Below are 57,671 nucleotides of genomic sequence, written 5' to 3' on the forward strand. Positions count from 1 at the left end.
CCCCTTCTGACTGGCACGTTTGACGAAACGACCAACATACAGTAACGGGACGATTACACGTTGAACCGGAACTCCACGACGAGGCTTTGACCTGCAGAAATGCGCGGGCATCCAGCACCGATCCAGCACCGTCGAAACTTATCCAGCTCATCCAGTCCGTCACGCTACTGACGAAGTCACTCCGTGTCTGCCACGGCCGGGCGTAACGGTCCCATGCCTCGGAGATCAGGGGGCTGTAGATGTCCGCAGACACTTTGGTCGGCTCGTGACCGAGCCACCGAGAGACCTCGTGGAACAAGGCATCGTTTGCAAACGCGTTCAAGCGGCGAGGTGCCGTAACGAGTGCAGGGGCCTTCGCGGACCGCCGACCAGCCCGACCACGGACTCCCGTGACGCTGCCGAACGTGGCAACCCAGAGGAAAACCGGCCGGAGCAGTGGCTGATTCCGTTCTCCCGTCTCAACCGTCAGAGACATGCAGTAAACCTGATCCCATGACCTTCGGTTCGAATCAGTTGACCGAGGACGAGACGTGCAAGCGGTTCGTCCTTCCGGCACTCGCGGCCTCCGGGTGGGCCACCCGGCAGATCAGGTCCCAGTACGGGATCAACAACGGACAACTAGTGCCGACCAAGAGGCGTCACCGTAAGGGAAGGCCGCTGGTTGCCGACTATGTCCTGGAGTACGTCGCGGACGTTCCGATCGCCGTGGTGGAGGCCAAACGATACCGGCTCAGTGTGGAGAACGGGGTCGAGCAGGCGCGGCGGTACGCGCGCAAGTTGGGGCTGCGATTCGCCTACGCCACCAACGGGCGTGACATCGTGGAGATCGACTTCAGCAACCCGAAGCAGCCGGCGATCCGGGACATCCAGGAGTTCCCCTCGCCGCAGGAGCTCTGGGGGCGGTTTCTTCAAGACCAGGGTGTGAGTGACACGCCACTTGGCGAGCGACTCCTCTCGACCCCGTACGACTACACGCTGCGCAACTCCGACAGCACATCACAGCGGCCGCGCTACTACCAGCGGGTGGCCGTGACAAGGGCCTTGGCCGCTCTGGCCCGCGACGAGCGGCGCATCCTGCTCGTCCTGGCGACGGGTACCGGAAAGACCATGCTCGCGCTCCAGCTGGTGGCGCGGCTGATGAACGCGCCCGAGGCATTCGGTGGCCGGAAGCCGCGTGTGCTGTACCTCGCGGACCGCAACATGCTCGTCGACGATCCCAAAGACCGTTACTTCCAGGAAGTGTTCGGGAAGGACGACGTCCACAAGATCACGGGAGGCGAGGCCAAGCGCGGACGGAAGGTCTACTTCGCCCTCTACCAGACCCTGGAGCAGGGTGCGCCAGGAGAGGAGCTATACCGGCGGTACCCGGAGGACTACTTCGACGTCGTCATCGTGGACGAGTGCCACCGAGGGAGCGCCGCCAGTGACGGTCGCTGGCGGAGGATCCTCCAACACTTCTCGCCGGCTGTGCAGATCGGCCTCACAGCCACGCCGGTCGCCGATGACAAGCGGAAGACCGACACGTACGAGTACTTCGGCAACCCCGCCTTCACGTACTCGCTCAAGGACGGCATCGAGGACGGATTCCTCTCGCCGTACCGACTGCGCAGGGTCCGGCTGAACGTGGACGTGGAGGGTTACCGGCCGCAGCCGGGTGAGAAGGACATCTACGGCCGAGAGATCCCAGACGATCTCTACGGCCCCAAAGATTACGAACGGGTCATGGTGATCCTCGAGCGGACCGAGTTGGCGGCGCGGTACCTCCTCGACCATCTGCGCGCCACTGCCGAGGAGGGGCGGCTCGGCAAGACCCTCGTCTTCTGCGAGAACAACGACCACGCGGCCCGAATGCGGACCGCGTTGTTCAACGCCGCCCCCGAGGAGATCGCCGCGCTCCCGGACTTCGTGCGGCGCATCGTCGGAGACGACGGGTCGCACGGTGGCGAAGCGCTGGAGGAGTTCCGCAAGGCGGACAGCAACGAGCCGGTCATCGCGGTGACGTCGAAGCTGCTGTCGACGGGAGTGGACATGCCACCCGTGCGGAATGTGGTGCTGTTCCGGCGCATGGCCTCCATGCCGGAGTTCAAGCAGGTCATCGGCAGGGGCACTCGACTCTGCCCGGAGATCGGCAAGGAGTCGTTCGACATCATCGACTTCGTCGAGGCGTCACGGCTCTTCGACGATCCGGCCTTCGATGGACCGCCGCTCAAGGTGGTCCGGGACTGGACCGACGATCGGGGGGAGGTAGTGGACTCGGAGGATCTGACCCCTGCGTCTGAGTCCGAGCCGGATGTGGACGCAGAGTCCGCCGCTGAGCCGCAGGCGGAGTACACCCAACAGGACGGCGGTGCTTTCGACGCTGATGGCGACTCCGCGGCCGGAGCGCAGGACGGCGACATCACCGACGAGGAGGAGATCGACAGGATTCTTTCCCGCTCCAGGAACCGGTTCACAGTCAAAGATGTCGACGTCTACAAGGTGGGTGAGCTGCGGTACATCCTCAAGGACGACGGAAAGCGACTCCAACTCGTGACCGTGCAACAGTGGGTGCACGACCGGGTGCTGGAACTCGATCTCGATCCGGCCCAGTTGCGTACTCAGTGGGCGCAGGCAAAGAGCCGTGCCGCTCTGATGGCGGCGCTGAAGTCGGCACAGATCGACGTGGAGCGTCTGCCTGAGGAGTTGGGCATGCGGGAGGTGGACCCCGTGGACCTGCTGGTGTCCGTGGCCTGGGAGGGGCTCGCCGTCGTGAGCCGGGACGAACGGCTGACGTGGTTTCGCCGGGAGCACGCGGAGTTCCTGGACTCCTTCGGGGATCGGGCCAGGGAGGTACTCGAAGCAATGCTCCTCAAGTTCGAGGAGTCAGGGTCGCCGCAACTGAAGGTGGAGACGCTCAGGGTTCCGCCATTCACCGAGATGGGAAGGGTGACGGAGCTGACCAGCCGATTCGGAGAGCCGGGGAAAGCACATCAGGCCATCGACGATCTGGCGGCCCGACTACTCACCGCGGTCTGACCTGGGTCGAAGCGTAGAAGTATAAACTGGCTTTACTTTGATGTTGACACAGCGCATTGAAGTAAAGCCAGCTTTGTGTTTTCAGTCCTGTACGCTGGAGAGGTGCTCAGAGATCGTACGGACACCCGGGCTGTGCTCTGGCGGATCGCCGCCGGACAGCGGGGGTACTTCACCGCCGCTCAGGCCCGTAAGGCGGGGTACTCGTACCAGGCCCAGCGTTACCACGCGCAGCACGGCAACTGGCTCGCGGTCGACCGGGCCATCTACCGCTTCCGCGAGTTCGCGGACCTTCCGAGCGAAGGCGACGAGCAGTTCGTCCGCTGGTCGCTGTGGAGCAGGGGACGCGCGGTAATCTCCCACGCCAGCGCACTGGCGGCCCATGATCTGGGCGTAGCCAACCCCTCCCGCATCCATCTCACCGTGCCGCGCGCCTTCCGACAGACCACTGACGCGGTGATCCTGCACCATGCCGACCTCGCCGATGGAGACAGTGAGGGGCGTACCGGGTACCGGGTGACGACGCCGCTGAGGGCGCTGGCGGAGGCTGCTGCCGACGGGGAGGACCAGGACGTGCTCGAATCCGCGGTGTCCGAAGCCCTGGAGCGCGGAATGATCACCCGTCGAAAGCTGCTGCACGCAGCCCAGCTCTGCGGACCACGTTCCGAGCTGGGGGTCGAACGCGCACTCGGAGCTCTCTCATGACCGGACGGTACCGGGATGCGGCGGAACTGAGGAAGGCGCTGGAGGCGCGACTCAAGCAGGAGGCCGCCGAGACCGGTACGGACCCGGCTCGACGCCGACGGCTGGTCGTCTTCGACCGCCTCGCGGCGCGGCTGGTCGAGGACCGCGCTGGCGGGTGGGTACTGAAGGGCGGTGCCGTCATGGAGTTCCGCTTCACCGGGCGCGCGCGTACCACCAAGGACCTCGACTTGGCCGTACGGCCTGAGCCGATCGGCGTAGGTCTTGACGGGGACGCGGTCCGCGACCTGCTCATCGAGGCACTGGATTGCGACCTTGACGCCGATGGATTCCGGTTCCGTGTCGCCGCACCGGCGGCCCTGAAGGCGGACGTCGCCGGACGGGGTGGATGGCGCTTCTCCGTCGAGGCGCACCTGGCGGGGAAGGTCTTCGCCGGTGTCAGAGTGGACGTGGTCGACCGTGGCAAAGAGATCACACTCACTGAGCGCCTACCCCTTCCCAACACACTGGAGTTCGCCGGGGCGCCGGCGCGGGCGATCGAGGCGGTCGACCGGCGCCAGCACTTCGCAGAGAAACTCCACGCGCTCACCCGCGACTACGGCGATCGGCCCAATACCCGGGTCAAGGATCTGGTGGACCTCGTGCTCCTGATCGAGAGCGGGCTCTCCGGCGACATGGACCTGTTGAAGGCCGTGCGACACGTGTTTACGGTACGGGCCACGCACGAGGTTCCCCTCGTGCTTCCTGACCCGCCGCCGCGGTGGCGGGACGACTATCCGGAGATTGCCGAGCAGTTGGCGACCAACATTCCACCGACCCTCGACGCCGCGATGGCCTTGGTCCGCGAGTTGTGGGCTCGGACGCTTGCCGAAGACGCCGGGGCGGGCGACGGAGACACCGCATTTCCTGGACGGAACGAGCAGAAGGACCAACTGAACTGACATGGCAGCAACCAAAAGGAAAGCGGCGGAGAAGGCACCCGTCACCACTCAGGCTCGCCTCGCGTCCCTGATCAAGTCCGCGCGCGACACCATGCGCAAGGACGCCGGCATGAACGGCGATCTGGACCGGTTGCCGCAGCTGTCCTGGCTCCTGTTCCTCAAGGCGTTCGAGGAGCGCGTCGAGGAGGAGGGCGAGGCGCTGGACCCGAGCGGATACCACCGGGCGATCGAGAAGCCCTACCGCTGGACGAACTGGGCGACGGACGAGGACCTCAGCGGCAACGAGCTGAAGACCTTCGTCAACGACGAGCTGATCCCCTACCTAGCGGGCCTGGACAAGGAGGCCGACCGGGGGGCGGAGGACCCGCGCAACGTCATCTCGCTGATCTTCAAGGACGTCGTCAACCGCATGCAGTCGGGAACACTGCTGCGTGACCTCGTGAACATCGTCAACAAGATCCACTTCACCTCGCATGACGACATCCACACCATGGCGTTCGTCTACGAGTCGATCCTGCGGGAGATGCGCGACGCGGCCGGCGACTCTGGCGAGTTCTACACGCCGCGTCCCGTCAACCGCTTCATGGTGCGGCAGTCGTTCCTCGAACTCGGCGAGACGATCCTCGATCCGGCCTGCGGGACCGGTGGATTCCTAGTGCAGGCGCACGAGGAACTGGAGGGGAGGGTGAAGACCGACACGCAGCAGCGCGAGCTCCACGCGAATCTCAAGGGCATCGAGAAGAAACCTTTGCCGTATCTGTTGGCCTCAATGAACCTGCTTCTCCACGGCGTTCACGCCCCCCGCCTCCGGCGCGAGAACGCGCTCCTCACCATGCGGAATTCGCAGGCGGCGGACAAAGTCGACGTAGTCCTCACCAACCCGCCGTTCGGCGGGGAGGAGGAGTCGTCGGTGGTGACGGCCTTCCCATCCGCCTTCCAGACGCAGGAGACGGCCTGGCTGTTCCTGTACTCGATCCTGGACCAACTGAAGCTGGACGGCCGGTGCGCCATCGTCCTGCCGAACGGTTCACTCTTCGCCTCCGGCGAGAACTCGATCGGCGCGAAGATCAAGAAGAAGCTGATGAAGGAGTGCAACCTGCACACCGTCGTCCGCCTTCCGCAGGGCGTCTTCGCGCCGTACACCCAGATCCCGTCCAACATCCTCTTCTTCGAGAAGACCGGCCCCACGCGGGACGTCTGGTTCTACGAGATCCCCCTCCCGGAGGGCCGTCGCAGTTACACCAAGACGAAGCCGCAGCGCTTGGAGGAGTACGACGACTGCGTGGCCTGGTGGGGTGGCAAGACGCGCGAAGGCCGCGAGGCGGGAGAGCGCGCGTGGTCGGTCCCGGCGGCGGAGATCATCGCCGACGGCTACAACCTCGACCGCGCCAACCCACACATCGGAGATGAGCTGGCTCACCGCACTCCGGAGGAGCTGGTGGACGAGCTGGTGAAGACGGAGGAAGAGATCCTCGAATTGCTGAAGGGGCTTCGGTCAAATCTGGGGGCGGCGAGGTGAACCAGGTTGTGCGAGTAGGTGACGTGTTGCGGATGGATCGGCGACCCGTCGATATTCAGCCCGAGCATGAGTACCGAGCCTTCGGGATGAGATCGTTCGGGCGCGGCACGATCCGGTACGCGCCAACGATTGGGAGCCGTCTGACCAAGCTTCCACACTTCAGCTTCAATTCCAATGCGCTCGTTCTGAGCAACATCAAGGCTTGGGAAGGGGCAGTCGGGGTTACGGACGAAGAGGATGCAGAATGCGTCGCCTCCAGTCGATTCCTTTTTTACGTACCAAGAGGGGAGGAGGCGGATGTCCGATACATGCGCTACTTCTTCCTTACGAGGCAGGGCCTGGGGGAGATCGGTAAGGCGTCACGTGGGTCAGCCGACAGAAATCGAACCCTGAGCATCAGGGCCTTCGAGGAGATCAGATGCCCGCTGCCTCATCCCAGGGAGCAACGCCGCATCGCCGACAAGCTGGACGCGGCGATGGGCACTGCTAGCCGAGTGGTGCAGCTGAAGAAGGAGTCGGACGTGCTCGTGCAGCAGCACGCGGATTCGCTCCTCCGTTCTGTTGGCCAGGTTGCGACCCTCGCCTCCGCTCTGCGCGTCGACCAGGACTTCGTCGACGTCTCATCGGACGAGAAATACGCCGTCACTGGCATCTACAGCTTTGGCAAGGGGCTCATCAAGCGTCCCGTCATTCAGGGCTCCGAGACCGCGTACCCGCGATTCGCGCGCCTGCGTAAGGGCCAAGTCGTGATGAGCAAGCTGAACGCATGGGAAGGCGCGCTGGCTGTCGTCGACGAGAGCTTCTCGGGTACATACGTCTCACCCGAGTACCCGGTCTTCGGCCTGAACACCGAGGCCGCGGACCCCGAGTACATCGGCCACCTACTCTCGTGGCCGGAACTGTGGTCCAGGCTGACGCCTCGCGGCTCGATGGTGCGACGAAAGCGCACCACCCCCGCCACCCTGCTCTCCACGGAGGTCCCGCTCCCTCCGCTGCCGGAACAGCGCCGCATCGCGGAACGCCTCACGCTCGCCCGACGGGTCGCCGAGGCTGGCGCCCAACAGATCGCCGAACTGGAGGTGCTGCGTAAGGGCCTGCTCGACGCCGCCTTCTCCGGGCGCCTGTAGACGGGTCAATCGGGTGGGACCCGCCGCCATCCCGCATCAGTGACCACCACGTGGTCGAGGAACCGCAGACCGACCGCCTGAGCCCCCGCCGTAAGGCGGGATGTCGTGAGGCGGTCGACCTCGCTCGGCGTCAGGCGGCCGGTGGGGTGGTTGTGGGCGACGCCGAACGCGGCACCGCCGAGGGCGAGAACGCGGGCGAGGGTGTCACGGACCGGGACGAGAGTGCGGTCGGACGCGCCGTCGGTGAGGACGGAGGTACGGAGGACCGCGCCCGTCCCATCGCAGGTCACCAGAACCGCGCGTTCATGGCGCAGGCCACGGAGGAGAGGGCTCGCGACGGCTGCCAGGTCGGCGGAGCCTGAGATTCGCCGCAGGCCGGGAGCCTGCTGGACCGCAACCCGCCGTCCCAACTGGAACGCCGCCGCGACCCGCGCCGCCTTAGCCGGGCCCACACCCGGCAGCCCGGCAGCAAGCTCATAGGCTGGCACGCGCGAGAGCGCGTGCAGGCCACCGTGCCGGGCGATCAACCGTCCCGCCAGCTCCACGGCGTCCTGGCCGGCCAGGCCCGCCCCCAGCAGCAGTGCAAGGAGCTCCCGGTCAGACAGCGCCTCCGCACCCCGGTCGAGCAGCCGTTCTCGTGGCCGATCCTGTGCCGGGACCTCCCTCATGCGCATGCCGATCAGGCCCGGCTCAGTCGACCGAGTCCCGGTCGAACGGCTCCGCGTCATCAGGTACGGGGTCGGGCTCCTCGGATTCCTCGGTTCCCATCGACGTGACGTCCGGCCCGGAGCCGTCGCTGCCCTCGGCCGCCGATCCGATCAGGTCGATCAGACGCGCATGCAGGGTCCGCGCGCGAGCCTTAAGGAAGCCCTCGTAGTCATCCCGCAGGGCAGCCTGATAGGCATCCTCCTCGATAAGACAGGTCCGCAGCCGAGCCCGCAGAGTGTCCTCACCATGCCAGTCGATCAGGTCCCGCAAATACACGGAGGGCGGAGAGTCGGAGACGTTGTTATTGGTGATCGCGCTCAACATGATCAGATTTCCGCACACGTTCGCCCGAGCCGCGCTCACTCCGCGCCGCTTCAAAAAGGCGCGCGGGAAGAAGTGGTGGAACTGCTTGTCGTTCTGCCCGGCCAGCGCCTTGTCAGTGTCGATGGCCTGCCCGGTGTTGAGGTCTACCGGCTTCTCGTACGACATGAGCAGGACGTGCAGCTTGGTCGGCGCGTTGGCGCGGGAAAACTGGGTCCGCTGCCAGAGCACGTCGCGCGGCAGCGCCGCCCCCGTCTCGATCTCCGTCGCCTGGCCGTCGGCGAAGGCGCTCACCGCGTCGAGGTCCGCCGTCATCTGAGACTCGCGCCAGCCCTTGAAGTACTCGCTGCTCGCCGTCAGCCAGAACCACCGGGCGATCGCCGCGTACTGATCGGCAGACGGCTTCGGGAGCCGTCGGAACAGCTCCACCAGGACCGCGAACTGGTTGTAGTACGGCAGAGCCTCAGCGCGAGGAGTGCGGATCTGGGTGTAGAGGAAGTCGACCGCCCGAGCGGCGGCCTTGCCCGCCTCGCTCACGGCGTCCTGCAACTCCGCGCGGTCGAGACGCCGCAGGTCCTGAATGGACTTTGTGGAGAACCCCAGGCCAGCGGCTGCGGAGATTGTGCGGAGCATCGTCTTGGTGTCGACGCGGCCGTACCGCTTCCGGTCGAGGACTCGCAGTAGCTGCTCGATCTCCTCCTTGAGATCGAAGTCCTTCGACCAGGTGCCCGCGCGCACTAGGTCAACGATATCCATCCGTGTACCCGTGCTGTTGATCCGCTCAAAGATACGGGCGGAGTCCTCTTCCGTGACCTCGAGCATGGTCACCACCGGTACCTGATAACCGCGGAACTGGTCGCTGAGGGCCTGGGCCCGCCCGACGTGTTCTTCCGTCGGCTTGTCTCGCATCACCCAGGCCATCATCGAGCTGGCCGAGTCCAAATCGCGCATGGGAATGACGTGCGCACCAGCCGGGGACTCCTCCGTGAGGTACAGGAACTCCTCACGGGCCAGGTCGAATCCGATGTTCCACCGTGCCCCCTCGCCGTGCATCGCGCCCACGATGCTCGCCAACCGCTGCTGGCCGTCGATGACGTACTGCACCGGAGCCCCGGAAACCGGCGGGGCAGCAGTCAGCCCTGCGATCTCGTGACCGCTGGCCAGCTTCCGGTCGGACGTACGCCACATCAGCAGACTGCCGATGGGATAGTTCCGGCGGACCGAGTCCAGCAGATAGAGCACCTGCTCCGGCTCCCACACGAACGCCCGCTGGTACTTCGGCAGAACGATCTCCCCGGACAGCACGCGGTGCGCGAGCGTCGAGATCGGCACAATCGTCGGTTCGGGCGCCGTGACGCGCCCGACCCCCTGAGATGACCCCATTCCGCCCCTCCACTGCTGTGTCTGCTCGCCGGTGCAGCTGTCGAGACGATCCTAGAAGGCAGCACTGACAATTCGCCGACCACATCGGAGGACCAGCGCAGGGAGGCAGCCCACACGTGCCAGCGTGCCGCACAGACACCCAGCACGAATCCAGCACGGTACGGATATGAGAGGTGATGACAGGTGACGAGAGGTCAGAAAATCCAGCACCTATCCAGCACGGTAAAGATCAAGGGGCCTGACCCCGAAGAGTCAGACCCCATTTGACCTGCATGTTTGCCAGATCGGCGAAGTGGTGCTAGATCACCGGCTAGACATTGAAGCGGAACTCGCCCACCGGATCAACGTCGCGCCATACGCCCGCTATAGAGCACGTCAGGGCGACGACTTCAGTCGATGTACTCCTCCATGAGTCGTGCCAAGTGCAGCAAGTAGGGGAGCCGGGTAGGCGCCTTGGTGTGCAGGTGGCAGCGGCGCAGCCCATTCACGTAGGCAGCGAGTTCGACTGACTTGTCAGCAGGCTGCTTAAAGGACACGTGGATCTCCAGCGACGTGGGGTTGGCCCCGTGGCGAGTGATGTCGCCGTCGTCCCCGAGGTACTTCGAGATGGACTTAGCCAGCTGATGAGTGTCCGGGCGAGGGTTGACAGCCAGATAGGTGCGATCGTTCCAAGGGATCAGCCCGGAGTACCGCCCCCATTCATAGGGGAGAACATCGTCGTTGCGCTCTGGCTCCGGATCGTCCAGCGTGTTCATTCCGAAGGCGAGAGGGATCTCGTCAGAGTCGTCGTTGATACGAACGATACGCAAGCCAGGCAGTGTGGCTGGGGTGCGCCGAGCGGCGGGGTCTACGGCGCCGCAGTCGACGCCCGGTGGAACCAGCGCGTCAGGGCAGATGTGGTCGTTCTGCAGCCACGGCCAGATTTCCGAGTTACGCAGCGTCTGAGCGCGTACCACCAAGAGCCGTTCGGCGCTGCTGTCCAGCGCGAGAGCGTGAGTGAGAAATGCGGCAAGGGGCGCGCGGTCCCGGGCCCGAATGCGCCCGCGGCCTTCGACCAAGGCGCGGGGCAGGTCGACCAGGGGCATCGGAGCTTCGTGCGGATGGCTGGTGGTGGGGGCGAGTTGTGCGGTTGCGATGCCTTCCGTGGTTGCGCGCAGCAGGAGAGGGACGAGGCCGCCACGCGAGCGTGCGATGTGCATGACGGTGAGTTCGAAGGGGCCGTTGACGTTCCGCGGGCGGGGCAGCTGAGGAAGGTGTCCTACGGACCGGAGGATGTCGCGTACCGCGGAAGCAGCGCGTTCGACATCGTCGCAACGGATCTGTGAGCCCTGGAAGGGCTTGGCTCCGTCCTTCTTAGCGTCCGGATTGGCGGTACGGGTCACTGGATGCAGGCACTGCACGTGACGTCCCACGGTCGGCAGGACCTTCTTGAGGAGGGGCTTCGGGTCGTCCTGGTGGGCCGCCGTGAAGGAGACGGGTTTGCCGATCTCCATCAGTGAGCCGGTCAGCTGACCCTCGTCCGGGAGTGCTTCACGCAGGGCCCGGGTCCGCTCTTCGTGGAGCCGGCGCCGGGTCTCGCCGCGTTCTTCCGGCGTTCTCTCAGTCGGCCACGGCATTCCGGAGACCAGGGTGCCGGGGTTGAACAAACTCAATTGGATCTCGGTGTCGCCGCGATAGGTATGAACTTCACGTTCGGCCTCGTTCCGCCTACCGGCGTGGGTGTAGCCAAGCAGTCCGGTCAGGGCCAGGTGTACGGCCTCATAGGTGCGGGGAGCGGTGTGACCCAGCTCGAGGCGGTGCATGGTGCCCGGCGTGGCGGCTTCGAGGCGGGGTGCACGACGCTGCGGGATCTTGCCAATGGGGTTGACAGGCTCAAGGTGCAGGCCGGGCAGCACCTCCTTCAGCTCTTCAAACAGAAGCAGATGGTCGATCGGCTGCAGCCCCGTCTCGGCCGGGTGGCCGTCGGTCTTACGTCCCGTTTCGGCATCTGGTTCGTCCAGGAGGTACGTGTAGCCGGTGCTGTGCAGCAGAAGGGCGACGGGATTCTTCTCGCTTTTCTCGTCAAGGTCAAGCCCGTTGTGATCACGAAGGTTTGCGCGGATGGCGTTCGGATCCGGGTAGAGGTGCGAAGTGGGAAGGGACGGGAAGATGCGGGCGATGCCGGGCGTCCAGCGCCAGCTCATGTTGTCCGCGCGGCCGGTCGCCAGGACGGGTGCCCGGAGGAACTGTGCGCGCTCGATGCCGCTGAGCACCCCGCCGGGGACATAGAGCAGGACGGTAGCGCTCGGGGGCTTCTCTGGGCTGCGGCGTGGGATATAGACAGGTGTGGTGCCGCCGAATCGGGTGATGTGCGGGGTGACACGGATGATCAGCCGGTTATCGTGCGGCATCGTCCTGACGCGGAACTTGGTCTGGTGGGTCCACAGTCCGTACGCGCCGTCGTCGTCCGTGATTTCGCGGGGCGGCCAGAGGTAGACACTGCGTTCGCCTCGTTCTCCGATCGGTCCGAGGACGGCGGACTCATTCTGCTTCTGCCCGGGGAGCGTCCATTTGTTGTCGATCCACTGGGTGGCGAGGTACGACGGGAGGAGTTGGTAGACGTGGCTGCGGGGTCGCGCTGTGCCGTTGGGAGCCTTGCCGTGGCCCAGCAGGTCCAGCGTGCTGGGGGTCCATTCCAGTGGGAATGCGGGTTTGATGAGGGAGAACCAGTCGACGTCGCTTTGGTGGGGCGCGACCTCGGTGGTGATCCACGCTTCCAGGGCAAGCTGCAGGGGCAGTTCGTTCTCTGGCGGGTGTACTGCGTGTAGCCAGGTGTCAGCCTCAAGGTCGCTGCCGACGGCGAGGACGCCCGATCCAACGCACTCCACCAGTTCGCGCAGCCCGCGCGTCGGCAAGTAGGGCGAGCGGTTCTTGGGCTTACTGCTCCAGGCACGCTGAAGGCGAGGCAGGAGCGAGCGGGGGAAGGGGGCCGTCTGGAGTTCAAGTGGGAGTGCTTTGTCCGCGACGGCGGTGAAGGCGGGAGTCAGGATGTTCTCGTAGCGAGGTGGTGCGGGCTTCTTGGTGCCGGAGTCGGTTTCGGTCACGGTCGTGTCATCCCCAGTCGATGTTCTCAAGAAGGTTGGCGAGCAGTCCCCATACGGCTGTGTGAATCGCGTGCTTGACTCGAGCCTGGGAATCGGCGCCAGGTCCAGGCTCGGCAAGGAGTTCGCGCATCAGTGCCCGGCCGGCGATCAGGACGCTGGTGCGTTCCGTATCGAGCGCGGAGTCGCGGGGGTCGGCGGCACGGGGGGCGAATGCAGCGTCGAGGAGGTAGACGCGGACGGGTACGTTGCCGCGGATTCCGCGGCCGGTGGTCTGATAGAAGGAGTGGAACTGATCCGCTACAAATGCCCGGCGCAGGTCTTCGGTGGGCAGCGTGCGGAAGGTCAGGGGGCGGCCCATCATGCCGCCCCAAGTCGCGTGGGCCCGCCGGATGAGTGCACGGACTTCCAGGGTGGGATTGGCGCCAGGTACGTCGCAGCGGACGGGGTCGAGCAGTCTGACCATGGCCTGCGAGTTCAGTACCGCCAAAGGGAAGGACAGGTCGTCTGGCGGCGGGTGGAGACGCGTCAGATAGAAGATGGGGTAAATCGCGGCGACGCCACGGGCATTGAGCATGTTGTGCCCGCGGCCTACGGATCCTTCGGCTGCCACCATCACGGTCGCATGGGTAGAGGGGAATTCCGCGATGCGGCGGTGCGCGAGACCGTATGGGCCAGGAGGCCGGCTGTCGGGGACTACGTGGCAGGCCGTCACGGTAGTGCGGGTGTTCATGTAGTGGGCGCTGGTCTCCGCGTCCTGTGTGCTCAGGACCACGAAGAGGGCCCGGCGTCGGTCCTCGTCGGCGCTCTGGAGAGCCTGTTCCAGCAGCGACATGGTGGCGCCCGGGTCTGGGGTGCACACCGCGTCGGTCATGGTCCGCACCGCGTTCTGCCGCGCCTGGCGCCCCCCAGCCCCCGAGACGTACACGCCCCGTTCGTGGCCGGGCCTCCTGCGCGGCCGGAAGAGCAACCTGCTGGCACGCAGGGCATCCGCGCATTCCGGCGGCTCGCGCAGGATCAGCGACGGCACAATGTCGATGTGGTACCGCGCCGAGTACGGGTCGTAGCTGGTAGCGGAGGTGAGCAGGACGTGCGGGCCCTCCACCCCTTCACAGGCCAGCATGTCGTGCAGGTGATACAGCAACCAGCGGCCCACACCGCGCAACCACAGCACGTCCAGGGAGCCGCCGCTGCCCTTCCGGCTGGGCGTCCACTGCAGGGCCATCATGTTGCCCATGGGCAATTCCGGGACCAAAGCCCGCAGCTCAGGGTGGGGCTGATGGGCAAGGACACTACCGCCCATCGACAGCGGCATCACCTCTCGGAGGGTCTCCTGCATCGCCGAGAGCTCGAAGTACGATGTGGTCACGCGGGCGGCCCAGATCCCGGCGATCAGCAGGCGCGCCAGTTCGGCTCGGCGGGTGAGCATTCGGCTCGGGGCACTGGGCGGTTCATGCTGGGTCAGCCACTCTTCCGCTACCTCTTGAGCCGTGCGCTCGACGGCGTAGCCGGCGGTCATAGAGTCGATCAACTCAGCGATGTGGCGCGGTGGGGCGTCGAACGGCGCGTTGGGCAGCTCGGCAAAGAAGGCGTCGAAGTACTGCTCGGCCGCCTCCCAGCGCTCCGAATCTTCCTCGCGCTCGGCATAGTCCTCGATTCCGTGCAGGAGCCGGGCCAGACGAGTCAGCAACGTGTGTCCGCTGAACGGGCCGTCGTCCACGGTCTCGGCCAGGACTTCCTTGGCTGACTCTCTCGCCTCTGCCGTCTCGTCAGCAGGCAGCATCAACAGAGGCAGAAGGCCCGCGAGCGCCTGCGAATGGTACGTCGCATACCGCTGAAAACGCTGCCCATGCTTATGGGCCACGGGACGGTACCAGGTTGTCGCGAGACCTTCGTGCCAGGCCACCGCAATCCGGCTGCTCCAGCCATCCGGCTGCGTCAGCGGCTCATGGTGCAGGAACTTCGTGTCGAACTGGCTCATGACCTGGTCGGCCTCGTCGACGACCAGCAGATCGAGCTCATGCTGAACGGCGGTGATCCAGCGGGCCGTGTACGCGGCAGGCTCGGCGGCGCTGGCCAGGAGCGCGGCAGGCGTGGTGACCCACACCTGGGCGTTGGGCACGCCACGCGCGGCGTTCTGGAACGGGCATACCGGCAACAGGGGGCAGTCCACCCGCTCCTTGCGCTTCTTCGCCCCGACGACACGAAGTTCGTCCCGGCAAGGCCGGTCTTCTGGCGCCAAGGGCTCGGTGACCGGGCCGGAGGGTTCGAGGAGCATCTCCAGGGGACACAGATCCGTAGTGAAAGGTGCGGTCGCATCTACCTGTGCCGGCAGCGGCGCGACATTGTCCCCGTCACCGACGTACAGCAAGTCGTCCCAGTACCGCGCCAGATGCTCGTCGCGTGTAGAACGGCCGATAAGCGGCACCGCCCGGATACCGAGGGCCCGGAAGAAACGAACCTTCTCCAGAGCGTTTCCGACCGACGAGACCAGGTAACCGATCTTGAGGCCCCGATCGGCCGAGATCTTCACGAGGATGTCGTTGAAGGTGGTCTTTCCGGAGTTCATCAGGCCGACGATGTGAGCCACGCCGTCGATTCCGAACACCCCGAGTCCGTCCCGAAGTAGACCGGCCTCGGCATCGACTCTCGCGAAGACCATGTTCTCCAGTCGGCCGGAGAAGTCCTCGCCGCAGTACCGCGGATCGCCTTCGAGCAGGCGGTCCATCTCCTTGGCGGCCTGTTTGAGGTCGTCGTCGGTCACATTCTGGAACGGCACCCGTGTGCGCCGTTCCTTGGGCTGCAGGAGCGACGTATCCGTCGGCAGAGCAACCCAATCGGGGATGCGCAGGCGTTCCTTCTTGCCGTCGTGACGCCGGAACCAGAGATCTACCCCCGCCGGCGCCGGTTCGCGCACCGTGCGCATGTCGTAAGGCACGGGATCGTGCAGCGCGGCCCGGTATGCCTCGGCCCTATCAGGAAGCACCGCGCTACCCCGCGTACGGAAGACACTGCCATGCACCACCCTGCGGGCCTCTGAGTTCTCCAGCTCGAACATCCGCAGGTGGAGCGGGAGTTTGCAGTACTCGTTGAGGCGTACCTTCCAGTCCCCACCCCGGGCCGTGGGCCCCATGCGACGACGAAGGTTGCGCACCATCGGCGCGGTGGCGGGGCCTGCGCTGAGGTAGCCGTCCAGCACCTTGCGCAGCACTGTGGCCGACTGCCCTGGCAAGTACTCGATCAGGAAGTACAGGCCCAGCTCCACACGGAAGAACACGCGGAGATCGAGCGGCTGCATCAGTGGTTCCAGGCCCGTGGCCTTGGCCTCCTTCTCGAGCCGATCGCTCCACGCCGAGATGTCCCGAGCCATTCAGCCACGCTCCGACGCGCGCCGGAGAACCGTAGCGATGAAGTCCCTCTCACCGACGACCTCAACGCCGTGTACGCGGCCGTCCATGGCTCCTTGCAGGTCAGCCACGTAGTCCCGCGTCTCGAAGCGATGCTGGGCGAGCACCAGGAAGCGGCGGCGCGCGTCAGCCCGGCGGTCCCAGCGAAAGTTTCGCCCCAGCAGCGCGGCGCTTGCATGGTCCTTCACGTCCACGGCCCACCACTCGCCCTCCCCCATGCGGCCGGTGTCATCCCAGTCGATCGCCAAGTCCACAGCGTCCATGCACCACCAGGGATGCATGAGCTTCCCCAGCGCATGCCGTACCGCATCAAAGACTCGACGCTCTGCCAAGCCTGGGTCATGGAAGAAGCGGCGAATGGCCTGGCGCTGTACGTACAGCTCAGACATCGCCTCCACAGTCCGCCGTGCAGCCTTGCCAACGCACCCCGGAGTGCCACAGTGCACTTGCTTGTCCGACAGCAGCGGGTTGTCGCATCCGTCGCACACGTCCAGCGCCGTCACCCCGGGGGCGGGACGATGCTGATAAGCGTGCAGAAACCACTCCTTCACCCACGGCTGGCCATGAGAATTCTTCGCCGGAAAGCGTCGAATCAGAGCCGCGAGGTCCAGATCGGAGGCAACCGCCTTGTCGATCAGCAATCCGCGCAGCCCCACATAATTCTCCTGCACCTTGGCTTCGTCGCCGGCGTTGCGGTCAGCCGTGGACATGAGTAGCTCGAAGGAGCGGTTCTCGACCAGTTCGGCCTCAGGATCCTTGGCCATGGCCAACCTGGCGGCCTCATCGGCGAACGCCGAGGGACGGCCGTCCTCCACGAGCAGGAGCCCTCTGTCGCTCTCGCTGATTCCCAGGACGAGCGGCCACTGCCCGAGCGGCCTCGTGCACCAGGCGAAAACATCCATGTGGGTGGGCAGCTGAGCCATCCCGCTTTCGAGGGTCCGCCACCACAGACGATTCACACCCTTGTTCCATGCCGAAGGCAGACCCACGCTCCCCACGCCGAGCAATGGAGTACTCCACAACGCTCCGTACTGATCCATCTGGATGCGCGCGAGCCCAGCCGCCAGCAGTTGCACGGTCATGTAATCGTCCGACAGGTCAGAAGACACCTGCGCCAGGCGCGCCGACCGCGATGCGTCCGTACCGACGTCCCCAAAGAGCACGTTCTGTCCCCTCGATGGCCATTCTCGCGACGGATAGTAACCACACGTGATCAACGGGTCGCCAACGTGACACGAAGCTAGAACCCCGTGTCGCCATGTCAGGCTTAGGACGATCACGCCACCAACGAAGCGAGCTTGTCACCCGATCGATGCCAGCCGCCTCATAGCTGCGTTGACGCAGTTACGGCATACGCACTCGACATTCATCCTGACTACCTGGCCGGACACCTCGCCGGCCAACGCCTCGACCGCCCGGCCACAAGCCGGATCTGGGAACTCCTCGGCATGACCGAGACCCGCTTCGGCCCCCTGGCCGCCGACACGATCATCCGCTGCCCCCCTAACTCGGTGAAGAAGCCGGCACCCACCTCAATGGCACCGCCCAGGACTTCTTCGCCCGGCTCCTGGGGGGAGTGGGCGGCGCCGCTGGCACCTTCACCGTCCGCGACGATTTTTCCGTCTTCCTGCGCTACATGCTCGGCTACCCACAGCCTCGGCACAGGCCGGGTTTCGGCATGTGGATCTCCCCTGCCCGGGACCGATGAGCGGTACTGCTGACCAACAAGCTCTACTACACCCGCGACCGCCAGCCGCTGACCGACGTACGCAACGCTTTCCGCGAGCTGGCGTTCGCCTGACGTCCCCGGCGTCCTTCATCACTCACTGCTCAGGGACCTCACTATCTGCTAAGCAGCGGTCCTCTTGTCAGTGGGCTCGTCCACAATCAACTCATGTGGGACAACTCTCCGTTCCCCATGCCGGACGGTGCGAAGATCACCGACCGCCAGGGAGACCAGTACAAGGTGAACGTCAGCATCCCGCTCGACGCGGATGGGTTCTTCGGGCGCCAGTGCCCCGAGTGCTCGATGCTCTTTCGCGTCCACGGTGACGACTACGCGGCCCCTTCCCGAAGAACTCCGGCTCTGGTGCGTGTACTGCGGCCACAACGCGGACCACGGGGACTTCTGGACCGACCAGCAACGTGAGCGAGCCCTGGAAGCGGCGCGGGCTCTGGGAGCCCAGATCGTGCAGCAGGGGTTCGCGAGGATGGCGCGCAAGGCGCGGAACTTCTCACGTCGTGGCCATGTCTCGGTGTCGTTCCGCAGCCGCCCCCGTTACCCCCGCCCCCTACCGGAGATCGACGAAGAGCGGCTCGCCCGTACGCGGACGTGCGTGGGATGCGAGATCCGCTACGGCGTCTTCGGCGAGCACCGCTACTGCCCCTCGTGCGGTCGACTGCCAGCGGCCACCGTCGCCTTCGACGCGCTGCAGGCGGAGACGGCCCGCCTGGACGCGCTGTCCTCGTTGCCCGACGAGATCCGGGCCACGCTGCGAGAGCAGGGGGTGTTCACCCGCAGTTGGGTCGACACAATCGAGAACGTCGTGGGTGTCGTGGAGGCACTCGGCTCCTCGGTGTTCCACGAGCACGTCACGGACGCGGAAGAGCGGCTGCGTGGCAAGGGGAGCATCTTCCAGCGGCTCGATGACATGGCGGACCTCTTCGTCTCGGCCGGCTTCTCTGACGTACGCGGTTCGGTAAGGTCGCCCGCCTGGCAGCGGTTGCTCCAGACCTGGGCAGCGCGCCATGTCTTCACCCACAACGACGGTGTCGTCGACGAGAAGTACCTCCGTCGAGTCCCCACTTCTCGCACCTCCGTCGGCCAACGGCTCGTGATCTCGGACGCCGACTGCAGGGAGGCCATCGACGACGCCACCGTTCTATGCCGAGCACTGGTGGACATCAGGTCCCTGTAGACCCGGCCTTCTCTCGCCGAGCCGTTCTCATCACCAGGACGGCTGCCACGAAGGAGGTACCGCTCGGAGCGAGGAACAGTCCGCCGTAGCCGCCGAGCACACCGGCGAGAACCGCTCCGGCCCAAGGGGCGAGGGCGGCTGCGATGGCGGCCGGGGCTGCGAGGAGGGCGGAGAGACGACCGTAGTGGACGGTTCCCCAACGGTCGGTGACGGCGGTGGCCTGGAGGAGGGTGAGGTTGCCCCGTATGACTCCGACGAGGACGGAGAGCAGGACGAGGAGTGAGATCGGGCCCTGGACCAGCGCAAGGGTCGTGGTGATGCTGGTACCGCCGCCGAGGGTGATCAATGCGGCGGTTCGGGTGGTGGCGGTGTGCGGGTGGCGAGGGTGGCGTAAAGGGTCTGGCCGGCGCCGCCGAGGCCGAGTGCCCACGCGGCTGTGGTCGGGCTCGCGCCGTGCTGTTCGAGGAACGGTACGAGCCCGACGACGGCAGCGTATAAATGGCGAAGTGGGAGAGGGTGAATGGGTTGGCGAGCGGGACGAAGGACCAGCTGCCTGCTGGTCTGGCCATCGGCTCCGGCGTGGGGTTGGCAACTCTCTTGCCCCCTGCTGCTCAACCTAAGCCCTAAGCAGACCTACGCCAGCGCCAGGTTGTTCAATGCGTCCTGAAGCGCCGCCCCGGTCACCGGTGCCACCTCAGCGACCTTCCGGAGGTCTTCGCCAGTCAAGTATCGGTAGCTCTGGGGCGGATGGAACGATCCGGAGGCTCGCAGCGCGGCCAAAGGCACGGGTGCCTCGAAGGTCATCGGTTCTTCGAGTGACAGACCGCTGGCCTGATTCGCTCCACTCATGTACTCGTCATACTCACGCCGGCTGATCCCTGCGCTCGTGCGGCTGGCCGACCAGACCTCCCGAGGGGAGGCCACCTGCACGGAAGCAATCCGCGCCATGCCCACGATGGCCATCGTGGGCGCGGTCGCGTACAGGAGAACGGGAGTTCCCGGTGGGGCTGCGACGCGCTGCCGACGGACCTCCACCGTCTTGGTCCCAGCCAGGATCGCCGCGGCAAACCGAGGGTGGACGGACAGCAGCATCGCGCGCTCCGGATCACTCACGTCTTTCGGTGCCCCTCTTCGTACATGGCCTGGAACAGCGCACTGCTGATCTTCGACAGCTGCATCGGCGGTACCCACCGTAGCCCCAGCCCCTTGGCCAACGCGGTCACTCGTGCATGCGTCACCTGGACGGGAAAGATCTCCGTGTCCGAAAACCTCAACGCCATGGCCTTGCCCGACACATCGGCTGCGGCACGCACTTCGGCATGACCATATACGCCCAGGTGTTCGAATCGCGAGAAGAGGGTGTCGGGGTCGTCGATGACCACCTCGTCGAGGCGCGAGCAGCCGATGACCATCTTGCCCTGCTGCCCGGAAGTCCCCTCGCTGACGTACCACAGGATCCGGGCGGGAACGCTCTCTCCTCGGTGTCCGGACGAGCGGTAGTAGACGTGCTCGCGGCTGATACCCAGGACGTCGTCTCGGGGAACGAGCATGGCCGGAACGTCGAAGAGCTCCGTGGACCAGCGCGGCTTGATGGGTGCGATGAAAGAGGGCAGGGCTGTGTCGATCAGTTTGGCCGGCCACCACACCCGCTCGGCCATGCTCGCGATCTCGGACGGCACGCGATCATCCAGCCGTGGCGTCGACCGCCTCATCCGACCCGCAATCTCCCCGGCCTTCTCTGAGACGGCCTCAGCAGGTCCGCAGACGTCGACCAGGAGTGCGGTGAAGCCGCTCTCGTCCTCGGTGAAGCCGTCGGCACCAGCAGCCGACATTGCTGCCGGCGACAGGAACGGATCGGTGATACGGACTGCCTGTGCCCCTCGCTCTCGGCCGAGCCGCTTGAGCATGAACAGCAGTTGCCGGGCGAGTGTCTCCTCCAGCGGGTGCGATGCCGTGCGGAGGAACGCGACGTTCAGGATGCGGCCGTCCATAGCCCAGACATAGAGGGCCACCGGATGCCCCTCTCCGTCTCGGAGCAGCTCCCTGCGCCACAGCACCCCGTCCTGGGCGAGACCTTTCAGTCGATCCGCAAAGGCCGTTCCACGGTCGCCCTCGGCCTGGTCGAAGAAGGCGACCAGTTCTCCTTCACTGCCTGGCGCGATCTCCTCGGCGGAGAAGGCAGTGCCCATGAGATCCGCAGGACGGTACACCTGGGCCTGGCGCAGTTCGTCCACATGCAGCGTGACCACCGCCGGGGAGACGATCTTGACTCGTGCGACGTCCCAGGCGATGTCCGCCAGAGCCGCCAGTGCGGGATCGCGCGTCACCAGTACCTGGAGCCCGGCACACGACGTCTCGGCCACGTAGCGCAAGCGGGCGCGCTGCCGGCCATCGAGGGGAACATCAGGCAGCTCCCTCCCCGCTGCGGCGGCCAGCTCCTCCAAGCGGATGGCAACGGCAGCACTGTCGGGAGACAGGGGCCGCAGCTCGGCAAGGCCCGCCCGCTGATGGGTGCGCGCCTCACGTTCCTCTACATCACGCACGTCGTGCAGAAGCTGCGGAGTGAAGGCGAGCTCGATCAGGTCGGCGAGCCATCCCGCTTCGAGAGCACGCGACTCCTCAACAGCGCGTTCCGTCCCCGTACCGCGCAGCCCGGCGAACACTCCGTGGTCCACGGTCACCACCAGCAGCGCATCGCTCTGGGCCTCGGTGAACAGGTCTTCGTGCCCCAGATCGAGCCACCAGGTGTCCAGCGTTTCCTGGTCCTTGCCCCGCCCCAGGCTCTCTCCCCTGGGGACAAAGCCAAGCGCCGTCCACATGCTGCTGAGCCCGTAGTCGCGCCGGCACTTCGCACGGATACCGAGCCTATGAGCGTGCCGCGCGCGGATCGTCTCGATCAACTCACGAGCGACACCCTTGCCTCGGTGTTCCTCTGCCACGCACAAGTGAGCCAGCCGCACATGCAGACTCCGCTTGGGCAGCCCGAAGAGCGCGTAGCCGACCACCTCCTCGCCATCCATGGCCACCAGCAGGCCGTCGTCCTCAGCATGCTTACGGTAAGCAGGCGGCGTCAGCAGCCCCAGATACTTCGTGTACCGGTTACCCAAAGCGATGATCGCGTCCAGCAGCTCCGACTGCTCCGCAGACACCGGCAACACTCTGATCGCCATGTTCCCCCTCCGGTTCCTTCAACCGACATTTCCCCAGAACGGCATACTGCCCAACAGCGTCAGTGGCGAGCCACTGATTGATCAAAACCGGCTGACTGGCGGGAATCCGTCTGCTCTTGTTTCGTTCGAGTGGATGGGCGGCGGTGTTGGGTTTGCGCCTGGCGGCGGCTTGACCGGGACCATCGGTTGCTCGTCGGCGGTAGCCCATGGCTTGCTTCAGAGCGGCCATCGCCGCCGCACCACGCGAGCCCACGCGGCTGGCCTCGGAGCGTACGCGACACGCACCCCGGCGGTCGCTCATGGGCAGAATCCGCAAGCTGGTTGACCAAGACCGTTCTTCCCCACGACCGCGTAGGCGCCGCTTTTACGCTGACCCTCATGCGCGAAGTCGAATACCGGAGCAGCGGGGTTCCGTTGGAGGAGTACGAACTCACCCGCAGGGACCACCGCCGTCAGAAGCAGAGCGAGGAGAGCAGCGTATCGATTCGACGACAGGTCGAAGAGGACAATGCCAAATGCCGGGCAGACCCGGCGATGGCAGAGCGCCGCCGCCAGGCGTTCGAGAACGTCGCGAAGCTGATGCAGTCCTTCAAGAAGGCCGACCACGAGATCATGCGGTGGCGTGTCCGGCTGTACTGCGGCCACATCATCGAGACGGAGGCGCATTACACGTACACCGACCCCATCGATGCTGGAGGGTCCAGCAAGCAATGCCCTGAGTGCGGAGGTGCCTGGCAAACGATCGTGGCCTTCGAACCCATCGGACTGCGCGGCGAGCCACCGGAACCCACGGTCCCCACACCTCCGCCGCCCCCGAAGAAGCCGACACGAGCCGAACTCGAACGACGCGTTAAGACGCTGGAGAAGGAGAACGAACGCTTGCGCGCGAAGTTCAGTGGCTGAAGGTCCCGACCGAAGCCATTGGGCTGACTCGCCAGCAGGTCACGGAGGCCGAGTTGGCGGCAACGGTGAAGACGCCGCCCGCGCGGACATAGAGATGGTCCACGTCACCCCGCTCGTTCGAGCAAATTTCTTCGAACCACCCATCGCTGACGAACGGAACTGACAGCATGCCGCCGTCGTACGTCAACCTAGAGTCGAAGGCGGACCATTGGAACGGCAGGTCAATGAGCGGCAACTCTCGGTGCTGCAATGGGTGCAAGACGGGTGCCCTGCCGGCGTTTGGGAGACCAGCTCCTACAAGAGCACCTGTCAGGCACTGCAGAACCGGGGCCTGGTCGCGGTTTCCCGTAAGGCCGGGCAGTGGAGCGTCACCCTGACGAGTGCTGGCCAGCACTACCTGGCGCACGGCGCGTACCCTCCCCGCGGGTCACGCCCGCCGAAGACCCAGGCCGCCGCTCCACGACCCCAGTCCACCCGAGCACAGGAAACTCCGGCCGCCGGGCGGAGGCCAAGCCCTCCATCACAGCCCCGGGTGACGTTCACGGAGCAGCTGCTGCAAGAGCTCGCGGAGGCCGGCGGCAGAATCGCCAAGAGCGGCTGCGGTCCGGACTTGGAGAAGTGGCCATCCCGCGTCGCCGCGGCACGCAGGTCCGGAAAGGTCCCGGAGACGAAGGAGCTGTACGGGGGTTGGTGCCAGGGCGGGTACGAGATCAAGCTCGTCGACATCCCCGCCTGGCGCCTCGCCGTCCTCGAACCCCTCCCCATTCCCTCCCGGCTCACGCGGCCGCACACCGTGGTCCGGGCCATGCAGAACGAACAACAGCCACTGGGCCTCACGAAGCCCGTCCAAGGACGTGCCCTCCGGCTCGTCCAGGCGCTGATCACCGCTGCCGAGGCCGAAGGACATTCCAGCTCGGCAGGACAGACCGGCTTCGCGCCCCCGTCTCATCGCCGTCGTAGGGCATCTCCCCACTTCACCATCACCGCACAGGGCCAGACTGTGGGGTTCCTTGTCCTCCAGGAGCAAGACCGGACCGAGCACGTCGCCACCGAGAAGGAACTCACCGCGGCCAAGAAGGACTCCTGGGTCAGGATCCCCCGCTTCGACTACACCCCGTCCGAGCGTCTCCGCTTCGTCCTCAGCGGCGGCCAACCGCACCGGGCCAGCGAATGGTCCGATACCCCCGGCCACCCCCTGGAAGACCAGCTCGCCGAGATCGCCCAGGAGGTCACCCTCCGCGGCGAAGCCGCCGAACGCAGACGCCTGGACGAGATCGAAGTGGCACGCCAGAAGCGCATCCGCTGGGAAACCGCCATGGAAGAAGCCCGAATCCGGTACGCCGAGGCGTACCGCGTCAGGCACTTCGAGGCACAGGAAGCGACATGGCGCCACGCCACCCGACTGACGGAGTACGTGAACGCTGTACGCACCCGGGTCGAGGCCATGCCCCCAGGCCAGACCCGGACCGAAGCCGAAGCCTGGATCGACTGGGCAGCAGCCCGCGTGGAGCGCCTCGACCCACTGAACACACCGCCCCGGCTGCCCGACATTCCCGAGCCACGCCCCGACGACCTGAAGCCCTTCCTCAGGCACTGGAGCCCCTACGGCCCCACCTACTGACGCCCGCTCCGCCACACGTCCGGCCCGCCGAAGTACGGCAGCAGCGCGCCTGCCACCGCAACCAGCGGCGGGCGCCGTAACCCGACGGAATCTTCTTCAAGTTCCCGCAAAACCAGCCCATGGGAGCGCGCCTCCCAGCCAACGTGACCTGCACGATCAGCCATGTGACGTCCCGTCAGAACGAGCGTCATTTCAGCGTCACGAGCGTCATTTCAGCGTCAAGATACCGCCCGTAACGCCCACAACGCACATAATGCGCACGCAAGAAACCGCAGGTCAGGAGCCCTTCGCGACCGGCTCAAGCACCGCCACGCACTCCACATGCTGCGTCATCGGAAAAAGGTCGAACGCCCGCATGAAGCGCGGCACGTAGCCCTCTTCCTTGAAGTAGGCGAGGTCGCGGGCCAGGGCTGCCGGGTCGCAGGCCACGTAGGCGATGCGGCGGGCGCCCAGGGCGGCCAGGCGGGTTACGGTCTGCTTGCCGGCTCCGGCGCGGGGTGGGTCGAGGACGATGATGTCGGCCTCGGTGATGCCGGTGCGGGGCAGGACTGTCTCGACCTTGCCGTGTTCGATGCGGACGCGCTCCAGGTCCTGGAGGTTGTGGCGGGCGTCCTCGACGGCGCGCTTGCTGGACTCGATGCCGAGTACCGCGCCGCGCTCCCCTACTCGGTCGCCGAGTGCGCCAGCGAACAGGCCGACGCCGCAGTACAGGTCGAGTGCCATGTCGCCCTTGCGGGGTGTCAGCCCCTGCATCACCGCTTCGACCAGCAGGTCGGGGGCCTTGTGGTGGACCTGCCAGAAGCCGCCGGAGCCCACGCGCCAGGTGCGGTCGGCGGCGCGCTCGCGGACGAAGCCGCGGCCGTGGACGCGGTGCACGCCCTCGTCCCGCTCGTCGATGCGCAGGACCGAGACCGGCTTGTCCAGTTCGACGATGGGCAGCCGGCCGCCGGGCGCGGGCTCGACGATGACCTGGCGGTCGGAGGAGCCGGTGGCGGCGATGGCCTGGACGCCGGCGACGTCCGGCCACTCGCGGCTCTCGATGCCGAGCTCGCTGACGCCGGGCGCCGCGATCAGGCAGTGGTCGATGCGCTCGACGTCGTGGGAGCGGTGGCGGCGGAGCCCGGCGTAGCCGTCGGCGTCCACCGCGTACTGGACGCGGGTGCGCCAGGCGGGGACCTCGCCCTTGGCGACCTTGTCGCCCGGGGCGGGCTCCACGGTGCTGTTCCAGCCCGCTTCCTCGGGGGTGAGCCCGGCCAGCCTGCTGAGCTGTTCGGTGATGACGTCGACCTTCAGGCGGCGCTGGGCGCCCGGGGCGACGTGCTGCCAGTCGCAGCCGCCGCACGCGCCGGGGCCCGAGTACGGGCAGGGTGCGGGGACCCGGTCCGGGGAGGCTTCCAGTACCTCGACGGCGTCGGCGCGCAGGAAGCGCGATTCGGCGTCGCCCTCGGTGACGCGGACGATGACGCGCTCGCCGGGCAGGGTGTGCCGCACGAACAGCACCCGCGGCCGGTCCTCGCCGGGGAGGGTGGTGCGCGCCACGCAGTGTCCGCCGTGGGCGACGGCGCCGACCTCGATCTCGTAGCGCTCGCCGATCAGGGAGGCCGGGGCCTCGGCCTGCGCCGTGCCGGTGGTCTCGGACCCGTCAGTGGCGCCGTGGGTGGCCGAGGCGGTCGCCCGCTCCCGCGCGCGGTCGGCGTTCGCACGGTTCGTACGGTTCGTGCGGTGTGTCACGGCGAGCAGGCTCCTGACGAGGGGGGCGGGAAGGCTGGCGGAAGAACGCCAGCTCATCAGTCTACGTCCCGCCGCCCCGGACCAGCGAACGGCTACTTCTTGGTGTTGGGTACCTTCTCGGTCCGCGGGGCGCCGACCGGGCCGCGCCGTACGGAGCCCGGCGGGTTCCACTCGGCCCGCTTGCGGGCGCGCAGCTTCGCCGCCTCCGAGGAGTCCAGCTGCCAGGGCACGGACGTCACCATCACGCCGGGGGTGAACAGCAGCCTGCCCTTGAGCCGCAGGGCGCTCTGGTTGTGCAGCAGCTGCTCGTACCAGTGGCCGACGACGTACTCGGGGATGTAGACGCTGATGACCTCGCGCGGGCTCTCCCGGCGCAGGCTCTTGACGTAGTCGATGACGGGCCGGGTGATCTCCCGGTACGGGGAGTCGAGCACCTTCAGCGGTACGTCGATGCCCCGCTCGCTCCACTCGGCCTGGAGCGCCTTGGTCTCGGCCGGGTCCACGTTGATGCTCAGCGCCTCAAGGCGGTCGGAGCGCATGAGCTTGGCGTAGGACAGTGCCCGCAGCGTCGGCTTGTGGATCTTGGAGACGAGGACGATGGAGTGCACCCGGGACGGCCGGACGGTGTCCACGCTCGGCTCCTCGGCGGAGGCCAGCTCCTCGGCGACACGGTCGTAGTGGCGGCGGATCGCCGACATCGTCACGTAGAAGATCACCATGCCGAGCAGCGCGACCCAGGCGCCGTGGGTGAACTTCGTGATCAGCACGACCACCAGCACCAGACCGGTGAACAGGGCGCCGAAGGTGTTGATCGCGCGGGAGCGGATCATGTGGCGGCGCTTGGCCGGCTCGCGCTCGGTACGCAGGTGGCGGTTCCAGTGCCGCACCATGCCGGTCTGGCTGAGGGTGAAGGACACGAAGACGCCGACGATGTAGAGCTGGATCAGCTTGGTGGAGTCCGCGCCGTAGGCGTAGACGAGTATCGCGGCGGCCAGGGCGAGCAGCACGATGCCGTTGGAGAAGGCCAGCCGGTCGCCGCGGGTGTGCAGCTGGCGCGGCAGGTAGCGGTCCTGGGCGAGGATCGAGCCGAGGAGCGGGAAGCCGTTGTACGCGGTGTTGGCGGCCAGGAAGAGGACCAGCGCGGTCGCGGCGGCGAGCACGATGAACAGGAACGAGCCGTCGCCGAAGACGGCGGCGGCGACCTGGGAGATCACCGGGTCCTGGGTGAAGTCCGAGCCGACCGGCTGGCCGTCGCGGATGAGGTCCTTCGCGGGGTTCTCGGCCATCTTCACGTCGGTGGCCATGGCCAGCGCGATGATGCCGCAGAACATGGTGACGGCGAGGCCGCCCATCAGCGCGAGGGTCGTGGCCGCGTTCTTGCTCTTGGGCTTGCGGAAGGCGGGCACGCCGTTGCTGATCGCCTCAACGCCGGTCAGCGCCGCGCAGCCGGAGGAGAACGCCCGCAGCAGCAGGAAGACCAGCGCGAACCCGGCGAGGCCGGTCTTCTCCGCGTGGATCTCGTAGTCCGAGGTGGGGGCGTGCATGGTGTCGCCCTGCACCAGGCCGCGGAAGGCGCCCCACAGGAGCAGCAGGAAGACCCCGGCCACGAACACGTAGGTGGGGATCGCGAAGAGCTTGCCGGACTCCTTGACGCCGCGCAGGTTCATCAGCGTCAGCAGCACGATGGTGCCGACCGCGAACGACGTCTTGTGCTCGATCACGAAGGGGACGGCGGAACCGAGGTTCTCCACGCCCGAGGAGATCGACACGGCGACCGTGAGCACGTAGTCCACGAGCAGGGCGCTGGCCACGGTCAGGCCCGCCTTGGGACCGAGGTTGGTGTTGGCGACCTCGTAGTCGCCGCCGCCGCTGGGGTATGCGCGCACGTTCTGGCGGTAGGAGGCGACCACCGTGAACATCAGCACGACGACCGCGACCGCGATCCACGGGCTGAAGTGATACGCGGACACACCTGCCACGGACAGGACGAGTAGTACTTCGCCTGGCGCGTACGCCACGGAGGACAGCGGATCGGAGGCGAAGACGGGCAGGGCAATGCGCTTGGGAAGCAGGGTTTCCCCCAGCTTGTCACTGCGCAGAGCCCTGCCAATCAAGATCCGCTTCGGCAGGTCGGTCAGTTTGGACACGGAGAGGATCGTAGGCGGTCGGCTGGGGGCTCGCCCACCCGCCACCCACTGACCGCTCCCCCTGACCTCCGGTTAGGGGTGCGGGCGCACGTACGCGGGCAGGGCCCGGTGGCCGTTGGAGATGAAGGAGTCCACCGGAACGAGCTCCTCCGGCGGGACGGCGAGCGCCACCTCCGGGAACCTCTCGAAGAGTGCGGGCAGCGCGACGCGCGCTTCCAGCCGCGCCAGTGGCATGCCCACGCAGAAGTGCACGCCGTGGCCGAACGCCAGGTGGTCCTTGTTCAGCCGGGTGACGTCGAACCGGTCGGCGTCGGCCCCGTGCAGCTTCTCGTCGCGCCCGGCGGCGGCGTACGCGGCGACGATCGCGTCGCCCTGACGGATCAGCACTCCGTCGAGCTCGATGTCCTCGACGGCGTAGCGCAGGGGGAGGTTCGCCACCGGCGCCTGCACGCGCAGGGTCTCGTCGATGACGTCGTCCCAGCTCGCCGCCCCCGAGCGGACCAGGGCCAGCTGCTCAGGGTGGGTCAGGAGCGCGTGGATGGCGTTGTCGAGGAGGTTGACGGTCGTCTCGTGCCCGGCGCTGATCACCAGCAGCAGGGTGTCGATCAGCTCCTGCTCGCTGAGCCGGGAGTCGCCGTCCTCGTCGCGGGCGGCGATCAGGCCGCTGGCCATGTCGTCGCCCGGCGTCTCGCGCTTGGTGGCGATGAGCTCGCCGAGCAGCCGGTACATCTCGGCGTGGGTGTGCTGCACCTCCTCCGGGTCGGCGGAGGTGTGGAAGATGCTGTCGACGCAGCGGCGCAGCCCCTCGCGGGCCTCTTCGTCGTCGACGCCGAACAGCTCGCAGATCACCTGGATGGGGATCGGGTACGCGTAGCTCTCGCGCAGGTCCACGACGGCGCCGGGCCCGGCGGCGTCGAGGCCGTCGAGGAGGTCGGCGGTCATCTTCTCGATGCGGGGGCGGAGCGCGTTGGTCCGGCGCATCGTGAACGCCTTGGAGACCAGGGTCCGCAGCCGCTTGTGGTCGCTGCCGTACGCGGTGAACATGTTCCGCACCGCGACCCAGGTGAACAGCGACCAGTCGGGGGATATCTCACCATTGATCCAGGCGGGCCAGTGCTGGCGCGGGTCCTTCGAGACGCGGGGGTCGGCGAGCAGGTCCTTCAGGAGTGACTGCCGGCTTACTGCCCACGCCACCACGCCGCCAGGGAGTTCCACCAGCGTCGCCGGCCCCCGTTCGCGGAGCCTGGCTCCCTCGGCGTGGATGTCGCGGCCTGTGGGATCGATGACGACGGGGCTGGACTGTTCCATGAGGACTCTCCATCGGTCTCGTCGGACTGGGCAGGCGCCGTACTGGCTGTCGCGTGCGAGGCTGCGGGTGCCGGGACAGGGATGGCCGGAAAGCGGACGGGCAGCGCGCTGAGCGCGCGGTGGAAGGGCCCCGGCCGCCACTCCAACTTATCGACAGGGAGGGCGAGTTCGAGATCGGGCAGCCGGTCGAGGAGTTTCTCCACCGCGACCGAGGCGATCAGCCGTGCGCTGCTCTGCGCCGGGCAGGCGTGCGGGCCCGCGCTCCACGCCAGGTGCGCCCGGTTGCCGGAGCGCTGGTCGGAGGCGAGCGAGGGGTCGGTGTTGGCGGCGGCGAAGCTCACGACGACGGGCTCGCCCTCACGCAGCCGCACCCCGGAGAAGTCGACGTCGTGCAGCGGGTAGTGGACGCCGTAGTTGGCCATCGGCGGGTCCAGCCACAGCACCTCGTCGAGGGCGTCGTCGACGGGCAGGCTGCCCCCGGCGAGGCTGCCCGCGAACCGGTCGTCGGACAGCAGCAGCCGCAGGCCGTTGGCTATCAGGTTCTGCTCGGGTTCGGTACCGGCGCCCATCAGCACCACCAGCTGGTGGATCATCTCCTCGTCGGTGAGCCGCGAGGGGTGCGCCATCAGCCAGGAGGTGACGTCGGCGCCGGGCTGGCGGCGCTTGAGCGTGACCAGTTCGATGAGGGTCTGGGTGAGCAGTTCGTTGGCCTGCTCGGCGTCGACCCCGTCGAAGATCCCGGACATGCCGATGACGAGCCGGTCGCCGAAGTCGGGCGGGCACCCGAACAGCTGGTTGAAGACGAGCAGCGGGAGCACGCGGGCGTACTCGCCGAGCAGGTCGGCCTCGCCGCGCGCGCAGAACCGGTCGATGAGGGTGTCGGCGCTGCGCTCGACGTAACCGCGCAGCGCGTTGGGGTCGATGCGCTGCAGGCTGTCGGTGACCGCCTGCCGCAGCCTGCGGTGCTCCTCGCCGTCGGAGAACAGGCAGTTGGGCCGGTACATCATCATCGGGACGACCGGGCTGTCCATGGGGACCCGGCCGTCGGCCAGGGCCCGCCAGCGACGGGGGTCCTTGCCGAACATCTCCGGGCTGCGCAGCACGCCGAGCGCCGCCTGGTAACCGGTGACGAGGGTGGCGTCCACGCCCTCGGCGAGCTGGACGGGGGCCGCCGGGCCGAAGCGGCGCATCCGCTCGTAGGCGGCGGCCGGATCGGCGGCGAAGTCCGGGCCGTACATCGAGACCCCGGCGGGGCGGTCCGCGTGCGCGGGGCAGCCCGGCGGCGGCTCTGAGCCGACGTCTGGGTAAGAGGTCACACGTGCTCCTGATCGGAACGTATCTGGCGGGACTGGCTCCCGCGGCCGTACGGGGTGAGGGCGCGCGGGGGCTCGTACGCGGGAAGGTGTCCGCGGGGCCGGGTCAGGCGAGTGCCTGCTGCCTGGCGTTGCGGACCTGGAGGTACTCGATGAGGGAGATCAGCGCCTCGGTCGACGAGACGCGGTCGCGGGCGTCACACGTGATGAGCGGCGTCTCGGGGAGGAGATCGAGCGCCTCACGGATCTCGGCGTCGTCGTAGACGGGGGCGCCCTCGAAGTGGTTCACGGCGACGGCGTACGGGAGTTCGTGCTCCTCCAGCAGCCCCATCACGTCGAAGGACTGGTCCAGCCGGCGGGTGTCGGCGAGCACCAGCGCGCCCAGCGCCCCCCGGGTCATGTCCTGCCACAGCCGGGTGAACCGTTTCTGTCCGGGCGCGCCGAACAGGTAGAGCACCAGCTGGTCGCTGAGCGTCAGCCGGCCGAAGTCCATGGCGACCGTGGTGGTCGTCTTGGACTGGGCTCCGGCCAGGTCGTCGACGAGCGCGCCCGCCTGCGTCATGGTCTCCTCGGTGCGCAGTGGCTTGATCTCGGAGAGAGACCCGACGAACGTGGTCTTGCCGACCGCGAAGTGGCCCACGACCAGGAGCTTGGCCGCGGTGCGGACCGTCTGCCGCAGATAGACGTCATCAGAGGCGAGCGCGGAGCCCATCGAGCACCTCCTGCAAGAGCTGGGATTCGGGGAGTTGGGCCTTGGGGATCGGGGCCCGGGTGACGATGTGCCCGCTGTCGACGAGATCGCCGAGCAGGACCTTGATGACGCTGACGGGCAGCGCCAGGTGTCCGGCGACCTCCACGACGGAGAGCGCGCCGCCCCGGCACAGCTCCATGAGCCGCCGCTTTTCCGGGTTGAGGTCGCTCAGCGGCCGGTCATGCTGTGCGATGACGAGCGTGACCAGGTCGAAGGTGTTACGGGTCGGGTAGGCGCGGCCGTCGGTGACGACGTAGGGCCGCACCAGTCCCCGTTCGCGCCGGGCCGGTGTCATGCCGGGCTGCCGATGCCCTGTCCGGCGGCGCCGCGCCGGGGCGGGCTGGTCAGTTCCTTGCCGAGCCGGTCGACCAGCTTCTGCATCCGGTAGGTCACCGCTTCCATGTCCACCTCGGCGGTGGCCGACACCGCGAGGTAGGCGCCCTGCCCGGCGGCGACGAGGAAGACGTAGCCGTCGGCGAACTCGATCAGTGTCTGCCGCCACGGGGTGTTCTCCTGGGCGCAGAACTCGGCCGTGCTGCGGCTGATCGACTGGAGTCCCGACAGCGCGGCGGCCTGCCGCTCCGCCTCGTCCCTGCCGATGCCCTGGGAGTGGGCCCGCAGCATGCCGTCGGCCGAGAGGAGGATCGCGTGGCTCGCCTCCGGCATGCGCACGGCCTCGTCGAGCATCCAGCCCAAGTCGTTGGTCATGTGATCGTTCACACTCGTCATGCCGGGGGGTTCCCTTCCTGGTCGTTGGGGGTGGCGGCGCGGCCGGACCGGGTGCCCCGGGCGAACGCGCCCATCCGCCGGGCGGTCTCCTCGGCTGTACGGACCGGCGCGTCCGGCATCGGGGACTCGTCGGCCGCGTCGTCACCGGTCACCGGGTCACCGGCCTCCCGGCCGGTGAGCGGCTGGCGGCGGCGGCGCTTGGGCAGGCCACCCGCTGTCGACTCGCGCACGGGCTCGTCCTCGGGTCCGGCGTCGGGCGACGGCTGCGCGAGGGGGGCCCGGCGGGCGGCCTCCGGGGCGCGGCGGGCGGCGGGCGGCGCGGGGTGGGCCTGCGGCGCTTGACCGGCCTGGGGGCCGGCCGCCGGGGCGCTGAGCATCGGCGCCGCGGGTGGTGCGACCGTCCGCACCGAGTCGGGCGCGTCGTCGGTGACGTGGGTGAGCAGCACGCTCGGCAGGAAGAGCACCGCGCGCACGCCTCCGTAGGGGGAGCGGGTGTCGACGGAGACGCTGAAGCCGTAGCGGGCCGCGAGGACGCCGATGACGGCGAAGCCGAACTGCGGCGGGTCACCGAGCCGTGAGACGTCCACGGTCTGACGGCCCGACAGCAGCCGTGCCGCGCGGTTCACTTCCTGACCGTCCATGCCGACTCCGGCGTCGTCGATGACGACGCAGGCGCCGTTGTGCGCGGGCTGGAGATTGACCTCGACGGTCGTGTTGGGCTGCGAGTGGCGTGCCGCGTTGTCCATCAGCTCGGCCACGGCGAGCACGACGGGCTCCACGGCCCGGCTGGCCACCGCGATGTCGACCTGGGCGTGCACGCGCACGCGGCGGTAGTCCCTGATCCGGGAGGTCGCGCCGCGGACCACGTCCAGGACGGGCGAGGCGGCCCGCTGCCGCCCCGGCCAGGAGCCGCAGAGTACGGCGATGGCCTGGGCGCGCCTGCCGAACTGGGAGTTCGCGTGGTCGATCTCCAGCAGGTCGCGCAGCACGTCGGGGTTGTCGTGCCGGTCCTGCATGCGCGAGATGGACAGCTGCTGTTCGTGGGCCAGGCCCTGGAGGGCGCGCATCGAGGCCTTCAGCGCGGCCTTCGCCGACTGGTCGGCACGCGCCTGGGCCTTCTCGACGGCCCCGGCGAACAGTTCGGTGGCCTTCTGCAGGCTCTGCGCGTACGCGGTGCCGGTCAGCCGCTCATCGAGCAGGCCGGGCGGCGGGAGGGCCTGGTACGTGGCGTCGGCGACGGCGGGGAGCCGGATGTCGACGAGGTGCCGCGCCTCCTCGTCACGGGAGCGCAGGCTGTCGTCCAGTGCGGCGTTGTGTTTACGCAGACTCGTCGTGATCTGTCGTTGACGCAGCAGCAGGACCGAGACGACGAGCATCCCGGCGGCCAGACACCAGGACACCACCTCCGATATGTGTTGGGTCATCAAATCCTCATGCGACGGGGGTGGGTAACGCAGTACTACCAGAAGCGGAATACGGCGATCATCCTAGCCAGAAGGATCTCCGGCAAGGATGCGTCCTGGAGGATCGGTGAAAGCTTTCGCGGAGATTCCGATAAACGGACCGCGAACACCCGGTGACAGGGCGCTCCTGCGGCTGACGGCTCACCACGGCTTTTGCTACTCGCCGGTAGCCACCGGCCCGCCCCCCGCGCCGGAAAACGGAAGGCCCATCTCTCTCGGGCCCGCGCCACGGGAACACGCGCTTCCGTGCCCCGTACGCGCTCCGGGGCCGGCAGCGGCCCCCGGCGGGCCGTGCTGCCCCCGTCAGCCGACGGGGGCAGCACGGCCCGCCGCCGGGAATCGGTTGGGGGATGCCAAAGGGGGACCGATGAGGCGCACGCCCTTGCGGATACCGTTGTGCCCGACGCGCACCGGGACAACACTTTCGGTCCCGCGTAGCGTCGCTTCCGGGGTGTGCCGCCTCGTTGTCACCCCGAATGCCTGGAAGGAAGATATGAGCAGGGTTTTCACGCATGTCAGCTCACCGAGCAGGAGTGCGGGGTAACAGGTCGATGCACATCGTCATCATGGGCTGCGGCCGGGTGGGCGCCGCGCTCGCCCAGACCCTGGAGCGCCAGGGCCACACCGTCGCCGTCGTGGACCAGGACCCCACGGCCTTCCGGCGGCTCGGCGCGGGCTTCGGCGGGCGCCGGGTGACCGGCGTCGGCTTCGACCAGGACACCCTGCGCGAGGCGGGCATCGAGGAGGCCGGGGCGTTCGCCGCGGTCAGCAGCGGTGACAACTCCAACATCATCGCGGCCCGGGTGGCCCGCGAGATGTTCAGCGTCGAGAACGTCGCGGCGCGGATCTACGACCCCCGTCGCGCCGAGGTCTACCAGCGGCTCGGCATCCCCACCGTGGCGACCGTACGGTGGACGGCCGACCAGATGCTGCGGCGGCTGCTGCCGTCCGGCTCCGAGACGCTGTGGCGCGACCCGAGCGGCGGCGTACAGCTCGCCGAGGTGCACACCTCCGGCTCCTGGGTGGGTCACAAGGTGAGCAAGCTCCAGGAGGAGACGGGTGTGCGGGTGGCCTTCCTCACCCGGTTGGGCGAGGCGATCCTGCCGACCTCCCAAACGGTGCTCCAGGAGGGCGACCTCGTCCACGTCATGATGCACACCGACGAGACAGAGCGCGTCGAGGCGGCCTTCGCCAAGGGGCCGGAGGACGCCGCGTGAGCCGGGCAAGCGAGATGACCGTGGGCGACAGCGACATCAGCCGCTGCTGCGGCGAGGCGGACAAGGAGGCGGCGGCATGAGGGTCGCTATCGCCGGGGCGGGAGCGGTAGGCCGCTCCATCGCGGGAGAACTGCTGGAAAACGGGCACGAGGTGCTGCTCGTCGACAAGGCGCCGACCGCCATCTCCGTGGAGCGGGTGCCGCAGGCCGAGTGGCTGCTGGCCGACGCCTGCGAGATCACCTCACTGGACGAGGCGGCGTTGCAGCGCTGCAATGTCGTGATCGCCGCGACCGGTGACGACAAGGTCAATCTCGTGGTGTCGCTGCTCGCGAAGACCGAGTACGGGGTGCCGCGGGTGGTGGCCCGGGTGAACAATCCCAAGAACGAGTGGCTGTTCAACGAGTCGTGGGGCGTCGACGTCGCGGTCTCCACGCCACGCCTGATGTCGGCGCTGGTCGAAGAGGCGGTGAGCGTCGGCGACCTGGTGCGGCTGCTGCGCTTCAGCCACGGCGACGCCAACCTGGTCGAGCTGACGCTGCCGCCCGAGGCGGCGCTCGCCGGGACCAGGGTCGGCGATGTCGAATGGCCCGAGGACACCTCGCTGGTCACGGTCATCCGGGGCACGCGCGTCCTCACACCGGGCGACGACGACGTGCTGGAGGCGGGCGACGAGCTGCTGTTCGTCGCGGCCCAGGCGCGTGAGGAGCAGCTGGAGGACCTGCTGTCCCTGCGCCGCGAGGAGGAGTCCACGGGCTGAGGCCCGTACCACCTGAAGGCCCGTACCGCCGTGGGTCTCCGCCCCCAGCCCACGCTGGGAGGCGGGCCGGGGCCCCGGAGGTGCGTCAAACGCCGGACGGGCTGAGTTCCCAGCGTGCTGGGGACTCAGCCCGTCCGGCGTTGTGGCGTCGGGGGTCAGTGCGAGCGGCCACCGGGTCCCGGGGCGTGGTCCTGGTCGGAGGCCAGGCGCTCCAAAACGGCGTCCGCCGCCTGGTTGACCGCGCTGTCCACCACGGTCTCGGTCGCGGCGCGCTCCCGCTCGCGCTCCGCCGCCTCCTCGGCCTCCAGCTCGGCGATGACGTCGATGGGCGGCGGCGCCTTCGCGAGGAAGATCCACGTGAGGTAGACGCACAGCAGGAACGGCGGAATGCCCAGCGCGACCTTGACCCAGCCGAGCTGGGTCGCGTCGCCCCACCAGTAGAGCGGGAAGAGGATCGCCGACTTGGCGAGCAGGATCAGCCCCCACGCCCAGGTGGCCTTGGTGTACGCGCGAAACCGCCCCGGGTTGCGGGTGCGCCAGGAGAGGTTCTCCTTGAGCATCGGCCCGAGCAGCACCCCGATGAGCGGGAAGCGGAAGACCGCCGACAGGACGTAGGCGACGGCCAGGCCCAGCGTGTAGAGCATGCCCGGCAGGTAGAAGTTCTTCGCGTCGCCGGACATCATCGCGAAGATCGCGCCGAAGGCGACGCCGAAGACCCCGCTGAAGGCGTGCTTGAGGGTCTCCTTGCGCACGAGCCGGGCGACCGCGAGGAGCATCGTCAGCGCGAGGGCCGCGATGGCCGCGACGTGGATGTCGCGTTTGATGGTGTAGATCAGGACGAAGACCAGGCCGGGCACGGTGGTGTCCACCATGCCGCGCACCCCGCCGAAGGCCTCCAGAAGCGCGGTGTCCGCCGCCTCCTTGGAACGCTCGGCGTCCTCGCTGGTGGCGCCCTCGCCGGCCCCCTGAGGGGCCTGCTCATCCTTGAGGGTCCGCTTGTCGTCAGACGTCACCCGCTACTCCTGTCCGAGCGGTCGGAGTTCGTACTTGGGGTTGAACAGCACGCGGCGGCCGTGGCTCACCGAGATCCGGCCCGAGGCGATCAGCCTCCTGCCCGGTTCGATGCCGACGATGGAGCGGCGGCCGAGCCAGACCACGTCGAGCGCGGCGGACCCGTCGAACAGCTCCGCCTCCAGGGCGGGCACGCCCGCTCTGGGTCGCAGCGTAACGGTGCGTAGAGTACCGGTGACCTTGACGATCTGCCGGTCACCGCAGTCGCCTATCTTGACGCACCCGGCGTTCTCCGCGTCCCGCCGAAGCTCGGCGGAGTGGAGGTCGTCCTGGGACGTCGACAGCCGGTCGAGCATCCGGCGGAGACGTCCGGCCGGTTTCTCGCGTCGGGGTTCGGCACTCATACGCCCAAGCCTACCGTCGGGCCCCTGCCAGGATCACCGCTCGAACCGGTAACCCATCCCCGGCTCTGTCACGAAGTGCCGGGGGTGCGAGGGGTCCCGCTCCAGCTTGCGCCGCAGTTGCGCCATGTAGACCCGCAGATAGTTGGTCTCGGTGCCGTACGAGGGGCCCCAGACCTCCTGGAGCAGCTGCTTCTGGCTGACCAGCCGGCCCGTGTTGCGTACGAGGACTTCCAGCAGGTGCCACTCGGTGGGGGTCAGCCGGATGTCGGCGCCGTTCCGGGCCGCCTTCTTGGCGGCGAGGTCGATGGTGAAGCTGTCGGTCGTGACCAGCGCGGCGTCCTCGGTCTGCCCGCCGGGTTCGGCGCGGCGGACGGCGGCCCGCAGCCGGGCCAGCAGCTCGTCCATGCCGAACGGCTTGGTGACGTAGTCGTCGGCGCCCGCGTCCAGCGCCTCGACCTTCTCGTCGGACGTCTGGCGTGCCGAGAGCACCAGGATCGGCACCCGGGTCCAGCCCCGCAGCCCCTTGATGACCTCGACGCCGTCCATGTCGGGCAGCCCGAGGTCGAGCACGATGACGTCGGGGTGCCGGGCGGCGGCGAGCTGGAGGGCGGTCGCCCCGTCGGGAGCGGCGTCGACCTCGTACTTGCGTGCCTTGAGGTTGATGACCAGCGCGCGCACGATCTGCGGCTCGTCATCGACCACGAGCACCCGCCCGGAAGTCCTGGGCTGGCCGCCCCCGGAAGAGCTCAGCATGGCCCCTGCCTTTCCTGCTGTGTACGTACGCGGACACCCGCGCGAATGCGTGCGGTGAGGGCTCTCATGTGGTCGCCTCCGCCGGGAGGCTGGGGATGACCGGCGCGCGCCCGGCGGCCGTGCGCACGGTCAGCACCATGGTCATGCCGCCGCCGGGGGTGTCCTCGGCGGTGAGGGTGCCGCCCATCGCCTCGGCGAAGCCGCGCGCCACGGCGAGACCCAGGCCGACTCCGGCGCCGCGCGGCGCGTCGCCGTAGCGCTGGAACGGCTCGAAGATGCGGTCTTTGGCGCTGTCCGGGACGCCGGGGCCGTGGTCGGCGACGCGCACCTCCACGCGCGCGCCCAGCGCGCTGGCGGCGACGAGGACCGGCCTGTCCCCCGGGTCGTACTTCACGGCGTTCTCGACGATGTTGGCGACGGCGCGCTCCAGCAGGCCGGGGTCGACGGCGACCATCGGCAGCTGCTCGGGGATGTCCAGGGTGACGCTGCCCTCGGGGACGCCGCCGAGGGCCATGGGGACGACCTCGTCCAGGTCGATCTCGCGGATGAGCGGGGTCACGGTGCCGGTCTGGAGGCGTGACATGTCCAGCAGGTTGCCGACGAGGTGGTCGAGCCGGTCGGCGCCGTCCTCGATGCCCGCGAGCAGCTCGGCCTCGTCCTCGTCCGACCAGGCGACGTCGTCGGAGCGCAGCGAGGTCACCGCCGCCTTGATCCCCGCCAGCGGGGTGCGCAGGTCGTGGCTGACGGCGGCGAGCAGCGCGGTGCGGATGCGGTTGCCCTCGGCGAGCTCGCGGGCCTTCTCGGCCTGTCCGACGAGCCGCTGGCGGTCGAGTACGACGGCGGCCTGGGCGGCGAAGGCGGCGAGCACCCTGCGGTCCTCCGCGGGCAGCACCCGGCCGTTGAGGGCGAGCGCCATGTGGTCGCCCACGGGCATGTCCACATCGGCGTCCTCGGGGCGTACGGGCACCCCGGCCCGCTCGGTGGCGGTGCGGCCCGGCCCGTGGGCCCGCCCCGTGTCCGCGGCCCGCTCGGCGCCGTCTGGGCCCTCGGTGGCGCCGACGCTGCCCGCGCACGTCCAGGGGGCGACATCGCTCTCCCGCTCCAGCAGGGCGACCGAATCCATCGCGAACGTCTCCCTGACCCGCTCCAGGAGGGCCTCCAGGCTGGTCTCCCCGCGCAGCACGCTGCCCGCGAGGAAGGAGAGGATCTCCGATTCGGCGCGCAGCCGGGCGGCCTGGTGGGTGCGGCGGGCGGCGAGGTCCACGACGGACGCCACGGCGACCGCCACCGCGAAGAAGACAGCGATGGCGACGATGTTCTTCGGGTTCTGGACGGTGAGGGTGTGGGTGGGCGGCGTGAAGTAATAGTTCAGCAGCAGGGAGCCCACGGCCGCCGAGGCGAGCGCGGGCAGCAGCCCGCCGAGGAGGGCGGCGACCACCGTCAGGAAGAGGAAGAGCAGCACGTCGTTGGCGAGCCCCGGGCCGTTCTCCAGGCTGGTCAGCAGCAGGCTGAGCAGCGCGGGCCCGGCCACGCCGGTCAGCCAGCCCGCCACGATGCGGGACCGGCCGAGCCGGGCGCCCCGGGCGACGGGCAGCCCGCGGCCCTTGGCCACCGCCTCGTGGGTGACGATGTGCACATCGAGGTCGGGGCCCGATTCCCGGGCCACGGTGGCGCCGACGCCGGGCCCGAAGACGTACTGCCACGCCTTGCGGCGACTGGAGCCGAGCACGATCTGCGTGGCGTTGACGCCGCGCGCGAACTCCAGCAGGGCGCCGGGGATGTCCTCGCCTATGACGTGGTGGAAGCTGCCGCCCAGGTCCTCGACCAGGGTCCGCTGGACGGCCAGCTCCTTGGGTGAGGCCGAGGTCAGCCCGTCGCTGCGGGAGATGTAGACGGCCAGCACCTCGCCGCCCGAGCCCTTGGCGGCCATCCGGGCGGCGCGGCGGATGAGCGTACGGCCCTCGGGCCCGCCGGTGAGGCCGACGACGATGCGCTCGCGGGCCTGCCAGGTCGAGCGGATGCTGTGCTCGGACCGGTACTGCTGGAGGTATTCGTCGACGCGGTCGGCGGTCCACAGCAGGGCCAGCTCGCGCAGCGCGGTGAGGTTGCCGGGGCGGAAGTAGTTGGACAGGGCAGCGTCGACCTTGTCGGAGGCGTAGATGTTGCCGTGCGCCATGCGGCGGCGCAGGGCCTGGGGCGACATGTCGACCAGCTCGATCTGGTCGGCGCGGCGGACCACCTCGTCGGGGACGGTCTCGCGCTGCCGTACGCCCGTTATCGACTCCACCACGTCGCCCAGCGATTCGAGGTGCTGGATGTTGACGGCGGAGACGACGTCTATCCCGGCCTGGAGCAGCTCCTCGACGTCCTGCCACCGCTTGGCGTTGCGGGAGCCGGGGACGTTGGTGTGGGCCAGTTCGTCGACGAGGGCGACCGCCGGGCGGCGGGCGAGGACCGCGTCCACGTCCATCTCGGTGAAGGTGGTGCCCCGGTGGACGAGTTCGCGGCGCGGTATCGCCTCCAGGCCGTGCAGCATCACCTCGGTGCGCTCCCGGCCGTGGTGCTCGACGAACCCGACGACGAGGTCGGTGCCGCGCTCGGCACGCCGGTGGCCCTCGGAGAGCATCGCGTACGTCTTGCCGACGCCGGGTGCCGCACCGAGGTAGATCCGAAGCTTGCCGCGTGCCATGTCCTCATTGTCTTCTGTGCTGTGTGTCCCCCGTGCCGTGCGCGGGGGTACGCTCCGCCGACTCTACGACCACGGAATCGGCCAAATCGGACGGGGCGCGGTGCTCGGAGCTGTCTTGACGCGGCTCTGACGCCCCTGGCCGCCGGTCCGGGGCCACCGGGCGGCGGGGGCCCGTAAATGTCGCGACCGAGGCGAACGCGGACTGCGAGCATGGCCCGTATGGCTGACGTACGGATCGCGCACACCTCCCAGCTCACCTCCGCGACGCTCACGGCGGTGCGGGCGCTGCTCGATGACGCCTTCGACTGGGACTTCGACGACACGGACTGGGACCACACCCTCGGCGGCATGCACGCTCTGGTGTGGGAGGGGGATGACCTGATCGGACACGGGGCCGTCGTGCAGCGGCGGCTGATACACGAGGGCCGGGCGCTGCGCACCGGCTATGTGGAGGGTGTCGCGGTGCGCGCCGACCGGCGTGGCCGGGGGCACGGGGCGGCGCTGATGGCCGCGCTGGAGCCGGTGCTGCGCGGCGCGTACGAGCTGGGCGCGCTCTCGGCCGCCGACGACGTGGCCGCGTTCTACCGGCGGCTCGGCTGGCGCCAGTGGGAGGGCGCGACGTCGGTGCTCACGCCGACGGGGATCGAGCGGACGGAGGACGACGACGACAGCACGTTCGTGCTCCCGCTCTCCACGGTCGGCGATCTGACCGGCGACCTCGTCTGCGACTGGCGGGAGGGCGACGTCTGGTAGCGGGTCGCTGCGGCGGTGCGGGGGGCGGGGCATGGGGCGGGGCGCGGACCGCGTCAGAACCTGTCCGGGAAGACGAGGGCGAGGATCAGGTAGCCCAGGAGGGCGGCGGCCACGATCAGGCCGGCGACGTTCTCGGCGGTCACAGCCTCGTCACCCCCTCGGCGACGAGGGCGGCCGGCGCGGAAGCCGCGGTCGTGGTGACGACGAGAGCCATGTCGGCCATCGTGTGCTCCTGGAGGTTCGGAACGAACGGACCTCCTGAGCGAACCTCCCGCCGAGCCGTCCGCGCCGCCCGTTGACGACTCCCATACGGCCGGCCGCGCCGCGTTGACGGATCTCATACGTCCCCGGCGGCCCCGTCGAAAGGCCGGTGGGCCGCACCCCGCTCAAGCCGAGTGCGGCCCACCCTTTCTGTCATCTTCCGGGCCGGACGGGACCGGGGCTCACGGGCGCCTGGCGGCGTCCGGCGGCGAAGGACGCCGCGGCGGCGAGCGCGCCGACCGGAGTCAGCGCACCTCTGTGATCTCCGGGCCGCGCTGCAGCCGGTCCACGCCGCCCGCGAACCGCGAAGCCTGCGCCTCGTCCTGCTGCACGGCGCCCTCGGCGAGCATCTGCGCGTCCTCGGGAAGCTTCAGGACGATCGGGTCACGCGGCGCCATCGGCGCGTCACCGCGGACGACGACGGTGTCCTGGAAGATCTGCTCAAGCAGCCCGGCGGCCTCGGGCTGCACCGCGCCCTGGCCGGAGATCACCCCGCGCAGGAACCAGCGCGGTCCGTCGACGCCGATGAAGCGGACCAGCTGCACACCGTTCGTGCCGTCAGGCAGCTGTACGGGCACCTGGGCACGCAGCTCCCAGCCGAGCGGACCCTCGACCTCGTCCACGACGCCACCCTGCTGGGTGATGCCGTTGGCGATCTCGTCCCGCACCTCGCGCCAGATGCCCTCGTTCTTCGGGGCGGCGAAGCCCTGCAGCTGTACGGCGCTGTCGCGCAGCACCACGGTCGCGGCGACGATCGCGTCTCCGGCGACCTCCACGCGCAGCTCCATGCCCTCGACACCGGGCACGAACAGACCACCGAGGTCCACCCGCCCCTCCCCGGGGCTGCCGACCTCGGAGATGTCCCACGGCCCGTCGGGGCGCGGCTCGGGCGGCAGGCTGACCTGGTCCGCGTCCGCCCCGGCCTCACCTGTGTCCTCGGCCAACTCCTCGGAGGTCACGCCGTTGTCGAGCTGGTCGACGGCGTCCTCACTGCGCTTGCGTCGACGTCCGAACACGTCACTGTCCTTCCCGGTCGGCACCGACCGAAGCGTATCCATTCCCACCCGTTTGACCGCTCACCGCGGCATGGCCCCCCGTGGACCCGAATCCCCCTTCGGCACGCGCCGAACCGGGAAGCTCCGCCACCTCGTGGAAGCGCACCCTCTCGACCTGCTGGACGATGAGCTGGGCGACCCGGTCGAAGCGCTCGAACCGCACGCTCTCGCGTGGGTCGAGATTGACCACGATCACCTTGATCTCCCCACGGTACCCGGCATCCACCGTCCCTGGAGCATTCACCAGGGCGACACCGCAGCGGGCTGCGAGGCCGGACCGGGGGTGCACGAAGGCCGCGTACCCGTCCGGCAGGGCGATGGACACCCCGGTCGGGAGCACCGCCCGCTCGCCGGGGGCGAGTTCGGCCGCCTCGGTGGTCACCAGGTCGGCTCCGGCGTCCCCGGGGTGGCCGTAGGCGGGGAGCGGAACTGCCGGGTCCACACGGCGGATAAGCACGTCGACGGGCTCACGGGTCACGGGTTCACCTCAAAGGCACGCGCGACCTTGAGCTGATCCGGGTCGGAGAGCGCCGCGTTGATCTCTTCCGGCCGGCCGTTCTCGATGAAGTGGTCCACTTTGACCTCGATGAAGAGGGCGTCGGCGCGGACCGCGACCGGCCCGTCGGGGCCGCCGATCCGCCCGGTCCCCGTGGAGTAGACCTTGCGACCGTGCACCGCGGTCACCCGGGCGTCCAGGTACAGGGCCGTGCCCACCGGCACCGGCCGCACGAAGTCCGTCTCCAGCCGCCCGGTCACCACGATCGCGCGCAGCATCCAGCCGAGCGCGCCCAGCGTCTCGTCCAGCGCCGTGGCGAGCACACCGCCGTGCGCGAGGCCGGGGGCGCCCTGGTGGGCCGCCTTGACGGTGAACTGGGCGGTGACGCTCACGCCCTCGCCCGCGCGCGTGGCGAGGTGCAGCCCGTGCGGCTGGGCTCCGCCGCAGCCGAAACACTGGTCGTAGTGCGTGCCCAGGAGCTCCCCCGGGGCAGGCGCGTCAGGGTGCCGTACGGGCAGTTTGGCGTCGGCCGGAGGCGTCAGCGATGTCGTTCGTCCACTCACGGGTGCAGACCTTACCCGCGCTGGTGGGCGGCGGGCTCCGCCGTGCCAAGCTTGACAGCATGCAGCCTTACGAAGAACGCCTCACCGCGCCCCGTTTCTGGTGGTTCATCGCCGCATTGACCGGTGTCGCCGGTGCGCTGATCCTGCTGCCGTTCGGAACGCTTCCCCTGCTCGGCGGGTTCGCCGGGGCCACCGCGCTCGCCTCGGTCGCCGTGAGCTCGTACGGCTCGGCGCGGATCAGGGTGGTGGCGGGCTCGCTGGTCGCCGGTGACGCGAAGATCCCGCTGGAGGCGCTGGGGACGGCCGAGGTGCTGGACGCCGAGCAGGCGGCCGCCTGGCGGGGGCCCAAGGCGGACCCGCGGGCGTTCATGCTGCTGCGCAGCTACATCCCGACGGCGCTGCGGGTGGAGGTCGTGGACCCGGCCGATCCGACCCCGTACGTGTATCTGTCGACCCGGCACCCGCAGAAGCTGGCGGCCGCCATAGCCGCCGTACGGGCCGAATAGGCGGCACTCATGCGGGCGGGCGGGCGAGGGCCCCGCCCGGACGGCGCGCTGGAGGCCGGAATGCCCAGGCCGGGGCCCGGTCAGTGCGCGGGGCTCTCAGCGCTCGGGGCGTCAGTGCCCGCTCGTCAGTGCCCGGAGCGCCGGAAACGCCGGGGGCGGCGCCCGGTGGACGGCTCCTCAGCCGGTGGCAGCTCGCCCGGGGCGGGCCTGGCGCCGGCCGCTGGCGGCAGCTCACCGGCGGCCGTTTCCGGCTGCGGAAGCTTGTCCCACGGGACCTGGCGCGCCCGCAGGTCCTTGCGGATCTTCTCGGCGAGCTTCTTCGTGTCCCGCCGGTTCATCATGGCGCCGATGGCGGCGCCCACCATGAACGGCGCGAGGTTGGGAATGTTGCGGAAGGTGCGCTTGAGGACGCGCTGGCGCAGCTCGCGCTTGAGCGGTCCGCTGAGCGCGGCGTTCAGGCTCGCGGGCTTGACGACGTCAATCCCGCGCTCCTGGGTCCACGCCATGAGGTAGGCAGCGGCGCGCTGCCGCACCGTGCCGGGCGCACGCACGCCATAGACCTCGTGCAACTCGGCGATGAGCTTGAACTCGATCGAGGCGACGCCGACGATCTCGGCGGCGAGCTCGGCGGGCATCGCGGGCGGGACCGGCAGCATCGCGGCGGCGCCCACCCCCGCTCCCACGGTTGAGGTGCCGCCGACGGCCCCGGCGACCAGCTTGTCCGCGATGTCCTCGGGACCAAGCCCAGGGAACTGGGCCCGGAGAGTCGCGAGGTCTCTGACCGGGATGCGTGGTGCGTTGACGACGATCCGGTCGGCCACAGAGCTCAGACCCGCCCGGGCGCCCTTCCCCGTCCGCCGCGCCCCGTTTCTGGCGCCGCGGCCGACGGCGGCCGCGAGCGAGGCCGCCCGGCCCCGCTCGACGTTCGCTTCGTCCCGCTGGGAAACGTCCCGCACCGTGAGGGAACCGTTCTCAGGCCGCGCAGTCGCGGCAAATCGGCTGACCGTTCTTCTCGGCGGCCAGCTGGCTCCGGTGATGCACGAGGAAGCAGCTCATGCAGGTGAACTCGTCCGCCTGGCGGGGCAGAACCCGCACGGACAGCTCCTCGTTCGACAGGTCGGCGCCGGGCAGCTCAAGGCCCTCCGCCTGTTCGAACTCGTCCACGTCGACCGTGGACGCCGACTTGTCGTTCCGACGCGCCTTCAGCTCCTCAATGCTGTCCTCGTTGACGTCATCGTCGGTCTTGCGTGGGGTGTCGTAATCCGTTGCCATGTCGCTCTCCCCCTCTGGGTATCTGCGGTGTCTCCAGCGCACGTAACGCGTGAGAGGCCGGACTTGTGCCCGACCCGAGGCGGAGATTTTGCCTCACATCAAGGTCTGTTACTCAATCGACACCCAACCGGCCCCCTGAAGAGGTGATCAGGTTGGATAGCGGTCGGACGGTACACGATCCGAAAGGGGCACTTCACACGCGCCCTCCCCGGTACTTCCCGTGATCGTGACCCCCGGAAACCCGGATTTTCCCGGCTTTCCACCGGTCTCGGCGACCACGGAGAGTAGATGGCTAAAAATTCGCCTATGTGATCGATAACACACCATCCCCGTCCGGAACGGGACAGGAAAATTCCCCCTAAAGCGAACAACCGGTCAGGCGTCCGAGCGCGCTCGGGAGCCCGGGCCAGGCGCGTGGTGTTCGCAAGATCACGCGGGGAACGCGACCCGCATCACCAGACCGCCTCCCTCCCGGGGCCTCGCGACGATGTGCCCGCCGTGCGCGCGCACCACGGAGCGCACGATCGACAGCCCGAGTCCCACGCCCTTGTCGCTTCCCGTGCGCTCCGTACGGAGCCTGCGGAACGGCTCAAAAATGTTGTCCACCTCGTACGCGGGAACCACAGGACCGGTGTTCTCCACCACCAGCACCGCCTCCCCGCGCAGCAACTCCGTGGTGATCTCGACCCAGCCGTCGGGGACGTTGTAGCGCACCGCGTTCTGCACCAGGTTCAGCGCGACCCGCTCCAGCAGCACGCCGTTGCCCTGGACCACCGCGGGCCGCTGGTCGCCCCGCAGCCGCACACCCCGCGTCTGCGCCTCCGAGCGCGCCTGGTCGACCGCCTGCGAGGCCACCTCGGCCAGGTCCACCGGCTTGCGGTCCACGATCTCGTTGTCGCTGCGGGCCAGCAGCAGCAGGCCCTCCACCAGCTGCTCGCTGCGCTCGTTGGTCGCCAGCAGCGTCTTGCCGAGCTGCGTCAGCTCCGGCGAGGCGTCGGGGTCGGACAGGTGCACCTCAAGCAGCGTGCGGTTGATCGCCAGCGGCGTCCGCAGCTCGTGAGAGGCGTTGGCGACGAACCGCTGCTGCGCGGTGAACGCCCGGTCGAGCCGCTCCAGCATCTCGTCGAAGGTGTCGGACAGCTCCTTCAGCTCGTCGTCGGGGCCGCCCAGCTCGATCCGCCGGGACAGATCAGAACCGGCCACCTGGCGGGCGGTACGGGTGATGCGCCCCAGCGGTGAGAGCACCCGGCCCGCCATGGCGTACCCGAAGGCGAAAGCGACGACGGTCAGACCGAGCAGGGTCAGCAGCGAGCGGCGCAGCAGGCCGTCCAGGGCCATCTCCCGCTGCCGCTGCATGCACTGGGCCACGGCCTGGTTGAACTCGCTGCTGTCGCCGCGGCCGGGCAGGTTGCAGACGTCACTGGTGGCGCGGTAGTCGGCGTTGATGATCTGGAAGGGCAGCTCGTTGCCCTTGTGCAGGGCGTCCGCGGCGAGCAGATAGATGATCGAGAGCAGCAGGATTCCGGCCATCAGGAACATCCCGCCGTACAGCAGGGTGAGCCGTATCCGGATGGTCGGCCGCAGCCACGGCAGCGGGCGGCCGAATTCCGGCGGCTGCCAGCCGGGTTTGGGCGGTGCGGCCGGGAGCGGCGGCGTGGGGGGCTGGGTCGACGCCATGTGTGCTCAGATCCGGTATCCGGAGCCGGGCACGGTCACGATGACGGCGGGCTCACCGAGTTTGCGGCGCAGCGTCATGACGGTGACCCGGACGACATTGGTGAAGGGGTCGGTGTTCTCGTCCCACGCCTTCTCCAGCAGCTGTTCGGCGGAGACTACGGCGCCCTCGCTGCGCAGCAGCACCTCAAGCACCGCGAACTCCTTCGGGGCGAGCTGGATCTCCTGGCCCTCGCGGAAGACCTCGCGGCGGTTGGGGTCGAGCTTGATCCCGGCCCGCTCCAGGACGGGCGGCAGGGCGACGGTCGTACGACGGCCAAGCGCCCGCACCCGGGCGATCAATTCGCTGAAGGCGAACGGCTTGGGCAGATAGTCGTCGGCGCCGATCTCCAGGCCCGCCACCCGGTCGCTGACGTCGCCGGAAGCGGTGAGCATCAGGACGCGGGTGGGCAGGCCGAGATCGACAAGCTTGCGGCACACCTCATCGCCGTGCACGAGTGGCAGGTCCCGGTCGAGGACCACCACGTCGTAGTCGTTGACGGCGATCCGCTCCAGAGCGGCCGCACCGTCGTAGACGACGTCGACGGCCATGGCCTCTCGTCGCAGTCCGGTGGCCACCGCGTCCGCGAGCAGCTGCTCGTCCTCGACGACGAGTACACGCACGGTGCTGTCCTTCCCTTCGGCCCCTACGGGCGACGCCCTCGCGGGCAGGCTGTTGCTGGTGAGCGTCTCCATCCTGCCCCGAAGGCCGATAAACCGGCGGTAAGGGGACCGCGGCAGGGGCGGACCAGGGCTCTGCCAGGGGGTTCGGGATTCCTCAGGATGGGGAGGTTTCTGCGCGCGAAGGGGTGGGGAAGACGACTGCACACCCGCGATCACGCCTTGCATGGGGCACCCGATTCCCCTTTTGCCGCACGCAGGGGCCACGCACGTGATCGTTTTCCTCGTCTCCCAGGCGAGGGACCCTCCCGGGCACACCCCCGTGCCACCGAGCCGACCCACGACGAGGGGGCGCACCATGGACGCGTTCACCGCTGGCATTCTGCAGCGCATAGAGAGCACCCAGACCGACCTGAGCCGCGCCCTGGAGACGGGCGACGACTTCCTGGTCGAGGTCGAACAGGGAGAGCTGGACGACCTCCGCCGCCTGGCCGCCGAGCACGGTGTCGAGGTCGGTGTTCCGACCGCCTGACCCGGCTTCCCAAGTCGCGTCACCCACGCCGGCGCCCCGGTACCCGCCCGGTACCGGGGCGCCGTGGTGTGCGGGGCCCGCTGCCGCGCCGGGGCGGCGCTGCGGCGGGCCGCGTCAGTCGTGCCAGGCGCCCAGGTCCTCCAGGCGCCGCTGAAGGTGCTCGAAGACGCCCGGTACGGCGGCGACGGCCAGCTCGCCCGAGAGCGCGGTGCCTGGCCGCCCGCCGGTCAGGGCGCCCGCCTCGCGGGCGATGAGGGCGCCCGCCGCGTAGTCCCAGGGGTTCAGGCCCCGCTCGTAGTAGCCGTCAAGGCGCCCGCAGGCCACATCGCACAGGTCGATGGCGGCGGACCCGCCGCGCCGGATGTCCCGCACCTGCGGCAGCAGGGTCCGGATGACCGCGGCCTGGGCCACCTTGCGCTCGGTGAGGTAGCTGAAGCCGGTGCCGATCAGGGACTGCTCGAACGGAGGCGTCGCACGGGCGCTGACGGGCACGTCGCCCACATAGGCGCCCTGGCCGAGCACGGCCCGGTAGGTCTCGCCCCGCATCGGGGCGGCGACGACGCCGACAACGGTCTCCCCGTCCAGTTCGGCGGCGATGCTGACCGACCAGGAGGGCAGCCCGTAGAGATAGTTGACGGTGCCGTCGATCGGGTCGATCACCCAGCGCACCCCGCTGGTGCCCGGCGTGCTGGCGCCCTCCTCCCCCAGCAGGCCGTCGTCGGGCCGCCGCTCACCGAGGAAGCCGGTGATCAGCTGCTCGGCGGCGATGTCCATCTCGGTGACGACGTCGATGGGGCTGGTCTTCGTGGCGGCCACGCCGAGATCGGCGGGGCGGCCGTCGCGGAGCAGCGCGCCCGCCCTGCGGGCCGCCTCCAGGGCCGTGGTCAGGAGTTCGGCCTTGAGCCGGCCGGTCAGCTGGTCGTTCACAGTGCTCCTCGCTCGTACGCGGGTGGCGTCGCTGGGTGGGGCTGGCGAGCGGTGACGCGCTCTCGTGCGGGGGCGCCCGCCGCTGCCTGCGGATGAGGGGTGAGGGTGCGGGGTGGCTGGGGGTCCGTACCCGGCGCCGTTCGGCTTGGCGTGGGTGGTGGGAGCTGTGTGGTGCTTGGCGCCGCTGGGCCTCATGAGGCGGCTGTGCGCCGTCGCGGGGCGGTGGCACCCCCAGCGGGAGCGGGGGCGCCGGACAGCCCGGCAGGAGGGCGCTCAGCGGCGCCGCTCCGGGCCGGGCTCACGGCCAGGGGTCACTCGGCGCCCGCGGCGGCGGGCCGGGGCGAGCGTGCGGGGCAGCAGCCCACCGGGCACACGTCGTGGCTCGGGCCGAGCGCGCCCAGCGCGCACCGCTCGGGCGGGGCGGCGGCGGGGCCGGGCGCGGCGGCGAACCGCTCGGTCGCCGCCCGTTCGAGCACCAGGTCGCGCACGGCGGCGGCGAAGCGCGGGTCGGCGCCGACGGTGGCCGCCCTCGCGACCGGCAGGCCCAGCTCGGCCGCCTTCGCCACCGCCTCCGTGTCGAGGTCGTACTTGACCTCCATGTGGTCCGAGACGAACCCGATCGGCACCATGACGGCCGCCCGCGCGCCCGCGTCGTGCAGCGCCTCCAGGTGGTCGCAGATGTCGGGCTCCAGCCAGGGGATGTGCGGGGCGCCGCTGCGCGACTGGTAGACGAGCCGCCACGGGTGCTCGGAGCCCGTCCGCTCGCGCACCGCGTCGACGATGACCCGGGCGGCGTCCAGGTGCTGGGCGACATACGCCCCGCCCGCGCCGTCCCGCGTGTGCACGGCCACCGGCCCCGAGGTGTCGGCGGCCGCGGTGGGGATGGAGTGAGTGGTGAACGCCAGGTGCGCCCCGGCCCTGGTCTCCCCCGGCAGCCGGTCGAGCGCGGCCAGCGTCGCGTCCACCATGGGCTCGATGAACCCGGGGTGGTTGAAGTAGTGCCTGAGCTTGTCGACGCGCGGCGGGGCGGTCCCCTCGGCCTCCAGGGCGGCGAGGGCGTCGGCCAGGTTCTCCCGGTACTGGCGGCAGCCCGAGTACGAGGCGTACGCGCTGGTCGTCAGCACCAGGACCCGGCGGTGCCCGTCGCGCACCAGCTCGCGCAGGGTGTCGGTCAGATACGGGGCCCAGTTCCGGTTGCCCCAGTAGACGGGGAGCTCAAGCCCGTGCTCGGCGAAGTCCTCGCGCAGCGCCCGCAGCAGCTCGCGGTTCTGCGCGTTGATCGGGCTGACCCCGCCGAACAGGAAGTAGTGCCGGCCGACCTCTTTGAGCCGTTCCTTGGGGATGCCGCGCCCGCGCGTCACGTTCTCCAGGAAGGGCACCACGTCGTCCGGCCCCTCGGGCCCGCCGAAGGACAGCAGCAGCAGGGCGTCGTACGGCGAGGCGGTGGCATGGGCTGGCGGTGGCTGGGCTGACATGGCCCCGATCCTGCCACCCGGCTGTGACAGCCGGGAAATACCCCTGCGTGCCGCGAGCGCGAGCCGTAAGCTGTATCGGCCACACACGTTCCTTACCGGCGGAGCCCGTCCATGCCCAGCCCATACCGCGCGATCTTCGCCAATCCCGGCACCGTGGCCTTCACCACGGCCGGGTTTCTCGGCCGGATGCCGCTGGCGATGATGAGCATCGGCGTCGTCACGATGGTCTCCGAGATCACCGGCCGGTACGGGCTCGCCGGCGCCCTCGCCGCCACCCTGGCGTGCTCGGGCGCGCTCTTCGGGCCGCAGATATCCCGTCTGGTGGACCGGCACGGCCAGGCGCGCGTGCTGCGCCCGGCCGTCATGGTCGCGCTGACCGCCATCGCCGGGCTGCTGCTGAGCGCACAGCGCGGGTGGCCCGACTGGACGTTGTTCGCCTTCGCCGCGTTCGGCGGCTGTGTGCCCAGCGTCGGTTCGATGGTCAGGGCCCGGTGGGCGGCGATCTACCGCGGCTCGCCCCAGCAGCTGCACACCGCCTACTCCTTCGAGTCCGTCGTCGACGAGACGTGCTTCATCTTCGGCCCGATCATCTCCATCGGCCTGTCCACCACCTGGTTCCCCGAGGCGGGCCCGCTGGCGGCGGCCTGCTTCCTCGCCGTCGGCGTCTTCTGGCTCACCTCGCAGCGGGCCACCGAACCGGTGCCCCAGCCGCGCGACCAGCACACCAAGGGTTCGGCGCTGCGCTCCCCCGGTCTGCGCATCCTGGTGGTCACGTTCGTCGCGACCGGCGCGATCTTCAGCTCGATCGACGTGGTCACCGTGGCCTTCGCCGAGGAGCACGGCCACAAGTCGGCGGCGAGCCTGATCCTGGCGACGTACGCGCTCGGCTCCTGCCTGGCCGGTGCCGTCTTCGGACTGCTGCACCTCAAGGGTGCCGCCCACCGCAGGTGGCTGCTGGGGATCTGCGCGATGGCCGTGGGTATGATCCCCCTCCAACTGGCCGGGAACCTGGTGTTCCTGACCATCGCGCTCTTCGTCGCGGGCCTTGCCATCGCGCCCACCGCCGTGACCACCATGGCCCTCGTTGAGCAGCACGTACCGAGGGCGAAGCTGACCGAGGGCATCACGTGGACGAGCACCGGGATCGCGATCGGCATCGGGCTCGGCGCGGCCGTCGCCGGGCGGGTGGTGGACGCCTGGGGTGCCCAGGCGGGGTACGCGGTGCCCGGCGTCGCCGGAGCGTTCGCGGCCGTCATCGCGTTCATCGGCTACCGCAGGCTCGCGGTGATACCGGAGCAGGCTGCGGCTTCCGTGCCGCAGGCAAGGGGAGGGGCTGACGCGCATGGCCAGAGCGGCAACCAGCAAGGCGGCCGGGACATGGGCCGGGAGGACGGGCGGGAAGAAGAGCCCGTGGCGTAACTGGGCGGGCAATGTGACCGCCCAGCCGGTCAGGTCGGTGTCCCCGGCCTCGACGGCCGAGGTCGCCGACGCGGTGCGCGCGGCGGCCCGCGACGGGTTGCCGGTGAAGGCGGTCGGCACCGGTCACTCGTTCACGACCACCGCCGCCACCGACGGGCTGCTGATCCGGCCCGAGCGCCTCACCGGCGTCCACGCGCTGGACCCGGTGGCCGGGACGGTGACCGTCGCGGCCGGGACCTCGCTCAAGCGCCTGAACGCGACCCTGGCGGCGCACGGCCTGTCGCTCACCAATATGGGCGACATCATGGAGCAGACGGTGGCCGGGGCGACGAGCACCGGCACCCACGGCACCGGCCGCGACTCGGGCAGCCTCGCCACCCAGATCACCGCGCTCGAACTGGTCACCGCCGACGGCTCGGTGCTGCGCTGCTCCGCGACGGAGCATCCGGACGTCTTCTCCGCCGCCCGCCTCGGGCTGGGCGCGCTCGGCGTGATCACGGCGGTCACCTTCGCCGTGGAGCCGGAGTTCCTGCTCACCGCGCGCGAGGAGCCGATGTCCTTCGACCAGGTGACCGGCGAGTTCGACCAGCTCGTGGCCGACAACGAGCACTTCGAGTTCTACTGGTTCCCGCACACCGGAAGCTGCAACACCAAGCGGAACAACCGGGCCGCCGGTCCCGCGGCCCCGCCCGGCCGGGTCAGTGGCTGGGTGGACGACGAACTGGTCTCCAACGGCCTGTTCCAGGTCGTCTGCTCGCTCGGCAAGACCCTGCCGGGGACGATCCCCGGCATAGCCAAGGTCTCCAGCCGCGCCCTGTCCTCCCGTACGTACACCGACATCCCGTACAAGGTCTTCACCAGCCCGCGCCGGGTGCGCTTCGTCGAGTCGGAGTACGCCGTGCCGCGGGAGGCCGCCGTCGGGGCGCTGCGCGCGCTGAAGCGGATGATCGAGCGGTCGGGGCTGCGCGTCAGCTTCCCGGTGGAGGTGCGTACGGCGCCCGCCGACGACATCCCCCTGTCCACCGCCTCCGGCCGCGACACGGCGTACATCGCGGTGCACATGTACCGGGGCACGCCGCACGAGGAGTACTTCACGGCGGCCGAGCGGATCATGACGGCGCACGGCGGGCGGCCGCACTGGGGCAAGCTGCACAGCCGGGACGCGGAGTACCTGTCGGGGGTCTATCCGCGCTTCGGGGAGTTCACCGCGGTCCGCGACCGGCTCGACCCGGGGCGGGTCTTCGCCAACGGCTATCTGCGCCGGGTGCTCGGCGACTGATGACCTGAGTCCGTACGCGCGCGGGCTCGCGTGTAGCGACGGAAAGGGAATGCCGGCGGCCGGGCCTGGAACGCCGGCGCCGGAGCGCGGTCGGCGCCGATGTCCTGGCGCCGACCGCGTGACCGCGTCGGGGGCCGTCCGCTCACCCCTGGCGGCGGGCGGCTCCGGGGTGCCTCACTGCCCGCTCTCGGTGTCCCGCGACCCGCCGTCGGCGTTCTGCCCGCCGTCGTCCGTGCCGCCGGCACCGCTGTCGTCCATACCGCCGGTCGCGCCGTCGCCGGTCCCGCCCGTGCCGGGGGTGCCTTGCGGAGAGCTCGGCTTCGACGGCTTGGACGGGGTCGGGTCCGGCTGCCGCGAGGTCGCCCCGCCGTCCGCCGGGGACGAACCGGAGGGGGTGGGCGAGGGGCTCGCCGCCCCGCCGCCCGGGCCGGTCCGGCCAGGTGACGGGGAGGTGCCATCGGCACCCTCGTCGTCCTGGCCGCCGCCGGTGGACGGCTGTCCGCCCGACGGCGTGTCGCCGGGTCCCGAGTGCGAGCGCGGCGCGTGCGACACGCTGTTACTGAACGTGGTGCCGCTCTTGTCGTCACCCCATACGTTCGAGACGGGGCCGCCGGAGAACCACTCGATGCCCGTGATGGTCCCCATCGCGACCATGAACACGGCGAGCGCGCCGAGCAGCGGGCGCTTCCAGCCACGCAGCCGGGTGCCGTGCGTCGTGGCGTCGGTGAACACCTCACCGTCGGCGCCCCGCTCCGGCTGACGCGGCGGCGCCGCGTCCTCGGAGGTGCCCGGCTGCCGGGGCGCGCGCGGCACCCGCGTCCTGTCCCCGGCTTCCGGGCCCTCCGCGAGCGGCCACGTCACCCGCGCGGGGCGCAGCACGCGCGTCTCGTCCACCTGGTGCGACCAGCCTGCCTGACCCAGCAGCCGGGTGCGGTCGGAGTCCGGCGGCGAGGTGGGGCCGCCGTCCGCGTCGGTGTCCGCGTCGGCTTGCGGCAGCAGCCGGGTGGCGTCGGCGCCGGTCCCGGCCGCCTCGTACGGAGCGGGACGTACGTCGCCGTCCCGTGGTGGCACCTGCCGTGCGCGCGGTCTGGTCTGGACCGTCACCTCACGTATCTGCTCGCCCGTACGCCGGAACACGTGCTGGAAGACGGAGCCGCCCGCGGTCGCCACCACGCTGACCACACCGGCGCCGATGATGGTGCCGTAGACGCCGAGTCTGGAGGCGAGTACGGCGGCGGCCACGGCCGCCAAGGCACTTCCCGCCACCTGAGCGACGCTCAGTTCCAGCCGCTTGTTTCGCTCTTTTGCCTCACTTTCGGCTTTCTCGTCCATCTCCCGCCTCTGGTCAGCTTTCGATCCACCTTGCACAGAGAAGGGACATTTGGGCGAAGCCGAGGGTTCCAGTTCCGTCGATTCTGTGAACATCGACACCCGAAGCCCCGTCAGGGCCGACTTCGCAGCCCGCCAACCCCCCTGGCCTACGACAACTTCGGTGGCGCGCCGGTCCACCCGCATGGCCCAAATGGAGTACTGTTGCGAGCCCTGGCCTCGCCACTCCCGTCCGGCCGCCCGGACCAGGCGGGAGAGGTCAATCGGCGCCAACTCGACCGGCGGCGCCGCGATATGGCACCGCGCTTACTGCGAGGAGTGACGAATCGTCACTTTGAGTCGTAAACTCGTCACCGTGCCATACGGCGGATCGGTGCCTAGGCCCGACACGCCAGGCAACTCGGCAATGGTGTGGCAGGCTGCACCCGGGCAGGTCACACTCGTCTAGCGGGAGAACGGCAGCGACGCACGTGACGTCGGCAGGCACCACCCGGGAGGTTCCCATGCCCGAACTGCGTGTCGTGGCCGTCAGCAACGACGGCACACGGCTGGTGCTCAAGGCTGCGGACAGCACGGAGTACACGCTTCCGATCGACGAGCGCCTGCGCGCCGCTGTGCGCAACGACCGCGCCCGGCTCGGCCAGATCGAGATCGAAGTCGAGAGCCATCTGCGGCCGCGCGACATCCAGGCCCGGATACGGTCTGGTGCCTCCGCCGAGGAGGTCGCGCAGCTCGCCGGCATCCCTGTCGAGCGCGTACGCCGCTTCGAGGGGCCCGTGCTCGCCGAGCGCGCGTTCATGGCCGAGCGCGCCCGTAAGACTCCCGTGCGCCGCCCCGGTGAGAACACCGGCCCGCAGCTCGGAGAGTCGGTCAACGAGCGGTTGCTGCTGCGCGGTGCCGAGAAGGACACCACGCAGTGGGACTCCTGGCGGCGGGACGACGGCACCTGGGAGGTGCTGCTCGTCTACCGCGTCGCGGGCGAGACCCACACGGCCAGCTGGACCTACGACCCGCCCCGGCGGCTCGTCCAGGCCGTCGACGACGAAGCCCGGATGCTGATCGGCGAGACCGACGACACACCGGAGCCGAGCTTCCCGTTCGTGCCGCGCATCGCCAGGCTGCCGCGCGACCGGCCGCTGGACCGTGCCATGGACCGCGCGCTCGACCGGCAGACGCCCGTCGACCGCGTCGGCCACAGTGCGCCGCCGCAGCCACCGGACGAGCAGGCGCCGTCGGCTCCGGCAGCGGCGAACACCGCCGCGTCCGCGTCCCTCGACGACGGGCCCACGGAGCGTGACTCGCTGACCAGCCTGCTGGAAGCCGTCCCCAGCTTCCGGGGCGACATGATCGTGCCCGAGCCGCCGCAGGCGCCCCGCCCGCCGGAGGAGCCCGAGGAGGAGGCTGACGCCGTCGAGCCGCCAGCGCCTGCCGCGAGCGCCGGTTCCGCGTACGCGGACGTGCTCATGCCGCGCTCGGTCGCCGGGCACCGCGACCGGCTCACCGGGACCACGGACCGGCAGGCCGAGGCGGACGGGGTCCGCCCCGGCCGCCGGGCGGCCGTCCCCAGCTGGGATGAGATCGTCTTCGGCACCCGCCGTAAGAAGCAGGAGTAACGGCGGCGGGCGGGCGGATGTGCGGGAGACGAGTGTGTGCCGACTTCCGCCGCCCTGCCCGACGCCCGGCCCGAAGCAGGAGCCGTACGGGTGAGCGGGGCAGACCCCGCCCCCGTACGGACCGGTTAACGGGTGTCCGGCGGACCATGCGTGCCCGGCACCGGACCGCGCAGGGGACCTCCCCAGGCCGCCGGACCCAGGGGAAGCGCCCTGGCGCAGCCAAGGGGAGCGCCCCGTCAGGGGCGCGGCGAACCGCGCGACCAGCCACGGCGCATCCGCACCCCGCGACGCGCGGACAGCGGCTCCCCTCCCCAGCACGATCCGCCGGACACGGCCTGGTCCCGCCGCGCTCTCATCCGGGCCCGTCGGCCCCGCCCCTCCCCGGTCCGGGCGACGCGGCGACTTCGGCGCACACGCCGTTCCCCACGGCAGGCAGCCTCATCGGCCGCCCCTTCGCCCGGGCGCGGGCCGTGGCGGGCCGACCCGCACCCAGCCACCGCCCGCAGGCGCGCATTCTGGCGAGTGCGCCGGCCGGGGAGACGCTAGCCGGGCTGCGGGCCCGTGGCGACCGGGCGGGACGGGTCGCCGGACCACTCGCTCCAGGACCCGACGTACAGCGCCGCCGGAACGCCCGCCACCGCCAGGGCCAGCACTTCGTGGGCGGCGGAGACACCCGAGCCGCAATAGACACCGACCTCGGCACCGTCCGTGGCGCCGAGCTTCCCGAAACGTGCCGCCAACTCCCCCGCGGGCAGGAAACGGCCGTCCGTGC

General features: G+C 69.3%; 48 protein-coding genes and 1 pseudogene (1 of these 49 running past the window's edge). 17 read left to right on the forward strand and 32 right to left on the reverse strand.

Features of this window, described 5'->3' with window-relative positions; genetic code table 11:
* Positions 1-492 precede the first annotated feature (492 nt).
* The 5 genes from hsdR (at position 493) to AC5P1B_RS25380 (ending at position 7,301) form a co-directional block, all read left to right on the forward strand.
* Entirely contained in the window at positions 493-3,015 is a 2,523-nt protein-coding gene (gene hsdR / locus AC5P1B_RS25360) for an EcoAI/FtnUII family type I restriction enzme subunit R (protein ID WP_493889949.1), read from the forward strand.
* A 102-nt stretch (positions 3,016-3,117) separates the two neighbouring features.
* Complete coding sequence (locus AC5P1B_RS25365) at positions 3,118-3,717, forward strand: type IV toxin-antitoxin system AbiEi family antitoxin domain-containing protein (RefSeq protein WP_493889951.1); 600 nt, start codon at positions 3,118-3,120, stop codon at positions 3,715-3,717.
* Complete coding sequence (locus AC5P1B_RS25370) at positions 3,714-4,655, forward strand: nucleotidyl transferase AbiEii/AbiGii toxin family protein (protein ID WP_493889952.1); 942 nt, start codon at positions 3,714-3,716, stop codon at positions 4,653-4,655. Before AC5P1B_RS25365 ends, AC5P1B_RS25370 begins: the two co-directional genes overlap by 4 nt.
* 1 nt (position 4,656) lies before the next feature.
* Positions 4,657-6,174 (forward strand): class I SAM-dependent DNA methyltransferase, encoded by a 1,518-nt coding sequence (locus AC5P1B_RS25375; protein WP_493889954.1) that lies wholly within the window; start codon positions 4,657-4,659, stop codon positions 6,172-6,174.
* Positions 6,171-7,301 carry a restriction endonuclease subunit S gene (locus tag AC5P1B_RS25380; RefSeq protein WP_493889956.1) on the forward strand — a complete coding sequence of 377 codons (1,131 nt, stop codon included), beginning with the start codon at positions 6,171-6,173 and terminating at the stop codon, positions 7,299-7,301. Before AC5P1B_RS25375 ends, AC5P1B_RS25380 begins: the two co-directional genes overlap by 4 nt.
* Positions 7,302-7,306: 5 nt before the next feature.
* Here the strand turns inward: AC5P1B_RS25380 and AC5P1B_RS25385 are convergent, their stop codons facing one another.
* The 5 genes from AC5P1B_RS25385 to AC5P1B_RS25405 form a co-directional block, all read right to left on the reverse strand.
* Complete coding sequence (locus tag AC5P1B_RS25385; RefSeq protein WP_493889957.1) at positions 7,307-7,969, reverse strand: JAB domain-containing protein; 663 nt, start codon at positions 7,967-7,969, stop codon at positions 7,307-7,309.
* A gap of 22 nt (positions 7,970-7,991) precedes the next feature.
* The gene (locus tag AC5P1B_RS25390) at positions 7,992-9,713 is read right to left on the reverse strand and encodes a GmrSD restriction endonuclease domain-containing protein (RefSeq protein WP_493889958.1); all 1,722 of its coding nucleotides are present in this window, start codon (positions 9,711-9,713) and stop codon (positions 7,992-7,994) included.
* Positions 9,714-10,102: 389 nt separating this feature from the next.
* Positions 10,103-12,796, reverse strand: a complete 2,694-nt coding sequence (locus tag AC5P1B_RS25395; protein WP_493889960.1) for an RNaseH domain-containing protein — start codon at positions 12,794-12,796, stop codon at positions 10,103-10,105.
* Positions 12,797-12,803: 7 nt separating this feature from the next.
* Entirely contained in the window at positions 12,804-16,163 is a 3,360-nt protein-coding gene (locus AC5P1B_RS25400) for a pPIWI_RE_Z domain-containing protein (protein WP_493889961.1), read from the reverse strand.
* Positions 16,164-17,363 (reverse strand): restriction endonuclease-related protein, encoded by a 1,200-nt coding sequence (locus AC5P1B_RS25405; RefSeq protein ID WP_493889963.1) that lies wholly within the window; start codon positions 17,361-17,363, stop codon positions 16,164-16,166. It lies immediately after the preceding gene.
* Between the two features lie 264 nt (positions 17,364-17,627).
* Here AC5P1B_RS25405 and AC5P1B_RS25410 point away from each other — a divergent pair.
* Positions 17,628-18,001, forward strand: a pseudogene (locus AC5P1B_RS25410) (serine hydrolase family protein); the annotation flags it as partial.
* Between the two features lie 247 nt (positions 18,002-18,248).
* Positions 18,249-19,118 carry a hypothetical protein gene (locus AC5P1B_RS25415; RefSeq protein WP_493889965.1) on the forward strand — a complete coding sequence of 290 codons (870 nt, stop codon included), beginning with the start codon at positions 18,249-18,251 and terminating at the stop codon, positions 19,116-19,118.
* Here the strand turns inward: AC5P1B_RS25415 and AC5P1B_RS25420 are convergent.
* From AC5P1B_RS25420 to AC5P1B_RS25430, 3 genes are all read right to left on the reverse strand, one after another.
* Positions 19,105-19,464, reverse strand: coding sequence for a hypothetical protein (locus AC5P1B_RS25420; RefSeq protein WP_493889966.1), 360 nt, complete (start codon positions 19,462-19,464; stop codon positions 19,105-19,107). The two genes, AC5P1B_RS25415 and AC5P1B_RS25420, sit on opposite strands and share 14 nt — an antisense overlap.
* A gap of 287 nt (positions 19,465-19,751) precedes the next feature.
* Positions 19,752-20,231: an ASCH domain-containing protein gene (locus AC5P1B_RS25425; RefSeq protein ID WP_493889967.1), complete on the reverse strand. Its 480-nt coding sequence runs from the start codon at positions 20,229-20,231 to the stop codon at positions 19,752-19,754.
* Positions 20,228-22,288, reverse strand: coding sequence for a GNAT family N-acetyltransferase (locus AC5P1B_RS25430; RefSeq protein WP_493889969.1), 2,061 nt, complete (start codon positions 22,286-22,288; stop codon positions 20,228-20,230). The genes AC5P1B_RS25425 and AC5P1B_RS25430 overlap by 4 nt, the downstream gene beginning before the upstream one ends.
* A 378-nt stretch (positions 22,289-22,666) precedes the next feature.
* Between AC5P1B_RS25430 and AC5P1B_RS25435 the strand changes: the two genes are divergently transcribed.
* Positions 22,667-23,191, forward strand: coding sequence for a hypothetical protein (locus AC5P1B_RS25435; RefSeq protein WP_453203881.1), 525 nt, complete (start codon positions 22,667-22,669; stop codon positions 23,189-23,191).
* Between the two features lie 532 nt (positions 23,192-23,723).
* The gene (locus tag AC5P1B_RS25440) at positions 23,724-24,812 is read left to right on the forward strand and encodes a hypothetical protein (protein WP_493889971.1); all 1,089 of its coding nucleotides are present in this window, start codon (positions 23,724-23,726) and stop codon (positions 24,810-24,812) included.
* 276 nt (positions 24,813-25,088) lie between these two features.
* Here the strand turns inward: AC5P1B_RS25440 and AC5P1B_RS25445 are convergent, their stop codons facing one another.
* From AC5P1B_RS25445 to AC5P1B_RS25480, 8 genes are all read right to left on the reverse strand, one after another.
* Complete coding sequence (locus AC5P1B_RS25445) at positions 25,089-26,408, reverse strand: class I SAM-dependent RNA methyltransferase (protein ID WP_493890082.1); 1,320 nt, start codon at positions 26,406-26,408, stop codon at positions 25,089-25,091.
* Between the two features lie 227 nt (positions 26,409-26,635).
* Entirely contained in the window at positions 26,636-28,690 is a 2,055-nt protein-coding gene (locus AC5P1B_RS25450) for an APC family permease (RefSeq protein ID WP_493889973.1), read from the reverse strand.
* Positions 28,691-28,762: 72 nt separating this feature from the next.
* The gene (locus AC5P1B_RS25455) at positions 28,763-29,887 is read right to left on the reverse strand and encodes a cytochrome P450 family protein (RefSeq protein WP_493890084.1); all 1,125 of its coding nucleotides are present in this window, start codon (positions 29,885-29,887) and stop codon (positions 28,763-28,765) included.
* On the reverse strand, positions 29,869-31,236 hold the full coding sequence (locus tag AC5P1B_RS25460; RefSeq protein ID WP_493890085.1) for a cytochrome P450: 1,368 nt from the start codon (positions 31,234-31,236) through the stop codon (positions 29,869-29,871). Before AC5P1B_RS25460 ends, AC5P1B_RS25455 begins: the two co-directional genes overlap by 19 nt.
* Before the next feature lie 181 nt (positions 31,237-31,417).
* Positions 31,418-32,023, reverse strand: coding sequence for a GTP-binding protein (locus AC5P1B_RS25465; RefSeq protein ID WP_493889975.1), 606 nt, complete (start codon positions 32,021-32,023; stop codon positions 31,418-31,420).
* The gene (locus tag AC5P1B_RS25470) at positions 32,001-32,357 is read right to left on the reverse strand and encodes a DUF742 domain-containing protein (RefSeq protein WP_493889977.1); all 357 of its coding nucleotides are present in this window, start codon (positions 32,355-32,357) and stop codon (positions 32,001-32,003) included. The genes AC5P1B_RS25465 and AC5P1B_RS25470 overlap by 23 nt, the downstream gene beginning before the upstream one ends.
* A complete protein-coding gene (locus AC5P1B_RS25475; RefSeq protein ID WP_493889979.1) occupies positions 32,354-32,791 on the reverse strand; it encodes a roadblock/LC7 domain-containing protein in 438 nt (145 codons plus the stop codon). Before AC5P1B_RS25475 ends, AC5P1B_RS25470 begins: the two co-directional genes overlap by 4 nt.
* The gene (locus tag AC5P1B_RS25480; protein WP_493889981.1) at positions 32,788-34,215 is read right to left on the reverse strand and encodes an ATP-binding protein; all 1,428 of its coding nucleotides are present in this window, start codon (positions 34,213-34,215) and stop codon (positions 32,788-32,790) included. The genes AC5P1B_RS25475 and AC5P1B_RS25480 overlap by 4 nt, the downstream gene beginning before the upstream one ends.
* 590 nt (positions 34,216-34,805) lie before the next feature.
* Here AC5P1B_RS25480 and AC5P1B_RS25485 point away from each other — a divergent pair.
* Together AC5P1B_RS25485 and AC5P1B_RS25490 are read left to right on the forward strand one after the other, a co-directional pair.
* Positions 34,806-35,471, forward strand: coding sequence for a potassium channel family protein (locus AC5P1B_RS25485; protein ID WP_493889983.1), 666 nt, complete (start codon positions 34,806-34,808; stop codon positions 35,469-35,471).
* 76 nt (positions 35,472-35,547) lie between these two features.
* A complete protein-coding gene (locus tag AC5P1B_RS25490) occupies positions 35,548-36,228 on the forward strand; it encodes a potassium channel family protein (protein ID WP_493889984.1) in 681 nt (226 codons plus the stop codon).
* A 155-nt stretch (positions 36,229-36,383) separates the two neighbouring features.
* On the opposite strand, the gene AC5P1B_RS25495 is transcribed toward AC5P1B_RS25490, so the two are convergent.
* From AC5P1B_RS25495 to AC5P1B_RS25510, 4 genes are all read right to left on the reverse strand, one after another.
* The gene (locus AC5P1B_RS25495) at positions 36,384-37,241 is read right to left on the reverse strand and encodes a DUF3159 domain-containing protein (RefSeq protein ID WP_493889986.1); all 858 of its coding nucleotides are present in this window, start codon (positions 37,239-37,241) and stop codon (positions 36,384-36,386) included.
* A gap of 3 nt (positions 37,242-37,244) precedes the next feature.
* Positions 37,245-37,643 carry an OB-fold nucleic acid binding domain-containing protein gene (locus tag AC5P1B_RS25500; RefSeq protein WP_493889987.1) on the reverse strand — a complete coding sequence of 133 codons (399 nt, stop codon included), beginning with the start codon at positions 37,641-37,643 and terminating at the stop codon, positions 37,245-37,247.
* 33 nt (positions 37,644-37,676) lie between these two features.
* Positions 37,677-38,396 (reverse strand): response regulator, encoded by a 720-nt coding sequence (locus AC5P1B_RS25505; RefSeq protein ID WP_493889989.1) that lies wholly within the window; start codon positions 38,394-38,396, stop codon positions 37,677-37,679.
* 64 nt (positions 38,397-38,460) lie between these two features.
* The gene (locus AC5P1B_RS25510; protein ID WP_493889991.1) at positions 38,461-41,085 is read right to left on the reverse strand and encodes a sensor histidine kinase; all 2,625 of its coding nucleotides are present in this window, start codon (positions 41,083-41,085) and stop codon (positions 38,461-38,463) included.
* A gap of 210 nt (positions 41,086-41,295) precedes the next feature.
* On the opposite strand from AC5P1B_RS25510, the gene AC5P1B_RS25515 reads away from it, so the two are divergent.
* On the forward strand, positions 41,296-41,838 hold the full coding sequence (locus AC5P1B_RS25515) for a GNAT family N-acetyltransferase (protein ID WP_493889993.1): 543 nt from the start codon (positions 41,296-41,298) through the stop codon (positions 41,836-41,838).
* A 53-nt stretch (positions 41,839-41,891) separates the two neighbouring features.
* On the opposite strand, the gene kdpF is transcribed toward AC5P1B_RS25515, so the two are convergent.
* From kdpF to AC5P1B_RS25535, 4 genes are all read right to left on the reverse strand, one after another.
* On the reverse strand, positions 41,892-41,981 hold the full coding sequence (gene kdpF, locus AC5P1B_RS25520) for a K(+)-transporting ATPase subunit F (protein ID WP_493889995.1): 90 nt from the start codon (positions 41,979-41,981) through the stop codon (positions 41,892-41,894).
* Between the two features lie 363 nt (positions 41,982-42,344).
* Positions 42,345-43,115: a DUF3710 domain-containing protein gene (locus AC5P1B_RS25525; protein WP_493889996.1), complete on the reverse strand. Its 771-nt coding sequence runs from the start codon at positions 43,113-43,115 to the stop codon at positions 42,345-42,347.
* Position 43,116: 1 nt separating this feature from the next.
* The gene (gene dut / locus AC5P1B_RS25530) at positions 43,117-43,632 is read right to left on the reverse strand and encodes a dUTP diphosphatase (RefSeq protein ID WP_493889998.1); all 516 of its coding nucleotides are present in this window, start codon (positions 43,630-43,632) and stop codon (positions 43,117-43,119) included.
* Positions 43,629-44,213, reverse strand: coding sequence for a PaaI family thioesterase (locus tag AC5P1B_RS25535; RefSeq protein ID WP_493890000.1), 585 nt, complete (start codon positions 44,211-44,213; stop codon positions 43,629-43,631). Before AC5P1B_RS25535 ends, dut begins: the two co-directional genes overlap by 4 nt.
* A 59-nt stretch (positions 44,214-44,272) precedes the next feature.
* Here AC5P1B_RS25535 and AC5P1B_RS25540 point away from each other — a divergent pair, with 59 nt between their 5' ends.
* Positions 44,273-44,719 (forward strand): DUF3093 domain-containing protein, encoded by a 447-nt coding sequence (locus AC5P1B_RS25540; protein ID WP_493890001.1) that lies wholly within the window; start codon positions 44,273-44,275, stop codon positions 44,717-44,719.
* Between the two features lie 125 nt (positions 44,720-44,844).
* Here the strand turns inward: AC5P1B_RS25540 and AC5P1B_RS25545 are convergent, their stop codons facing one another.
* The 4 genes from AC5P1B_RS25545 to AC5P1B_RS25560 form a co-directional block, all read right to left on the reverse strand.
* Positions 44,845-45,675: a hypothetical protein gene (locus AC5P1B_RS25545; protein ID WP_493890003.1), complete on the reverse strand. Its 831-nt coding sequence runs from the start codon at positions 45,673-45,675 to the stop codon at positions 44,845-44,847.
* Between the two features lie 16 nt (positions 45,676-45,691).
* A complete protein-coding gene (locus tag AC5P1B_RS25550; protein ID WP_176164529.1) occupies positions 45,692-45,991 on the reverse strand; it encodes a DUF4193 domain-containing protein in 300 nt (99 codons plus the stop codon).
* A 429-nt stretch (positions 45,992-46,420) separates the two neighbouring features.
* Entirely contained in the window at positions 46,421-47,668 is a 1,248-nt protein-coding gene (locus tag AC5P1B_RS25555) for a sensor histidine kinase (RefSeq protein WP_493890004.1), read from the reverse strand.
* Positions 47,669-47,674: 6 nt separating this feature from the next.
* Positions 47,675-48,328: a response regulator transcription factor gene (locus AC5P1B_RS25560; RefSeq protein ID WP_493890006.1), complete on the reverse strand. Its 654-nt coding sequence runs from the start codon at positions 48,326-48,328 to the stop codon at positions 47,675-47,677.
* A 355-nt stretch (positions 48,329-48,683) separates the two neighbouring features.
* Between AC5P1B_RS25560 and AC5P1B_RS25565 the strand changes: the two genes are divergently transcribed.
* Complete coding sequence (locus AC5P1B_RS25565) at positions 48,684-48,857, forward strand: hypothetical protein (protein WP_493890008.1); 174 nt, start codon at positions 48,684-48,686, stop codon at positions 48,855-48,857.
* Between the two features lie 114 nt (positions 48,858-48,971).
* Here the strand turns inward: AC5P1B_RS25565 and AC5P1B_RS25570 are convergent, their stop codons facing one another.
* Together AC5P1B_RS25570 and AC5P1B_RS25575 are read right to left on the reverse strand one after the other, a co-directional pair.
* Positions 48,972-49,784, reverse strand: coding sequence for an inositol monophosphatase family protein (locus AC5P1B_RS25570; RefSeq protein WP_493890009.1), 813 nt, complete (start codon positions 49,782-49,784; stop codon positions 48,972-48,974).
* Between the two features lie 311 nt (positions 49,785-50,095).
* Complete coding sequence (locus AC5P1B_RS25575; RefSeq protein WP_493890011.1) at positions 50,096-51,259, reverse strand: ferrochelatase; 1,164 nt, start codon at positions 51,257-51,259, stop codon at positions 50,096-50,098.
* Positions 51,260-51,370: 111 nt separating this feature from the next.
* Here AC5P1B_RS25575 and AC5P1B_RS25580 point away from each other — a divergent pair, with 111 nt between their 5' ends.
* Together AC5P1B_RS25580 and AC5P1B_RS25585 are read left to right on the forward strand one after the other, a co-directional pair.
* Positions 51,371-52,678, forward strand: a complete 1,308-nt coding sequence (locus AC5P1B_RS25580) for an MFS transporter (protein ID WP_493890012.1) — start codon at positions 51,371-51,373, stop codon at positions 52,676-52,678.
* Positions 52,602-53,957, forward strand: coding sequence for a D-arabinono-1,4-lactone oxidase (locus AC5P1B_RS25585; protein WP_493890013.1), 1,356 nt, complete (start codon positions 52,602-52,604; stop codon positions 53,955-53,957). Before AC5P1B_RS25580 ends, AC5P1B_RS25585 begins: the two co-directional genes overlap by 77 nt.
* A gap of 174 nt (positions 53,958-54,131) precedes the next feature.
* On the opposite strand, the gene AC5P1B_RS25590 is transcribed toward AC5P1B_RS25585, so the two are convergent.
* Positions 54,132-55,289 (reverse strand): hypothetical protein, encoded by a 1,158-nt coding sequence (locus AC5P1B_RS25590; protein ID WP_493890014.1) that lies wholly within the window; start codon positions 55,287-55,289, stop codon positions 54,132-54,134.
* A gap of 500 nt (positions 55,290-55,789) precedes the next feature.
* On the opposite strand from AC5P1B_RS25590, the gene sepH reads away from it, so the two are divergent.
* Complete coding sequence (sepH, locus tag AC5P1B_RS25595) at positions 55,790-56,899, forward strand: septation protein SepH (RefSeq protein ID WP_493890015.1); 1,110 nt, start codon at positions 55,790-55,792, stop codon at positions 56,897-56,899.
* Positions 56,900-57,441: 542 nt separating this feature from the next.
* On the opposite strand, the gene AC5P1B_RS25600 is transcribed toward sepH, so the two are convergent.
* A protein-coding gene (locus AC5P1B_RS25600; protein ID WP_493890016.1) for a sulfurtransferase crosses the window boundary here: on the reverse strand, positions 57,442-57,671 show its end. 658 nt of this gene lie beyond the right edge of the window; 230 of the gene's 888 nt are visible here — the last part of the coding sequence; its start codon lies beyond the right edge, outside the window; its stop codon occupies positions 57,442-57,444.

Source organism: Streptomyces sp. A01, assembly GCF_059026195.1.

Bases quoted from the DNA above. Each gene is read 5' to 3' on its own strand.
- AC5P1B_RS25515 (WP_493889993.1), top strand. From the start codon at position 41,296: ATGGCCCGTATGGCTGACGTACGGATCGCGCACACCTCCCAGCTCACC.
- AC5P1B_RS25475 (WP_493889979.1), bottom strand. From the start codon at position 32,791: ATGACGAGTGTGAACGATCACATGACCAACGACTTGGGCTGGATGCTC.
- AC5P1B_RS25465 (WP_493889975.1), bottom strand. From the start codon at position 32,023: ATGGGCTCCGCGCTCGCCTCTGATGACGTCTATCTGCGGCAGACGGTC.
- AC5P1B_RS25500 (WP_493889987.1), bottom strand. From the start codon at position 37,643: ATGAGTGCCGAACCCCGACGCGAGAAACCGGCCGGACGTCTCCGCCGG.
- AC5P1B_RS25550 (WP_176164529.1), bottom strand. From the start codon at position 45,991: ATGGCAACGGATTACGACACCCCACGCAAGACCGACGATGACGTCAAC.
- AC5P1B_RS25400 (WP_493889961.1), bottom strand. From the start codon at position 16,163: ATGGCTCGGGACATCTCGGCGTGGAGCGATCGGCTCGAGAAGGAGGCC.
- AC5P1B_RS25370 (WP_493889952.1), top strand. From the start codon at position 3,714: ATGACCGGACGGTACCGGGATGCGGCGGAACTGAGGAAGGCGCTGGAG.
- AC5P1B_RS25485 (WP_493889983.1), top strand. From the start codon at position 34,806: ATGCACATCGTCATCATGGGCTGCGGCCGGGTGGGCGCCGCGCTCGCC.
- AC5P1B_RS25385 (WP_493889957.1), bottom strand. From the start codon at position 7,969: ATGAGGGAGGTCCCGGCACAGGATCGGCCACGAGAACGGCTGCTCGAC.
- AC5P1B_RS25490 (WP_493889984.1), top strand. From the start codon at position 35,548: ATGAGGGTCGCTATCGCCGGGGCGGGAGCGGTAGGCCGCTCCATCGCG.
- AC5P1B_RS25590 (WP_493890014.1), bottom strand. From the start codon at position 55,289: ATGGACGAGAAAGCCGAAAGTGAGGCAAAAGAGCGAAACAAGCGGCTG.
- AC5P1B_RS25565 (WP_493890008.1), top strand. From the start codon at position 48,684: ATGGACGCGTTCACCGCTGGCATTCTGCAGCGCATAGAGAGCACCCAG.
- sepH (WP_493890015.1), top strand. From the start codon at position 55,790: ATGCCCGAACTGCGTGTCGTGGCCGTCAGCAACGACGGCACACGGCTG.
- AC5P1B_RS25575 (WP_493890011.1), bottom strand. From the start codon at position 51,259: ATGTCAGCCCAGCCACCGCCAGCCCATGCCACCGCCTCGCCGTACGAC.
- AC5P1B_RS25580 (WP_493890012.1), top strand. From the start codon at position 51,371: ATGCCCAGCCCATACCGCGCGATCTTCGCCAATCCCGGCACCGTGGCC.
- AC5P1B_RS25505 (WP_493889989.1), bottom strand. From the start codon at position 38,396: ATGCTGAGCTCTTCCGGGGGCGGCCAGCCCAGGACTTCCGGGCGGGTG.
- AC5P1B_RS25430 (WP_493889969.1), bottom strand. From the start codon at position 22,288: ATGGCGATCAGAGTGTTGCCGGTGTCTGCGGAGCAGTCGGAGCTGCTG.
- AC5P1B_RS25390 (WP_493889958.1), bottom strand. From the start codon at position 9,713: ATGGGGTCATCTCAGGGGGTCGGGCGCGTCACGGCGCCCGAACCGACG.
- AC5P1B_RS25540 (WP_493890001.1), top strand. From the start codon at position 44,273: ATGCAGCCTTACGAAGAACGCCTCACCGCGCCCCGTTTCTGGTGGTTC.
- AC5P1B_RS25435 (WP_453203881.1), top strand. From the start codon at position 22,667: ATGCGCGAAGTCGAATACCGGAGCAGCGGGGTTCCGTTGGAGGAGTAC.
- AC5P1B_RS25460 (WP_493890085.1), bottom strand. From the start codon at position 31,236: ATGTACGGCCCGGACTTCGCCGCCGATCCGGCCGCCGCCTACGAGCGG.
- AC5P1B_RS25480 (WP_493889981.1), bottom strand. From the start codon at position 34,215: ATGACCCAACACATATCGGAGGTGGTGTCCTGGTGTCTGGCCGCCGGG.
- AC5P1B_RS25470 (WP_493889977.1), bottom strand. From the start codon at position 32,357: ATGACACCGGCCCGGCGCGAACGGGGACTGGTGCGGCCCTACGTCGTC.
- hsdR (WP_493889949.1), top strand. From the start codon at position 493: ATGACCTTCGGTTCGAATCAGTTGACCGAGGACGAGACGTGCAAGCGG.
- AC5P1B_RS25555 (WP_493890004.1), bottom strand. From the start codon at position 47,668: ATGGCGTCGACCCAGCCCCCCACGCCGCCGCTCCCGGCCGCACCGCCC.
- AC5P1B_RS25585 (WP_493890013.1), top strand. From the start codon at position 52,602: ATGGCCAGAGCGGCAACCAGCAAGGCGGCCGGGACATGGGCCGGGAGG.
- AC5P1B_RS25375 (WP_493889954.1), top strand. From the start codon at position 4,657: ATGGCAGCAACCAAAAGGAAAGCGGCGGAGAAGGCACCCGTCACCACT.
- AC5P1B_RS25510 (WP_493889991.1), bottom strand. From the start codon at position 41,085: ATGGCACGCGGCAAGCTTCGGATCTACCTCGGTGCGGCACCCGGCGTC.